Here is a 52,342-nt window from a genome sequence, read left to right as displayed (position 1 = left end):
TCCAGCGTGACCGGCCCATATTCTGTGCCGCTCATGCGGAGGCATCCAAGCGAGCAAGTATAGGGCCGAGCTCTCAAAAACCCAGGCGACGAAACTTTGCTTAACGCGCCGCAAAACGAGCCTCCGACCTGGGGTGGCGTTCTGGTGCGCCGACAAATGAAACAAAAAAGAAATGTACTATGAACCGAACAGAAATTGACGCAATCTCGGAAGTCCACAGACAGGCTTTTGGTGAAGCAGAAGGCAAAGAAACTGCCCAACTTGCCAGAGACTTCCTTGACCACCCAGACACGATTTCGATCAGTGTCAGACGAGAAGGGCAGGTTGTAGCTAATGTGCTATTCACCCCGTTTGTCTTTGAGGACCACCCAGACAAAAAATGCTACCTGCTCGCCCCATGTGGCGTATCGCCGGAGTATCAGGGTCAAGGCGTCGGCAAGGAACTGATAGAAACCAGCATCGAACACCTTAAGTCCATTGGAACAGACGCTGTATTCGTTCTGGGCGTCCCGACCTTCTACCCTCAGTATGGTTTTGCCCCGACCGACAAACAGACGCCGTACCCGAACCTGTTGACGGCGCATGAAGCATGGATGTCTCTTGAGCTTACAGCTGGCACGCTCAACAGCCTGAACGGCAAAACAAAGGCGATCCCACAGTTCATGCAACCGCATTGGTGGGATACTTCCGGACGCGAGTGACGCCAGCTACCCTGAACCAGACAATCGGCGTTGTCGGTCGAATGTCTGGTTCGTTGCGCATTGTGGACATCGGGCTTTGCTGATGATGCAGGGGAATGAGTCTGGCGCAAGGTCGCATTCCACAGGATCGCATTGCCCGCGAAGAGCCAGCAGTTCACACTAGGAACCTATTACCGGTTCAGTACTTTGTCGGGCAGTTGTTTCATAAACCGGTCACGGTAACCTATGCGCCCTACGGTGGATCTGGCTTTTTTGCTATCGCGGCAGCTACTGATGGGATTCTAGGGTTCAGAGCATCGTTCGAGTTTGGCAGCAGAGCGGATTTTGCCTTTGGCCAGCATCTACCAAAAAAATGGGCAATGCGTCATTTTCCAACGGGAAAAAGCGAGTGAAAACCCAACTGTCAGGCAGTTTATGTTCAGAGCCAGGAATGCAATTGCTTTCCAGTACCATGGAAAGAACCAGGGTTCATTTGCCGCTTGTCGGTGAGGGTTGGGGTTCATCCTGCATTTGAGGACCGACATGAAAAACCTGGCATTCGCTCTGTTATGGTCAGGATTCGAGCGTCCAGCAAAACGAGTTGCTCAGCCCAGAGCAACTGCCCGATTCACGCATTTTTCAGAAGAACGCACAATTTTCTTGGCGCTTGAAAACCGATACTCATGTAAGTGATTGATTTTAATGGCAGGGGCAGCAGGGTTCGAACCCGCGACCTACGGTTTTGGAGACCGTCGCTCTACCAACTGAGCTATACCCCTAAGGTGCGCCTCAGATATGCCAGCCGCGCGGCGGACTCAAGAGGCTTTTTCAGATTCCGCGCGACTAATGCCCCCGACAAACAAGTTGCGTGCGGCGTTGAGTTCTATAAGACACGGTTTGGTCAGCACAAAGGACCCCAACCGTGAGCATTCGCAAAAAGATCGCCGACAGCGAAGCCGTCCTGAACTGGGCTGCTCGACGGATTGCGAGCTATATCCGAATGGTCAACCGCAACACCACGTGGCAGCGCATCGGGTACGAGGAACTGGATCAACTGGCCGAAGAGGGTGAGCCGATCATCGTGGTTCTGTGGCATCAGCGGCTAGCGCAGTCGCCGTATTTCTTCCCGCTGGACAAAGGGCGCATCTGCTCAATCACTTCGTCTGCTCGAGCAGGCAGCATGGTAGGCCGGGTGCAGAAACTGTTCGGCATGGACACGATCGCCATGGCCAGCAAACACAAGAGCAACGTTGCCGTGTCGCGAGAAGTGCTCGGCAAGATGAAGCAAGGGATTTCCATCGGCATCGCCGCCGACGGGCCACGTGGCCCGGAGCGTGTGCTTTCCACGGTGCCACTCGTATGGGCACGCACCTCGGGCAAACGGGTTTTCGGCATCACTTTTTCCGCGCAATACGGCGGCGAAGCGGGTACATGGGATCGCCTATTGATGCCCCGTCCCTGGCGGAACAAGGGCGTATTTCTATGCCGCGAGTGGACCGAAACCGTGCCGCGCAAAGCATCCGAAGAGCAAATCGAAGAGCTGCGTCAAAGCCTTGAGCAGCATATGAACGACATTACCGCCGAGGCCGACCGCATGGTCGGGCGCGAACCGTGGTCGCCCGAGGCTTAACCGCCCCTCAAACGCTGCATAAGGTAAACCTCGCTGCCTTCGGGGATCGGTTCGGTCAATCCGCTGGCAATGACGCGCCCGTCAATGGCGATGGATACACCCGCATCTACTGGCCCCTGAAGCTGCGGGTGCAGCCTTACCAGTGCCCGCAAAAGTTCACCGGTGGTTTTGGCCTCGACCTCCACCACCTGCTGGCCCCCGGTCAAGGACCGAAGGCCGGACCAGAGGTGGACCTCAACCATTGTCCTTGAGCGCCGCCAGAATGCGCGGTGGCGACATCGGCAGCTGCTTCATGCGAACGCCCGCTGCGTGAGACACCGCGTTGGCGATGGCCGCCAGAGGCGGCACGATGCCGGTTTCGCCCACGCCGCGCACACCGAACGGGTGGCCGGGGTTCGGCACTTCGACGATCACAGTGTCGATCATCGGCAGGTCGCTGGCAACTGGGATGCGATAGTCGAGGAAGATCGAGTTCTGCAGGCGACCGTCTTCGCCATAGATGTATTCCTCGTTCAGCGCCCAGCCGATACCCTGCGCGGCGCCACCCTGGTATTGGCCTTCCACATATGTCGGGTGGATCGCCTTGCCCGCATCCTGAATGACCGTGTAGCGGGTGATTGATGTCTTGCCGGTTTCCGGGTCAACCTCTGCATCTACGATATGGGTACCGAAAGACACGCCCGCACCCTCGGGGGTGGCCTCGAAATGCCCCGAGATCGGACCTCCGGTTGCGCCCATATCGGCGGTGATATCGGCCAGCGGCATCGGGTCGAAATCGCCCGCATTGGGCCCCGAAGGCACCGCGCAGCCATTTTCCCATTTCACTGCATCCACCGGGATACCCCACTTGGCCGCGGCGCGTTCACACAGTTTCTCAACCGCGTGTTTAGCCGCCTTGATTGTCGCCAGACCCGACGCGTAGGTCACGCGTGAGCCGTGGCTGACGTCATTGTAGCCCAGCGTTGCGGTGTCGGCGATGGTGACGCGGATATTCTCGTAGGGAATACCCAGAACCTCGGCTGCCATCAGCGCCATCGACGCGCGGGAACCACCGATATCCGGCGTACCAACCATCAGCTGGGCCGAGCCGTCCTCGGACAGGGCCAGCGACACCGACGTCTCGCCACCGTGGTTGAACCAGAACCCGCAGGAGATCCCGCGACCCTGCCCCGGTTTCAACGGGGCAGTGTAATGCGGATGCGCCTTGGCTGCTTCAAGCGTTTCGACAAGGCCGATGCGCTCATACCGCGGGCCATAGCTGGCTTTTGTGCCTTCGTGCGCTGCGTTTTTCAGCCGGACGTCGATAGGGTCCAGGCCCAGCTTTTTACACATCTCGTCAATGACCGACTCAACGGCAAAGGCCCCCATTGGCGCACCGGGTGCCCGGTAGGCGGCTTGCTTGGGGCGGTTGGCCATGACGTCATAGCCGATCTGTTTGACATTGGTCAGGTTGTACGCCGCGAAAGCACACATGGCGGTCATATCGCCCGGAGCACCCGGAAACGCACCGCCTTGCAGGCGGAAATCGCCACGGGCCGCGGTGATCGTACCGTCCTTCTTCATGCCTATTTTGATATCCATCGAGGCCGAAGCGGTCGGGCCGGTCGCCCGGAACACCTCGGACCGGGCCATCACCAGTTTGACCGGGCGGTTGGCCTTGCGACTGAGCGCCAGCGCGACGGGTTCGATAAAAACGGTTGTCTTGCCGCCGAAACCGCCGCCAATCTCCGAAGCCGTGACGCGCAGTTGCGAAGTCTCGATGCCCAACAAAGCCGCACAGGTTTTCTGCGCGATCCAATGGCCTTGGGTGGTGCACCACAACTCACCCTTGCCGTCATTTCCCAGCATTCCCAGACAGGCGTGCGGTTCGATGTAACCCTGGTGGGTCGCTTCGGTCACAAAGCTGTCTTCCATCACCAGATCGGCCTCGGCAAAACCGGCTTCGACGTCGCCATGGCCGCTTTCATGATATCGGACCACGTTCGGGTGCATCCCTTCGGGCACGGAATAGTCCGCCGCACCTTCGCGGATGACAGGCGCATCCGGAGCCATTGCCTTGTCTACATCAGTAACATGGGGCAGGACTTCGTATTCGACCTCGATCAGCTTCAGCGCATCGCGCGCCGCCAGAGCCGACGTTGCCGCAACGGCTGCCACCGCGTGCCCGTCATACAGCGCCTTTTCGCCCGCCATGACGTTTTCCAGCACGTTCCAGAACTCGCCTTCCAGACCGGGTTTGAACGGCACTTCGGCGAAGTCCGCGCGTGTCACGACAGCTTTGACGTCCTTATGCGTCTCTGCTTTGGACGCGTCGATCTTTACGATCCGCGCATGGGCGTGTGGAGACCGCAGGATGGCCCCGTGCAGCATCCCCGGCGCATAGGCGTCGGCCCCGAACTTGGCACGACCTGTTACCTTATCCAGCCCATCCGGGCGGTCCGGACGGGTGCCAACGAAAGTGAATTCAGACTTACGATCATCCAAAGCCATTACGAAGCCTCCTGCATTTCTTCGGCCGTTTCCATCACAGCGCGAATGATCTTGTCGTAACCGGTGCAGCGGCAGAGGTTTCCTGCCAGCCAGTACCGGGTTTCCTCTTCGGTCGGGTTTGGGTTCTTCTCCAGAAGCGACTTGGCCGCAATCAGAATCCCCGGCGTGCAGATACCGCATTGAAGGGCAGCATGTTCGATGAACTTTTTCTGCAGCGGGTGCAGAACGTCCCCATCCGCAATACCTTCAACAGTTTCGATGGTTTTGCCATCGGCCTCAACACCCAACATTAGGCAGGAACAGACCAGACGGCCATCGACTGTGACCGAACACGCGCCGCAATCGCCGGTGCCGCAGCCCTCTTTCGAGCCGGTCAGGTTCAGCTTGTCGCGCAGGCAATCCAGCAGGGTCTCTCGCGGGTCACACAGGTATTCGACCGCGTCCCCGTTCACGGTGGTGGATACGTGGAACTTGCTCATGCTTGCTCTCCCTTGGCGCGGGCATAGGCGATTTTCGCGGCGCGCTTGGCCAGAACGCCAGCGACCTCGGTGCGGAATGCGATGGTGCCGCGCTTGTCGTCGATCGGGTTGCAGGCGGCGGACGCTGCAGCGGCCAGTGCGTCCAGTGCGATATCGTCCAGCGTGCTGCCGATGATGGCCTTGGCGCAGCCTTCAGCAAGCAAAACGGTTGGGGCAACGGCCCCCAGCGAGACGCGTGCTTCGGTAATGATATCGCCGTCCAGACGCAGGTTAACCCCCACACCGACCACGGCAATGTCCATTTCAGTGCGCGGTATGAACCGCAGATAAGCGTCGCCGCCATTCTCCCCCCGTGCGGGGATGTTGACGGCTGAGATCACCTCTCCCTTCGCCAACGAGGTCTTGCCGGGGCCGGTTGGAATGTCTTCTACGGCAACCTCGCGGGTTCCTTCGGGGCCGGTCACGGTGACAGTCACGCCCGCCGCCACCATCGCTGGCACTGAATCCGCGGCCGGAGAGCCATTGCATAGGTTGCCCGTCAACGTCGCGCGTCCCTGCACCTGCGTCGAGCCGATCAGGTCCATCGCCTCGACCACGCCGGGCCAGTCGCGACCCAGATCGGGATGCTCGCTCATTTCGGCCCCCGTTGCGGCGACGCCCAGCGACCAGCTGGCGTCGGCGTTGCGGGTGATGTCGCGCACCCCGTCAATTTTCTTGATGTCGATCAGCGTATCGGGCGTCACCAACTCCGAGCGCAACTGCACCAGAACATCGGTGCCGCCTGCCAGAAACCGTGTAATGCCCGTCGCATTTGCAGCCAGAGCCGACGCCTCGGCAAAGCTGGCGGGGCTGTGATAATCCATGAAATACCTCGTACCTGTTGATCAGGGTTCACTGGGGTTCGCAGGGGACGTTAGTGCAGCAACCCCTCGGCGTCCATGGCAGGAGCGACCAATTTTTCTGTTATCGGATGTCGTTTCCTGACCTCATGTCAGAGGTCGAGTTCGATCATGCCATCGGGTTGCGCAGCCCGGCTTTGGCACAGGATGATAGCGCTCTCGCGTTGTTTTTTTGACAGAACGAAATCGCGATGTTCGATTTCGCCGGATACCACACCACATTTGCAGACCCCGCAAATGCCGTCCGAGCATTTGACGTCCACGTGAATTCCGGCCTCGTTCAACACCTGTGCGGCATCTTTTTCGGCTGGCACCGTCAGCTCACGCCCCGATTGCGCCAGCTTCAGGGTGAACGGGTGGTTTTCATAATCCGGCTGTTCGGGAACCGAGAAATACTCTAGATGCCGCGCATCCTCGGGGAAACCCTGCCGTTCCGCCGCCTGCATGACGCCGTCCATATAGCGGTCCGGGCCACAGGTATAGACATGCCAGCCGTCCTCATAACCGGACAGGATCAAGTCGAGATCAGCGCGCGTGCCTTCGTCCGAGAAATGGTAATGCACGTGTTCCGCCCAAGGCATTGCAGCCAGATCGTCAAGATACCCCGCCGCGTCGCGGGTACTGGCGGAATAGTGCAATGCGAATGGCTTGCCCAGCGCGTGAAGGCGGTGGGCAAAGGCGATCATGGGGGTGATGCCAATGCCACCGCCCATCAGGAATGTCTTGGTCGCCGTTTCATCCAGTTCGAAATGGTTTATCGGTTTCGAGACGAAGACCTTGCGACCCTCGTTGAAGATACGATGCAACAGCGCTGAGCCGCCGCGCCCTTCATCCTCACGCAGCACACCGATTTGATAGGTCGTCCGGTCAGACGGATCGCCCGACATGGAATACTGCCGCAGGAATTCCGGCGCGACCAGCACGTCCAGATGCGCACCCGCGGTCCATTCCGGAAGCGGCGCTCCGTTAAGCGCCGAGAATTCGTACTTGGTCACATCCGCCGTCATCTTGTCGACCTTGGTCAGCTTAACCCGCATGACGGGCGCATCCCCGGCGATGGTATAGCGGTGGATGACTGACATATCGCCTGCAGCCTTTCGGGTCTTGTATTCTTCGGCCGTGACCATTGCCTGATAGGCGGCGATCCCAGCCTCGCGGTCCATGGCAAACGGATAGGGCCAAGGGTGTGGCGCCAGATAAGCGGGGTAGACGGCCAGTGTCTGATCTTGGTATGTCAGGTCCAGATCGGTTTGCAGACCGCGCCGGTTCAGCGGGTGTTCGGTGGGGCGATAAGCGCCATCTGACTGCAATTCGATATCCCACCACCATTTCTTGATGTCGTTCAAGTCACCATTGCCAACCGCATCATCCAGTTTCGCCAACGCAGACGCGGCCTGAGGGATGTTCATCGCAGCCCAGCGGAACGGGCGTTCCTTAAAGATGCCTTCAAGGTTCCACGGGCAGGTCTTCATGCACCGCCCGCACATTGCTCCACCCAGAGTGGTTACCCGGTAGGTGGCGCATTTCTGGCTGTCGGACTTCCAGATTTCATAGCCGTTGAACATCAGTTTAGGCCCGGCGGTGATTGCCCCCGAAGGACATTCGCGCGCGCATTTGTTGCAGCTTTCACAGAACGTTTGCAGCCCGAAATCGATCGGCTTGTCGTGCACCATCGGCATATCCGTCGTCACTGCACCAGATTTCAGGCGCGGACCGAGATAAGGGTTCAGGATCACCTCTCCAATCCGGCTGACTTCGCCCAACCCGGACAACAGCAACAGCGGAGGCTGCAGTACTTCGCCATCCATTACAGTATGCGCCTTGGCCTTGTAGCCGAGGTTGCGGATCTGCTGCGCGATCACGCCACCCAATAGCGAGAACCGCAGATAGGCGCGCATCGACTGGGCGACGCTGATCCAGTCGTCACCGCTGGCGCCTTCCATCGTTTCATAGCCCTGATCAATGATCATGCTGATGGCCTGATCGTGAGGAGGGGTAATCTCCTCGCCCGTTGCGTCATGGGAATACCATGCCCAGTCCGGACACCGGCTGAGGCCAACCGCATCAACACCAAGGAAATAGGTCGTTGCCTTGATATTAGCGGTATTGCGCGCGGCATTGGTGGGGGGCGCGGCGTCTGCGCTCTCACCGTCCTGCAGCAATACAAACGCGCCCAGCGCCCGGCGCTGCGCGCAACTTGGGGCGGACTTGCGCACGTAATATCCACCCTTCGCCGCATCCTGCAGGGGCTTGCCCATATCGCCAAACTGCGCCCGCGCAAACATGTCGGCGCGTTTGGGCACACGGGCCACGTTTTCCTCGTCGATATAGGTGGTCGGCGCATCAACCCGCTTGAGGTTCTCGAACGGATGCGCCCCGTCTTCGTAACGCCGTTTGGCATAGGGGTCACGGTTCAGCGCATTCTTGGCAAACCCAGCGCCCAGCCACCAGGCGGGTCCTTCTGTCCGGAACCACGGTTGCTGCGCCATCGGCTGCAGGGGCTGGTCATGGGCGATCTCCATCTCGGTGGTCACGGCGGCCAGACCGAACCGCCTGCCCAACCACGGGGCCACGATGTCTCCATCCTCGACCGAGGCCAAACCCGCCGCCACCGCCAGCTTGCCCAGATCAACGTCGGATGACATTGCCGTATGCGCCCGCGCGTCAAAGCCCAGCAGACGGATATAGTTGGCGATGACTACCGCGTTCTCGGTCGCGAGCAGACAGGCGCGATGATCCTGCGCGTCGATGATCCACTCCGCGCCGGGCTCATTCGGATCAGGGTCGCGGTTGTGTTCATATAGGAAGACGATGGCGTGGCGATGCGTGTTCATCGACTTGGGGGCGGCCTCCATGCTGTCTTTCAGATCGGCCATGATCAGGTCGATCCCCGAGGCCAGCGTCTTGGTCTGCCGCGTTTTCAAGGCATGGGCCAGACGGTCGATATCGGGATTACGGCGGGGTTCGGGCAGCATCGCTTCGGGCGACAGGGGACCACAACCGATCATGGACGCATCATTGAAATAGCCAAACGCCTTGAGGTGATTGGCACGCTGTGACGGATCGTCGGGGATTTCTGAGACCACCGGGTTCACAAACCCGTCGCGGATCGTATCCATCATCGCCTGGAATTCACCCATCGCGTTAACAATGCTTTCGGGGTGATCCGCACGATGAAAGCCGATCGTCTGCATCGGTTTCACCGCAGAAAAGTCAGGCAGAAGCGCCTGCCGCGCCAACCGCTCAAGCGGATAAGGGCCCATATGGACCGGCCGGTTCTTGTCCGAGAAAAAGCGGATTCCCATCGCGTGCCTCCTGATGATGACTGTCACCTAATGCGCGCTGGACTGCGAATCCATTCATGACTAGTCATAGATGGTATGAGCAAAACTGATTTCACCGATCTGGACGGCAAGGTCCTGCGGACTTTTCTGACCATCCTCGAGGAAAGCTCGGTCTCGAAGGCCGCTGACCGTCTGGGCGTGACGCAGTCTGCGATCAGCCATACGCTGGCCAAGCTGCGACAGGTGCTGGGTGATCCGCTGTTCGTGCGCTCGGGTCAGGGGCTGACGCCAACTGAACGCGCCCTGTCCTTGAAAGAGCCCGTTCAACAAGTGCTGGACGGTATGCGCGCACTGACCGATGACCGCCCGTTTGACCCTCTGGCCGAAGAGATCAGTATCCAGATTGCCACCAACGACATGCCGCGAGAGTTGATCTTTCCACCACTGCTACACGCGCTTAGGGCTGAAGGCGTCAGGCTGAGGCTGGGATTCATCCCCTCAGGCGTCCCTGACCCGGACTTGCTGCGCAGTGACCGGTGCCAGTTGATGCTGACCCCCCTGCCCCCCGATGGGCCGGACATTTTCCAAAAACGCGTGCTGATCAGCCCGTTGATGATCTTCTACGACGCAGCGCGGCGCAATACTCCGGACAGTTGGCACAGCTATTGCGAAACCGAACATGTCGAAGTGCGCTTTGCCGACGGGCGCAGTTCCCGCGCAGTGATGCGCGGCGTGGACCAGAGCCAGATCCGACCACCCACCGTTACCTTGCCGCATTTCAACGCAATACCTTCCTTCGTGAAGGGCAGCGATCTGATCTCGACCGACACATTGCTGATGAAACATGGGCCCTTGGCGGCGCTGGATTGCGCGCCCTTGCCGTTCGATTGCGACCCGGTCTCGATCTACATGGTCTGGCATCAGCGCTCGACCAACGATCCGGCCCATCGCTGGTTGCGGGACCGGATCGAGGCAGTTGCCGCGAAATTGCAGGGCTGAGTCACCGTGACCAGAACCGCGCCTTGACGAAATGGGTCAGTGCCGCTCCGGTTTCGAAATAGGTACGGCGCAGGCCTGTCCAGCTTTCGTGGTATTCCGCGACCGCAGGAACAGGCAGCAGCGACAGATCATCCTGCAGAAGACTTTTTGCCATAAGACGGCCAAACACGGTGCCCGGCCCAATCCCACGCCCGGAATACCCATGAACCGACAGGGCGTTGGGGCCGATCTGCGTGATCTTGGGAATATGGTCCGAGGTCATGGCAATCCGCCCGTGCCACCCCTCAATCAGCGGCTGGCCGGCCAGTTGCGGGAAAAGCTCGGACAGTTTGCGTCTGATCCAGGCGGTATGGGCAGCGCGGCCCGCCTGACCCAGATCGCCCATCGCGCCGATGATCAAGCGGCCCGCGGCGTCCATCCGGAACGAGGTCATGATCAGGCCGGTATCCCAACACCCCTCTCCGCCCGGCAGAATACTGGCGCGCAGATTGTCCGACAGTGGCGCGGTCGAGAACTGGAAGTAATAAACCGGCACATATTCCGGTGCCGATGCCTGCAGCCCCTGATGATAGGCGTTGGTGGCCTGGATCACCGATTTCGCACGTACGGTGGCCTTAGGGGTTTTCAGCGTCCAAACGCAATCGCTGTACTGCATGGACTGCACCGGGCTTTGGGTCGCAATCTGCGCCCCGGCCTCGGCAGCGGCGCGGGCAAGGCCCCGGACGTAGCTTAGCGGCTGGATCGTCCCCGCGCGGGGATCGAACAGGGCACCATGGAACGCCGTACTGCCGGTGCGTTGTTCCGTCTGGTCTGCAGACAGTAATTCAACCGGCGCACCCGTAGCGGACAGCTGCGCGTGCCGGGTCTTCAGGTCACGCTGCCCTTTGGCGGAATGCGCACAGTGCAACGTTCCGTTGCGCACGGGTTCGCAATTGATGTCGTGCCTTTCGATCAGATCAAACACTTCACCGGGCGCGGCGGCCAGAAGTTCAATCAGTTTGCCCCCCGCTTCGTCCCCAAGATGCTGACGAATGTCGTTGGGCGGCAGCCACAACCCCGCGTTCACAAGCCCAACGTTGCGGCCCGAGCCGCCATGACCGATCTCCTCCGCCTCCAGCAGGCACACTGATGCCCCGGCCTGAGCCGCCGTCAGCGCTGCGGAACAACCTGTATAGCCACCTCCAATCACCGCCAGATCAACGGTCAGGTCGTCGCTCAGGGGAAGTCTACCGAGCTGCTCCATACAGGTGTTCAGCCAGAGGGGCTGGTTGTGGTCGCTCACGCGGGGCTCCTTGAATGCGCGCGGATCATCAGGGCTGGATCAGCCGGTTGCAAGCGTTCTCTGATCGTCGCGGCCCATCGCAATCAAGAAAGGCTGCGCGTCCTGTTGTTTCTGGAATGATGCCTTGTCGGACATACTGCGCCAGTCGGCCAGAACCAGCGATTGCGCCACGGCCCCACCCAGAGTCGCACCGGGGCCTGTCACAATGAACAGGTCAGGTGCGAACTCGCGCGCGGCGGTCTGGATCGCGCGAGTAAAGTCATAGTTCTCGGTCACCTGATGGCCCAGCGTATAATCCCAAAGTGCATGCGTGTCCGTGGCACCCGGCCACCAGATCTTTCCGCGCCCGTCGATCAGAGGACGTTCTGGCTGACCAAACATCTCAGCGCCCAACCGGGCTTTCCCTTCGGCCGCAACCGGAGCCTGCAATGCGGTGTGAAAGGCCGCGTGATTGGGAAGCCGCATCGGGAAACGGTCCTGTATCATTGGCCGCGCAGCCTCAAATGCCTTTAGCCCCGCCTCATTCCCCGCCAGAACCAGCATCCCGCCCAGATCAATGGACAGCGCCAAATCGCACCCATCGGACGCGTTGATCCGCGCCACGTCGGCCAGCAATTCAGCTTTACGGGTGGCATCGTCTTCCCAGTTTTCACCCACGAACGGAAAAACCAGCTGCCCACCGATCAGTTGGTCCTGCATCAGCGTGCCCATCGTGTTAACCACGCGGAACCCGTCCTGCGGTGACAGAGCACCACCTGCGGCCAAGGCGATGTACCAACCCATCGAATTGCCTGTGACCGCGACCACTTCGATGTCTTCGGCCACAGCCTGTGCATCGGCTAGCGATGCTGCATAGATCAGGGGCGAGGCCACATCTCCGCGGGAATACTTGCTGACAGTGTAACGACTGGCGCCATCCAGCGCGGTCACGGCCTCCTGCCCCGCTTCGGCGCGGATGGTATCGAAGCTCTGAAACAGACCCATCCGCTGCCTGTGATGACGGTGCAGATAACCCAGTTCGGGTTTGTTGTATGTCCCCCGCCCGGGGCAGATAACGACAGCGGTGCGGGTCATGCGCGGCCTCCGGTCAGTGCCAACGCGGCGGCAACAATGCCGTTTTTCGACGGCAACGGAGCGGCATAGGCCGGGCCAGTGGCAATAAAGCAATCCTCTGCCACAACGCGGGCGGTTGGCGTATCGGGGCTTTCCTCGGTAAAGAACGTCATCAGCGCCTCAGATTGGCTACCGGTGCGGCGGCATTCATCAACGACCAGAACATGAGCGCAGGGTTTGGTGGCCTCGCGCAGGGCCTCAACCGGCAGAGGCGCGAGCCAGCGCATGTCAATGATCCGGGTCTTCACGCCAGCGGCCTCCAGTTCAGGCAAGGCCTGTTTCGACAAATAATGCCCATTGCCGTAGGTCACGATGCCCAGATCGGCACCATCCCCGTGCACACCCACCTCACCCAGCGCAATGTGTTGATCGGGTGAGGGATAGGTGGTCATCCACCCGCCATCCTGCGCCTCATGCAGATCTCGCATCGGATAGAGCGCAATCGGCTCCAGAAACATCACCACCCGCTGCTCTTCCCGCGCCAACCGCACGCATTCACGCAGCATCCGCGCCGCGTCCGCGCCGGTAGAGGGGCAGGCAATGATAACACCCGGAATATCCCGCAGCACGGCCAGAGAGTTGTCGTTGTGGAAATGCCCGCCGAACCCTTTTTGATAGCCCAGCCCGGCAATCCGCAGCACCATAGGGTTGGTGAACTGACCGTTCGAGAAAAACGGCAGGGTCGCAGCCTCGCCCCGGATCTGATCCTCGGCATTGTGGAGATATGCGAGGAATTGAATCTCGGGGATCGGAATGAATCCGTTGTGCCCCATGCCGATGGCAAGCCCCAGAATGGACTGTTCGTCCAGCAGCGTGTCGATCACCCGGTCCGGTCCAAACCTTTGCTGCAATTTCTGGGTCACGCCGTAGACGCCTCCCTTGCGGCCAACGTCTTCACCCATACAGACGATCTCACAATGTTCCAGCATCAGATCGGTCAGCGCCCAGTTGATCAGGCGACTCATGGGTTGAGGGTCTTCCATAGCGCGCATATCTCCGCCAAAGGCCTTGGCTCGGGCCTCGGCGCTGGGGCCATTGGTGCGCTTGCAGGGACGTTTCGGCGGGATCAGGCTGGCCAGCACCTCGGTTACATTGGCCAAATGCGGACGCGTTGCTGCCTCGGCCGCGACCCGGTCCGTGCGGGTGCAAGTGTCTTCATAGATTTTCAGCGCGTCGGCTGGGGACAGTGCACCAGTGTGGTCGAGTAAACGTACAGAGTGCAGCAAGGGGTCGTTAGCCTCGTCCGACTCAACCTCGGACTTCGACAGGTAGGTGGTCGGCACATCCGCCCCCGCATGGCCATAAAGCCGCACGGTTTTCAGGTGCAGGAAAGCAGGTTTACGGCGGGTACGCACATAGTCGGCGGCCTCTTGCGCCACGGCGTAAGTCTCATAGATGTCCAACCCGTTGGCCTGAAAATACCTGATACCCGGGCGATGCTCCATCGACGCCTGTATCCAGCCCTTGGGCGTTTTGACTGAGATCCCGATCCCGTTGTCCTCGCACACAAACAGCAGAGGAAGCGGCGTGGATTGCACGCTGGTCCACCCAGCGGTATTGATTGCCCCCTGCGCCGTCGAATGGTTGGCAGAAGCATCTCCAAAGGAACACATTGCAATTCCATCCTCGGGCAACTCCCGATGTTCAGGATCATGCCGTCGAGCGGCGCCCAGACTATAGGCCGCGCCAACGGCCTTGGGCAGATGGCTGGCAATGGTCGAGGTCTGCGGCGGGATCATCAGCGCCTTGGAGCCAAGAACCTTGTGCCGCCCGCCCGAGGTCGGGTCCTCTTTCGAGCACGCAAAACTCAGCAGCATGTCCCAGGCGATCTGCTGACCCGGCACTTGCTCGGCCCGGGCGATTTGAAACGCCGCATCACGATAGTGCAAAAACGCAATATCGGTCGGGCGCAGGGCATGGGCCACAGCCGCCATCCCCTCATGACCGGATGAGCCGATTGTATAGAACCCCTGCCCCGCCTTCTGCATTGCTCGGCTGGTGCGATCCAGCGCCCGGCTGAGAACCTGAGAGCGAAACAGCGATACCGCGTCAGTGTTGCTAAGGCCAGGACGAGGCGGCGCACCCTTGGGATAGTCACGTTTCGTGACCCGGGTCAGGAAGTTTTCGTGAACGATCTGAGCGCGATCCATGGCCTGTTCCCCGGTCTTCGAATTTTTCAGATGGGCGATTTCATCTTGGATAGCACGCGGGTTCTTAAGCGGTCACCCAAAAGAAAAGCCTGTATGTGTATCGGGCTGGTGCGCAGCAAATGCCAGTGATATTCCATCCGAAAGGTATGAGGATATGTCATATGATCGCCCCGCGTCGCTTCCTGCCCTCGATCCCGTCTTTGCTTGCGCTTGAGGCTGTTGACCGCCTCGGCAGCGCCTCGGCCGCCGCCGAGGAACTGTCACTAACGCAAAGCGCGATCAGCCGGCAGCTTAAGTCGATGGAGGAACAATTGGGTGTGGACTTGATCCAGCGCAGTCAAATGCGGTTGCACCTGACACCAGCGGCCAAAGAATACGTGCAAGTTGCGCGCGCTGCACTGACACATCTGGCGCAGGCATCGCTGAAGCTGAAAGCCAACCCCACCGGAGGATCGCTGAACCTGTCGATCCTTCCCGCCTTCGGTATGCACTGGCTGGCACCGCGCTTGCAAGATTTCGCTCGTCGCCACCCGGAGGTCACGGTGAACCTGAACACCCGCCTGCGCCCGTTTGACTTTGACGCCGAGCATTTCGACGCCGCGATCCACTTCGGCCAGCGCGACTGGGCCGGTGTGAATTACCTGCGTATCATGCGAGAAGATGTGCTGCCGGTGTGTTCACCCGACCTGCTGCCCGATGACGCCGATGACATCGGATGGCTGACGGCGGCCCCCTTGCTGCACCTTGAAACACGCCCGGACGCTTGGGAAAGGTGGTTCACCACACAAGGCCATGAGGCTACCGGAATACACGGTATGTTGTTCGATCAGTTCTCGACCATGGGGCAGGCAACAATACACGGGCTAGGCGTGGCATTGCTACCAAGCTACCTGATCGAAGCAGACCTAGAGGCGGGTCGACTCGTACGGGCCTGGCGCGGACCGGGGGTGAGCCTTGGGGATTTCTATCTTGTCTGGCCGCAATCGCGCGCGGAATCCGAACCGCTCAGGTCATTCCGCGTGTGGCTGCAAGGTCAAATTGATCAAGTGCCACAGTTGTAAGAAATGCACTGGAGTTCCCAGCGCGGCCTTCGGCCTTGCGTCCTCCTTCCGTTGGGCCAGAAACACTGGCGACGGACGGGAAAACCCCCGGAATTGTTAAGTATCCAGAGACCGGGCGATAAGTTCCTTCATGATCTCATTGGTACCACCATAGATCATCTGAACCCGCGCATCCGCGTAAAGGCGGGCGATCGGGTATTCCATCATGAACCCGTAACCGCCGAACAGTTGCAGGCATTCGTGCATGACCTCGTTCTGAACTTCCGATCCCCAATACTTCACCATCGAGGCCGTGGCAGCATCAAGCGTTCCCGCCTCGAGCCGCGCGATACAGTCATTGACGAAGCTGCGCAGGACCTCGGCCTTGGTCTTGCACTCGGCCAGTTTGAAGCGGGTGTTCTGAAAATCCATCACCCGTTGGCCGAACGCCTTACGCTCCTGCGTGTATTTCACCGTCTCCGCGATGGCGAAATCTATCGCGCCCAGCGCCCCGATCCCTATGGTCAGGCGCTCCCACGGCAGCTGTTTCATCATCTGGTAAAAGCCCTGCCCTTCTTCCGTACCAAGAAGGTTGGTCATCGGCACCTTGACATCTTCAAAGAACAACTCGGCCGTGTCATTGGCCTTCATTCCCAGCTTCTTGAGGTTCCGGCCCTTGCGGAATCCCTCGGCTCCCCCGGTCTCCACAGCTATCAAAGAGACACCCTTTGACCCCTGCGTCTTGTCGGTCTTGCAGGCCACAAGGATCAGGTCCGCCGACTGGCCGTTGGTGATAAAAATCTTGGACCCGTTCAGCCGATATGAATTACCGTCCTTGTCTGCGGTCGTACGGATGGATTGCACATCCGATCCGGTTCCGGGCTCGGTCATGGCCAGCGCGCCGACCATCTCACCCGAGGCCAGACGCGGCAGCCATTTCTGCTTTTGATCCTCGCTGCCATAAGTGCTGATATAGTGTACGACGATGGACTGGATCGCGTAACCCCACCCGGAATCCCCATGCGAGGCCTGCGCGTAGAGCGTCACCGCATCAAACCCGATACCACCGCCGACACCGCCATAGGCCTCGGGGATCGCTCCGGCCATCAGCCCCATGTCACCTGCCTTGCGCCACATGTCACGATCAACAACGCCGTTTTCGTTCCAGCGGTCGAGATTGGGTGTCAGTTCTTCCCCCATAAACCGGTCCGCCATTTCGGCAAACATCTTGTGCTCTTCGGTCACCCAACCTGCGGTGGTGGTAAAAAGCGGCATTCGACTCTCCCCTCGCCCTTGCATGTACAGCCTAGCTTTGGAGGTTTCGCACTCCAATCCGCCCCGAGGCAGCGCAACGCAACGTCGTTTTGCGATCACGCTCCGTTCAGACCAGCGCGTTGTCCAACAGAATCTGAGCAGCCGCTTTGGCATCGTGTGCCGGATCACAGGATTTCAGAAACACCGACGCGACAATCGCACCTTCCTGCAACAGCACAATCTGACAGGCCAGATGTTTTGGGTCGCGCGCACCGGCCTGGCGGGCCAGATCGGTGAAATGATCCAGTAATATCTGCTTGTGCTCCGCCGACTGTTTGTGGATCGGATGATCCTTTTCCTGATATTCCGCACCGGCCTTGATAAACATGCAGCCGCGATAGTCTTCCTCACTGAACCACTCGCCCAGCGCATCGAAACTGGCGATCAATTGCCCGGCCGGAGTGTCGGACAATTCACTGATACGGTGCAGGAAGTCTTCGCGAAAGTTCTCGTCCCGCAGCTGCAACGCCGCAAGAATCAAGTCCTCCTTGGTGCGGAAATGCTTGTACATCGAGGTCTTGGACACCCCCGTTTCAACCACCAGCTTGTCCATTCCGGTGGCATGAAACCCGTCACGGTAAAAAACCTGCAGGGCCTTGCGGACCAGTTGGTCACGTTTGTTCGGGCGCATATACGAACTCCTGAGTGTACAGGTCAGTACATAATGAACGATTGCTTAAATCACAACCTCCGAGCGAGCCTGCGCAAGGTTTCAAAATAAAACTTGCAAAAGTTTACCGATCGGTACATATTGAACGCTAGATGTACCGATCTGTTAACCTTGGAGCAATCAGATGAGACGCCATTCCAGCCTTTTCTCTTCTCAATATGTCCCGGTCATTTTGGCCCTGGCGATGATTGCAGCCGTTTTGACATGAAAGACTAAAATATGAACCGCCCCCCTCTGCCCCCCTTCACGTTGGAAACCGCCACTCGGAAAGTCCGCATGGCGGAAAACGCCTGGAACAGCCGCGACGCAGATGTAGTTACGCCGGCTTATACAGATGACAGCGAGTGGCGGAACCGCGCCGAATTCCTGACCGGACACACCGGCATCTATGCCTTTTTGACGCGCAAGTGGAACAAAGAGCTGGAGTACCGGCTTATCAAGGAACTCTGGGCCTTTTCCGGCAACCGCATCGCCGTACGCTATGCATATGAATGGCGGGATGACAGTGGTCAATGGTTCCGTTCTTACGGCAACGAAAACTGGGAGTTCGCCGAGGATGGCCGAATGGCCAAGCGTCATGCCTCGTTGAACGATCTTCCAATTTCGGAGGCCGACCGCCTGTTCCATTGGCCACTGGGTCCCCGTCCCGACGATCACCCCAGCCTGACCGAATTAGGCCTGTGAAAGGATAGAACATGCCACGCGCCTTTTCCGAACTGACCTTTACCCCGGCCGTCCGGGCGCATCAGGAGAGGATGGGCTCGGCCGGGACCTACGCCAAGTTCATCGAAGGCGGCCCTCAGCAAGGGCATCAGATCGGACCGACCGAAAAGGCATTCATCCAGGCGCGCGACGGTTTTTATCAATCCACCGTGTCCGAAACCGGCTGGCCTTATGTCCAGTACCGTGGCGGGCCTGTCGGATTCCTGAAGGTGCTGGGCCCGCAAACCATCGGCTATGCAGATTTTTCCGGCAACAAACAGTATATCTCGCGCGGGAATCTGGACGGAAACGACCGGATTGCGCTGATCCTTATGGACTATGCCAACCAACGGCGGCTCAAGATACTTGGCCGGGTAGAGTTCTCCGAGGGTGAGGCCGCAGCGGCAAGCCTGTACCCCGACGGTGCCGAAGCCCCCGCCGAGCGTGCCGCCCTCATCCGGGTGGAAGCGCTGGACTGGAATTGCCCGCGCCACATCACTCCGCGCTTTACCGAGGCCGAGCTGCGCCCGCATCTGAACGCGCTTGGGCAGCAACTGGCGCAGCTTCAATCCGAGAACGAAAAACTGAAACAGCAATTGGCCCAGCGGTCCTGACTCCCTGACTGGACTGGTCACAACAAATGTAAGGAGCCCTACACATGCTGCGATCTGCGTTGAACATTGCCAGCTTTTGCGCGATTGGCGCTCTGCTATTGGTCGCGGCCCTGACGTTGGCCTTCTTTGCCTCGCCGGAGTCTGTGCGCAGTTCTCCGCCCGTGATGTACGATTCCCTGCTGTTAGATCAGCTTTTCGACCGCTGACTCCCCCGCTAGTAAATTCCTATAAATCTGACATGACCCCTTGACCTTCCCGTGACTGGAACCCCCATCTGGAGGGAGAAGTTCTCTACAGGATGAGTCGGATGGCCACGCCGCAGACAATTCAGCTGAAAATCTCGGGCATGGGATGCGCGTCTTGCGTGGGGCGGGTGGAAACCGCGCTGCGCGACGTGCCGGGGGTGTCAGAGGCCTCGGTCAATTTCGCGACCGAAACCGCGCAGGTGACATATGACGGTCAGATCGGGGCGCTGACCGAAGCGCTGAGCCTCGCCGGTTACCCGGCAGCGACACGGGAAACAACGATGAAGATCGGCGGCATGAACTGTGCTTCTTGCGTGTCCAAAGTCGAACGCACTTTGAAAGCTGATCCAGCCGTAGTCGAGGCTCAGGTCAATCTGGCCACAGAAAGCGCGACGATCACCTATATTGACGGAGCAACCGACCCGCAGGCACTGGCGAAACGGTCTGAAGACGCCGGGTATCCGGCCCGTGTGGCGGATAGCGCTGGCACATCGACCGACCATGCAAAAACCGAAGAAACCCACACATTGGTCAAAGTGACGGCACTTGCCGCCGTTCTGGCCTTGCCCGTGTTCGTGCTCGAGATGGGGGGTCACATGATCCCGGCCTTCCACCATTGGGTACACGCCACCATCGGGCTGCAGAACAGCCATTTCATTCAGTTTGCTCTGACCACACTGCTGTTACTGGGACCGGGACGTGTGTTCTATGACAAGGGTATCCCCTCACTGCTGCGTGGATCACCGGACATGAACGCGTTGGTGGCTTTGGGCACGGGCGCGGCTTACCTGTTCTCGGTCACCGCGACCTTTGCGCCGCAGCTTCTGCCGCAAGGCAGCGCCAATGTGTATTTCGAGGCAGCCTCGGTCATCGTGGTCCTGATACTGCTGGGCCGGGTGATGGAAGCGCGCGCCAAGGGCCGCACCGGCGCCGCAATCCGTAAACTGGTGGGGCTGCAGCCCAAGACTGCGCGGGTTGAAATGGATGGAGCCATCATCGATCGCCCAATTGCCGACATCACGGTAGGAGATATCCTGCAAATCCGCCCGGGTGAGCGGGTACCGGTGGATGGAGACGTGCTCGACGGGACTTCTTATGTCGATGAAAGCATGATCACGGGCGAACCCGTGCCCATTGGCAAGGCGCCCGCCGATCAGGTCGTGGGTGGTACGGTCAACGGCACCGGTGCGTTGCGGATCCGGGCCACGCGAGTTGGGGCCGACACCGTACTGGCGCAGGTCATACGCATGGTAGAACAGGCGCAGGGGGCCAAGCTGCCGATTCAGGGGCTGGTCGACCGGATCACCGCCTGGTTTGTGCCGTTGGTTATTGCCGTGGCCTTGCTGACCATCGCGGTCTGGCTGATCTTTGGCCCTGCACCCGCCCTGCCGATGGCGCTGGTCACCGGAGTTTCGGTCCTGATCATCGCCTGCCCCTGCGCCATGGGGTTGGCGACGCCGACCTCGATCATGGTGGGCACCGGGCGCGCGGCTGAGCTGGGCGTGTTATTCCGCAAGGGCGACGCATTGCAGCAATTGCAACAGGCCAAGGTGATCGCACTGGACAAGACCGGAACGCTGACGCTGGGGCGGCCCGAACTGGAAGGCATCACCATCACAAACGGCTTTGACCGCGACACTGTTCTGCGACTGGCCGCTGCGGTCGAGGCGCAATCCGAGCACCCGATTGCCACCGCCATAAGCCGCGCAGGACCGACAGATTTGCCATCGCCTTTAGAGTTCCAATCTCTGACCGGGCTGGGCGTTCAGGCAACGATCGAAGGCCGCGAAATCCTGATCGGATCGCCCCGCCTGATGGCGCAGCACGGGGTCGACCTGTCCGACCTGACCGCCGAGGCCGACCAGCGCGCCAGCGAAGGTGCCACGCCGCTCTTTGTCGCGATAGACGGTCAGGCTGCGGCGCTGCTGACGGTTTCGGACCCGATCAAACCCGGCACGCGACAAGCGCTGCAGCGCCTCCACGCGATGGGCCTGACGCTGGCGATGGTGACCGGCGACAACGCCCGCACGGCGCAGGCCCTGGCCGACAGGCTGGGCATCGACCACGTCACGGCCGAGGTCCTGCCAGATGGCAAGCTGGCCGCAATCACCGCGTTGCGCGATCAATTCGGCACGCTGGCCTTTGTCGGCGACGGGATCAACGACGCCCCCGCACTGGCGGCGGCGGATATCGGTGTGGCCATTGGCACTGGCACCGACGTGGCCATTGAAACGGCGGATGTGGTGCTGATGTCCGGCGATTTGCGCGGTGTGGCCAATGCGGTTGAGATCAGCCGCCGCACCATGCGCAACATCCGTCAGAACCTCGGCTGGGCCTTCGGCTATAACATTCTGCTGATCCCGGTTGCTGCGGGCGTTCTGTATCCGTTCAGCGGGCACCTTCTTTCCCCTGCCCTTGCTGCCGGGGCGATGGCTTTATCCAGCGTCTTTGTGGTTTCCAACGCTCTGCGCCTGCGTCGCGTGCGGGCCAGCCTGCCTGAGGTACTGCAAGGCCCTGAAACGCATGAGGTCACGCCATGAATATCGGAGATGTAGCAACCCAAACCGGGCTGCCTGCCAAGACGATCCGGTACTACGAGGATATCGGTCTGATCAAACCGCTGCGAGACAACAACGGCTATCGACGGTTCCGCGCACAGGACGTGCACAAACTCAACTTTCTGGGCCGTGCCCGCGCCTTGGGTTTCACGATCGAGGATTGCCGCACCCTGATGGCCCTGTACGAAGATGAAACTCGCGCCAGCGCCGATGTCAAAAAGGTGGCCCGGGCACATCTAGCGCAGATCGAGGCCAAGATCAGCGACCTCAACGCCATGCGCGACACGCTGGGCCATCTGATCGACGCCTGCGCCGGGGATGACCGGCCCGATTGCCCGATCCTTCAGGATTTGGGCGGCAAGCCCTGACGCGGGGTTGCTCTTTGGGCGCAGCTTTGCTTTGTCTCTGCCCAACACTCCGGCCTGCTTAACGAAATGGGACCGGACAGCAGAGAGGATCACCAAATGGCAAAAGTTGCGTTTCTGGGCCTGGGCGTCATGGGCTATCCAATGGCAGGCCACCTGCAGGCGGCGGGTCATGAGGTGACAGTTTTCAATCGCACCGCAGCAAAGGCCGAGGACTGGGTGGCCCAGCATGGCGGCGCCATGGCCGCCACCCCGAAAGAGGCCGCACAGGGTACCGAATTCGTGATGGCCTGCGTTGGCAACGATGATGACCTGCGGATGGTTTGCACAGGCGAAGATGGCGCATTCCAAGGAATGGCCGAGGGTGCTACTTTCGTCGATCACACCACCGTTTCCGCCAAGGTGACCCGCGAATTGTACACAGCAGGGCAGGCGCAAGGGATCGCCTTTGTGGACGCACCGATTTCGGGAGGACAGGCAGGCGCCGAGAATGGTGTGCTGTCGATTATGTGCGGCGGCGATCAGGCCGCCTATGATGCGGCCGAGCCAATCATGCAGGTCTATTCCAAAATCTGCCGCCGGATCGGCGACAGCGGCGCAGGTCAGATGACCAAGATGTGCAACCAGATCGCAATTGCCGGTCTGGTTCAGGGCCTCAGCGAAGCGCTGCATTTTGCCGAGAAAGCCGGACTGGAGGGGCACTCGGTCGTTGAGGTGATCAGCCAGGGTGCGGCAGGCAGCTGGCAGATGGCAAACCGCTATGAAACCATGCTGGACGACCACTTCGATCACGGCTTTGCGGTCGACTGGATGCGCAAGGATCTGGGGATCTGCCTTGAGACGGCCAACGAGACCGGGGCGTCTCTGCCGGTGACGGCTCTGGTCGATCAGTTCTACAAGGATGTTCAAAAGCTGGGCGGTGGCAGATGGGATACGTCGTCGCTGATCAAACGGTTACGTGCATTGGACTGATGGCAAGGGGCTGTCTGCCCCCTCTTGGCTAGGGGAAGAGGCCCCCGGCAATAAAGGAACTGGAAATCGCATGAGCGGCATGACGGAATTCTGGGCGAATGCCCTGCGCAAGCATTGGGGGCTGGACGCCAAGTTGGAGCGTCTGGATGGCGAATACGACCTGAACTTTATGGTTCGGGCAACGAACGGTCAGGATTACGTGCTCAAGGTCATGCGTGCGGGTTGCGAGGCCGAATTTGTGGACCTGCAAGTCAAGGCGTTGGCGCATATTGCGGACGAAGCACCAGGGCTGCCGTTCCCGCAGGTTTTCCCGGACCTGAACGGATTACTGCTGCCCGAGATCGCCGATCAACACGGAGAGGTACGGCTGGCGTGGCTGCTCGAAGGCCTGCCGGGGCGGTGCTATGCTAAAACGGCACCCAAATCTGAAGGACTGATCCTGAAGCTGGGTCGTGTTTTGGGCGCGACCGACAAAGCGCTGGAGCGGTTTTCTCATAAAGGGCTGCATCGCGCGGATTTCAAATGGGACCTGACGCAGGCGGGCTGGATCGCCGATCAGTTGGATGCGATTACTGATCCCCTGCGCCGTGAATTGCTTTCTGAGATTTGCGGCAAATTCGACGCGATTTCCGGGCAACTGTCGGGCTTGCCCAAACAGGCCATCCACAACGATGCCAACGACTATAACATTCTGGTCGAGGGTGAGTTGGGGCAACGCCAGAGCATCTCGGGGCTGATTGATCTGGGCGACATGTGCGCGGCCCCGCGCATCTGCGATCTGGCGATTGCGGGCGCTTATGTCGTTCTGGACCATCCCAAACCCGAACGCGCATTGGCGGCGCTGGTGCGTGGCTATCACGCGTCTAACCGGCTGCGCGCGGATGAGGTCGATCTGATCTGGCCGTTGCTGCGGATGCGGCTGGCGGTGTCCGTGGTGAATTCGACCCTGATGGCAGAGGATAACCCGGACGATCCTTACGTGACCATCAGCCAGGCCCCGGCCTGGCGGTTCCTTGAGAATACGGGCTTGAACAGTGACCTGATGCCTGCTCGTCTGCGCACCGCTTGCAACCTCCCCGTCACAGACGGGGCTGAGCGCATCCACGCCTACCTGTCCGAGCATCGCGGCCAGTTTGCGCCAATGTTCGGCCAGGATCTGAGCGATGTTCCCATGGGATCATTGTCGGTCGAAAGCTCGACCTGGCCGCAGAACCCATTTCACATGCCGCTGGAAGAAGCCGCACGCGTGGGTGAGGAGTTCGGAGAGGGCCTGTGGCTGGGTTACTACAACGAACCCCGGCTGATCTATGCGGAACTCGGGTTCCGCAAGGGGCCTTGGAAGGCGTCGGACCGGCGCACTGTGCATCTGGCGGTGGATGTGTTTGCCCCGGCGGGCACCGTCCTGCACGCGCCTATGAGTGGACGCGTCGAAGCCATCGAGAACCGCGAAGGGCATCTGGATTATGGCGGGGTGGTGATCCTGCATCACGAAACACCCGAGGGTGATCCGTTCTATACGCTCTACGGTCATCTGGACCCCGAAGTCTGCGACCGGTTGAACCCGGGTGATCCGGTGGCACAGGGCGCGGCCTTTGCCCAACTGGGCGATGCCAGCCAGAACGGCGGCTGGGCTCCGCATGTGCATTTCAAACTGGCTCTGACCACGGACGGAATGCAAAACGACTGGCCTGGCGTCGGCGATCCGGATGAGATAGAGCTGTGGCACGCCATCTGCCCCAACCCGGCAGCGTTGCTGAACCTGCCGGATGAAAAAGTGTTCTATCGCCCCACCGACAAGCACACGATCCTGCAGGGGCGGCAAGATCACTTCGGGGGCAATCTCAGCCTAACCTATGACGATCCGGTCATGCTGATGCGCGGATGGAAGCACCACCTGTTTGACGAATGGGGTCGCCCCTATCTGGACGCTTACAACAATGTCCCGCATGTGGGGCACGCACACCCGCGCATTCAGGCAGTCGCGGCGGATCAGCTGAAGCGGATGAATTCGAACACCCGCTATCTGCACCCGGCACAAACCGCGTTTGCCGACAAGCTGTTGTCGAAACTGCCGGATCATTTCGATGTCTGCTTCTTCGTCAACTCGGGCACTGAGGCCAATGAACTGGCCCTCCGGCTGGCCCGGGCCCATACCGGGGCCAAGGGGATCGTAACGCCGGATCACGGCTATCATGGGAACACCAACGCGGCGGTTGCGATCTCGGCCTACAAGTTCAACAAGCCGGGCGGGATCGGTCAGGCCGACTGGGTCGAACTGGTCGAAGTAGCGGACGATTATCGGGGGTCGTTCAAACGTGACGATCCCAACCGCGCCCGGAAATACGCTGACCTCGTAGACCCGGCGATTGCCGCCTTGCAAGACAAGAAACAGGGCGTGGCCGGGTTCATCGCAGAGACCTTCCCCTCGGTCGGTGGTCAGATCATTCCCCCCAAGGGCTATCTGCCTGCGGTATACGAGAAAATCCGGGCAGCCGGCGGCATCTGCATCGCCGACGAAGTGCAGACCGGGCTGGGGCGTCTGGGCGAATACTATTTCGGTTTTGAACATCAGGGCGCCCTGCCGGATATCGTTGTCATGGGCAAACCCATCGGCAACGGCCACCCTTTGGGCGTGCTGGTGACGACCAAAGAGATCGCCCGCAGCTTTGACAACGGGATCGAGTTCTTCTCGACCTTCGGCGGTTCCACACTCTCGTGCCGGATCGGCAAAGAGGTGTTGGATATCGTCGATGACGAAGACCTGCAGGACAACGCCCGTGAAATGGGCGCGCGCCTGATAGACGGCCTGCGCCAGATCGAGGCCGATTTCGGCTGCGTCGGAGACGTTCGAGGCATGGGGTTGTTTCTGGGGGTCGAACTGATCAACCCCGACGGGTCCGAGGGCACCGAGATCTGCAAGTACGTCAAGAACCGGATGCGCGATCACCGCATCCTGATCGGCAGCGAAGGGCCAAAGGACAACACCCTGAAGATCCGCCCGCCTCTGACCATTGAGGCCGAGGATGTGGACATGATCCTCTGGGTGCTGCGGGATGTATTGGCTGAGGTCGGTGACTACACCCCTGCCCCGACTTGCGATCATGATCACCACCACGCCGGATGCGGGTGCTGCTGACAAGAATGACCCCGGCACGAGGAAGGCCGGGGTTTTACGCTTGGCTGCTGCTTTAGTGCAGCATGGCCGCGGGAGGTTGGTGCCCGGTCGTGGGTACTGGAACAGACGCCGTCATGCGACGCAGTGCCAGTCCAAGCTCTTCGGACAATGAGGCCAACGCGGGCGCGAAATCCGCCCTTACAATCAGCGAGGCCATCATCATCGCGTCTTCGCGATCCCCTTCCGAGGCCGCTGCGATCATCTGCGCAAAGCAATTCTCATCCGCGCCCAGACAGGAACAGCCCAACCCGTGACGGATCAGCGGGCGGCGCCCGTGATGCGCGCATAAGGAACACAACTGGTCCAGCGTCATCATCGCGGCGTGTCCGCTCTCTGTGCCCAGCGCGATTTGAAAGTCGCTTGCGGCGTCCGAGCGACCCTGCGCACCGTCACCCCAGAGCCGCAAATACAACACGGCGCCGGCTTCGACCGGGCTCAGATCGGCAAGGCGACCAACGGCCGCCCCGCCGCGAGGGTGGCGTCCGCTCATTTCGTCAGGATCAGCTTGCCGGCGCGAGTGATGCGCAGGGTGTACAGCTGGTCGCCTAGCTCGATATGGGCCAGGTTTCCACCCTTGGTCAGGTCCTCAGCCTTATGGGCAGGCAGCAAGGACACGGCGTAGGATTGGCTGGGATTCGGGTTCTGCATATTCATCAGGACAACTCCAAGTGGTCTCAGGCGAAATGCCTTGATCTGTTCGCGTTTTTCTCGATCTGGCTGACCCGAAATGGGGTTGGCTGCTCACTTCCCGTTTAATCTGATTATTTTACTCAGGTATGTCAAGCAAGATCTTACAGAATCTCCAACCCAATGTGATTGTGTCAAAAAATCAGGCGGGATAGAGGTCATTTGCGAGACATTAATCAGACGGGGCTGCCGATGAGCGCGACAATCATGTTCGATCTGGACGGGACGCTGGTGGACAGCGTTGCGGACATTGCCGCAGCGACCAACAGGATGTTGCACGACAACGACGTGGCTGCCCTGCCTTTGGAACAGGTTCAACAATTCGTAGGCAACGGCCTGCCCAAACTGGTGGAACGTGTGATCCTGCATTGTAACCTTTCAATGGACCGTCACGCAGATCTGACCCGACAGACCCTGACACACTACAACGCCGCGGCCAGTGACAAAACCGTCGTCTATCCCGGCGTGATGCGGGCGCTGGAACAGTTGCGCGATATGGGCTGCGTGTTGGGTGTCTGCACCAATAAACCCGAGACCCCTGCGCGTCATGTGCTCGAGGCAATGAACCTGGCGCATCATTTCGACGCTGTTCTGGGTGGCGACAGCCTGCACACCCGCAAGCCGGACCCGGCTCATCTGGAGGCCAGTTTTGCCGCCGTCACCTCCTCTGGTCCGCAACTGTTCGTAGGTGACAGCGAGGTAGATGCAGAAACGGCCTGCCGTGCGCAGGTGCCGTTTCTTCTGTTCACCGAAGGTTATCGCAAATCACCGGTCACCGAGATTCCGCACACCGCCAGCTACAGCGATGCGACCGAGCTTCCGGCACTTGTCACGCACGTTCTGCAGTTGCTGGGGAAAACGTGTAGGTAGTTTTGGGGGATCGGAACGGTTTGTATCAGTTTACTGAGGGGCCGGCCGAGGGGGTATGTAGCCAGCCCCTCATAGGGGAAAAGTGGTATCGTTCGAAATGATCCGATCAATAAGTTGTTGTTAACGAATTACCCCATTTCCCGGTATTGGGGGTTTCCCGTAGACCGTCAAAGGCCGTTGAAATTGCGAGGTAATTTTTTGCTTTTTTGCGTCTCGGATCGGGTTGCAATCAGAAAACTCCTTGGCAATGCCCTCTCCGGTAAGAAAATGGCGGGGTGAAAACGACCCCGCCTGACGCCTCTGCAAGCACTGCTGCGCGCCGCCCGAAAGAAAATACCTTCCTGTTTGCGGCGATCGTCCGGCCTTGGGGAACAGTTCGCATAACCGCAGAAGCGACCAACCAACCCGAGGCGCAATCTGCGCGAGTTGCAGGAATGAGAATACGGCCGCAATGATCCCAAGGGCAAAGCTGAAACGGACCAGTCGCCAGATCGAAGAATTAACTGCGCTCGGGCAAACCCGATCACGGTACTCAGTTCGGCGGACCAACTCAGTACCATTTTTCAGAATGTGCGCTCTTTGCCCGACGCGTAGATCTCTAAACGGAAACTCCCTGCAAGACCTGATCACGTGAAAGGTCCGCCTTGAGACCTGACATCAGGATCTCCCCGCGCCGCAATACGACAAACCGGTCGGCGAGATCATAGGCGAAGTCGAAATACTGCTCGACCAGAACGATAGCCATTTCGTCCTGGGTTCGCAGATGACGGATTACTTCTCCTATCTGCTGGATGATATTGGGCTGAATGCCTTCGGTCGGCTCGTCAAGCAGCAGCAGGCGCGGCTTGGTGATCAGGGCGCGTGCAATGGCCAATTGCTGCTGCTGACCCCCCGACAGGTCCCCACCCCGCCGATTCTGCGTTTTCTTGAGCACCGGAAACAGTTCGAATATCTCATCTGGGATGAAGTGCTCGCTGGCGGGCAGACAGGCAAACCCGGTTTCTAGATTCTCGCGTACGGTCAACAGCGGGAAAATCTCACGCCCCTGCGGAACATAGGCCACCCCTTTCCACGCCATCTTATGCGCAGGCAGGATGCCCAGTTCCTCACCGTTCAACACCACCTTACCGCCCGAGCGCGGATGGGTTCCGGAAATCGCCTTGATCAGGCTGGTCTTGCCGACGCCGTTGGTGCCCATCACGCAGGTCACGTCGCCCTGCGCGGCCTCCATCGAGATACCGTAGAGGATTTGCGAATGCCCATAGTGCAGGGTCAGATCATTCAGTGTCAACATCGCCTAGCGCCCCAGATAGACGTCGATGACGTCCTGATTTGATGTCACGTGTTCAAGCGAACCCTCGGCCAGAACCGCACCTTCATGCAGAACGGTGACCTTGCAGTTCAGACGGCGGACGAACTCCATGTCATGTTCGACGACCACAACCGCGCGGGTTTTGGCGGCCTGAACCAGCAGGTCGGTGGTGTGCTCGCGCTCCTGCGGGGTCATGCCCGCCGCGGGCTCGTCAACCAAAAGAAGCCGCGGCTCCTGTGCCAGCAGCATTCCGATCTCCAACCATTGCTTCTGACCGTGGCTGAGTTCGCCGGACTTGCGGGTCAGTTCATCCTTCAATCCTATCTCGGCGGCCAGTTCTTCGACCTTTTCCAGATCCTCGGGTGAGGGGCGATAGAACAGCACCCCCAGCCAGCCGCGCTTGTTTTTCAAGGCCATCAGCAGGTTTTCCTGCACGGTCTGATCTTCGAACACGGTGGGTTTCTGGAACTTCCGCCCGACGCCTGCCTGTGCGATCTTGGCTTCGCTCATCCGCAGCAGCGAAACGGATTTCTCACCCCAGATCACCCGGCCCTCATCGGGTCGGGTCTTGCCGGTGACGATGTCCATGAAGGTGGTCTTGCCTGCCCCGTTCGGGCCAATCACGGCGCGCAGTTCAGCCTCACCGATCTGGAAAGACAGGTTGTTGATGGCGCGGAACCCATCGAAGGTGACGGAAACGCCGCTGACTTCTAGCAGGGTGCTCATTGGCTGGCCTCCTTCTCACGCAGGGCGCCGTCGTCTGGGCCCAGATTGGCGCCGTGGCGGTCCGGATGGCGACGGTTGGTCCACAGATCGAACAGCCCGCCTATACCCTGCGGCGCGAACAGTGTGACCAGCACAAAGGACACGCCCAGCATCACCTGCCACCAGTCGACCCATTTGATCGTGTAGAACCCCAGCGGGATGTCCGGTGCCTGCCCGCCCGTGAACCAGGTGCTGAGCAGACTGACGAAGGCCGCACCGATGACGGCTCCGTACAGGCGACCACGTCCGCCGATTGCGACCCAGACGGCGAGGTAGATCGAGGCGATGGGGGCCATTTCCTCGGGGTTGATGATGCCCGCCTGCGGGTAATACAGCGCGCCCGCGATGGCAGAGATGCAGACGGTCAGAGTGAAGACGGCCAGTTTGTAGACCTCGACGGAATACCCCAGGAAGCGCACCCGCGCCTCGTTATCGCGGATGCCGCGGATGACCGAGCCGAACTTGCCCGACACGATCCACGCGGCCAGCATATAGCCCAGCCCCAAGGCCAGCGCCGAGGCCCATAGGAACCAGATCGACACCATGTCCTGTGAGGCGGCCACCCCAGGTAAGTTCTGAAGTCCCGATAGTCCGTTGTTGCCGCGCAACCCGCTGTCGTTCTGGAAAAGATAGAGGGCCAATGCCAAGGTCATCGCCTGTGTCAGGATCGAGAGGTACACGCCCGTTACGCGGCTGCGGAAGGCCAGCCACCCGAAGATCAGCGCAAGCAGGCCCGGCACTAATACGACCAGCACCAATTGCAGCGTCAGGCTGTGGGAAAATGCCCAAATCAGCGGGAATTCCGACGATCCGACGACGCCGAAAATCTGCGTTCCGATGGCGTCCACAACCTCGGACGGTGTTGGTGGGACTTCGGCCTGCGACAACGATTCGACTACAATCAAGCGGGTGCGTTCGTACATCAGCCACATGCCGATCATGTAACCGCCCAGCCCGAAGAAAGCGAAATGGCCCAACGACAATATACCGGTGAAGCCCCAGACCAAGTCCATTGCCACGGCGATCAGGCACAGGCACAGAGTTTTACCCAGCGTCTTGACGAAACTGGTCGAGATCACGCCGATCCCGAACCCTTCGGACAGGACGGTTACGCCCAACGTGAACAGCGACAGGATGGCCAGAAAGACCAACACGGACGGGTTCTTGGCGACAAAGCTGCGTTCCATGGCTCAATCCCCCGCCGCGCGGCCTTTGAGGGCGATGATCCCCCTTGGCCGGAATTGAATGAAAATGATGATGAAGATGATCATGTAAGTTTGGGCTGCAAGGGTGTTCGACGGGTTCATCCACTCGATCCCCTTTTGCAGAAAGCCGATCATCCCGGCGCCTGCCAGCGCCCCCCAGATGTTGCCGACACCACCCACGACCACGGTCATGAAGCTTTGCACGATGTAATCACTGCCCAGATCGGATGTGACCTTGGCAAAAAGTCCGATGGCAACCCCGGCGATTCCGGCGATGCCGGAACCAAGGCCGAAGGTCAGCATATTCACCCGTCCCGGATTGATGCCCATCGAGCCAGCCATGCGCGGGTTCTGCGTCACGGCGCGCATCTCAAGCCCAAGCCGGGTGCGTTTTATGATGTAGAGGAACAGCCCCAGAAAGATCATCGCCAACACGAAGATCGCGATGCGGATATAGCTGATCGAGACCACGTCGTTTAGCACCCAAGCCCCGTCCAGCCAGCCGGGCGCGGTCAGCGGGCGGGCCTGCGTGCCAAAGATGTTCTTGGCCAACTGCTGCAGCGCGATCGAGATGCCGAACGTCGCCAACAGCGTTTCCAGCGGGCGGGCATAGAGCCAACGGATCACCAGACGCTCCATCGCGACGCCCATGGCGAAGGTGACGGCAAAGGCCATCGGGATCGCTACGATGATCGACAGCGTGTGGTCGGGGATGAACTGCTGCACGACGTAACCTGTGTACGCGCCCATCATGATGAACTCGCCATGAGCCATGTTGATCACGCCCATCACGCCGAAGGTGATAGCGAGGCCAATAGCGGCTAGGAAATAGATCGAAGCCAGTGAGATCGCGTCCAGCGTCAGGTCCAGCGTCTGGTTCAGGCCGACCTTCAACTCGATCTGTTCCAGCGCCTTTTCGGCGGCGGCGGTGACTTCAGGCGAAGGCTCCACATAAGTTTCAAAGAACACATGCGTGCCCAGCGCCGTGTCAATATCGGCCTGCGTGACCAGATCGGGCACCACCCCGGCCTCAGCAAGCGCTGTATAGGCTTGCGTACGTGATGCGTCAGAGTTCAATTGCGCGACAGGGATGCCTCCGACCCGCCCACCGTCGATATTGGCGGACAACGCGATGCGAATATCATCAGGAGAAACCCGCGGAGCAGCCAGATCGCGCGCAACCAACAGGTCATAAGCCTCGGCGGCGCTCAGCGCGTCTGCGCCCGGCACAAGTATGGCGGAGATGTTGGCATCCGTTGGAATCTCGACAGCGACTTGCCGTTTGGTCACAACCAGAGGGTTCAAAGCCGCGCGGACGTCAACGCCCAGATCGCCCGACATTTCTTCAATCGCAGCTACGCGCGCCGTCGTATCTTCGTCATAACCGATGGTCAGCAGCCGCTCGAGCCGTTGTTTCCGCGCTATCAGGTCAGCATCGGGCTCATCGTTGATCGAGGCCCGCAGAGGTTCCAGTAAGGCCCCATCAGGATCACGCTGAATAGAACGCAATGCCGCAGAACGCTTGGCGCGGCTCGGGTCCATCAGCTGGAACTGCACCAGCGCGGTGCCGATCATCGCACGGACACCGCTGTTGGGTTTCATCTGTTTCAGGTCGGATTTCTCAAATGTGCCGACAACCTCGCCGCTATCGAAGTCGGTCAATTCATACGACCGACCCTCGGCCTTTGTGCCTGCGAAATAGTGACCATCCGACTTGCGCATCCACATGTTCTTGGCGGCCCATGTCTCAAGCATCACTTGCGCCTGCGGCAAACCACTGGCGGCAATCGCATCAATCGCCGGCTTGATCGTCTTGCGCGAGCTTTTGGCGATGATCTCCCGATGCTCTTGCAGGATCGGTTGCAGCCCACCCTCTTGCGCGTTGGCGGTCAGGCAGGCGCACAGGATTGCGAGGCCCGCAAGGAAAAGTCGTAACATGTGGAGAAACCTGAATGTCTTTGGGGCAAGGCGGGTGGTCACACCCGCCTTGCGAGAGGATTAGTAGTTCGACAGGGTCTGAACGCAGGTCTCGGTTTGGGTGTTGTACATACCGCAGCCCAGGTCTTTCCAATCCGATTTCAGAACCGCCGATTCCGGCAGGAAGTCGGTCCAGGCGTCGCCCGGCACAACGTCGGTTTCGCTGACGATGTCGAACTGACCGTCTTCCTGAATCTCACCGATCAGAACCGGTTTCGCCAGATGATGGTTCGGCAGCATCACGGCGGTTCCACCGGTCAGGTTCGGGAATTCCTGCCCGTACATTGCGGCGCGCACGGCGTCGACTTCGGTCGAGCCAGCCTCAGTCGCAGCGTTCACCCACATATTGAAGCCGATGTAATGCGCCTCCATCGGGTCGTTGGTCACGCGCTCGTCCCCCATTGTGGCTTTCCATGTTTCGACGAATTCAGCGTTGGCCTCGGTATCCGCCGACTGGAAATAATTCCATGCCGCGAGGTGACCAACGAGGTTGGCCGTGTCCAGCCCCGACAGTTCCTCTTCACCGACCGAGAAGGCCACGACCGGAATGTCATCCGCCGAAACACCTGCGGCGGCAAGCTCTTTATAAAAGCCAATGTTCGCGTCGCCGTTGATGGTCGAGATTACTCCGACCTTCTTACCATCCGCGCCCAACGCGACCACGTCGGCCACAATCTTGGACCAGTCGGAATGACCAAAGGGGGTGTAGTTGACGAAGATATCCTCGTCCGAAATGCCCTTACCTTTCAGGTAGCTTTCGAGGATGTTGTTGGTGGTACGCGGGTAAACGTAGTCAGTGCCCAGCAGCGCAAACTTCTCGACCCCCAGTTCGTCCAGGAAATAGTCGGTCGCAGGGATCGCCTGTTGGTTCGGCGCGGCACCAGTGTAGAACACGTTCTTCGAGGATTCCTCGCCCTCATACTGAACTGGATAGAACAGCAGGCCATTCAACTCTTCGATCACCGGTAGGACCGACTTGCGACTAACCGAGGTCCAGTTGCCGAAAATCACGTCCACCTCATGCACGGTCAGCAGCTCGCGCGCTTTTTCGGCGAACAGGGGCCAGTCTGAAGCAGGGTCGACCACAACGGCCTCAAGCTGTTTACCCAGCAGGCCGCCCTTGGCGTTTTGCTGTTCGATCAGCATCAGCATGGTGTCTTTAAGCGTGGTCTCCGAGATCGCCATGGTGCCCGACAGCGAGTGCAGAACGCCAATTTTGATGGTGTCTTCGGCCGACAGGGCAGTTGTCGCCATGGCTGCGAAAACCGCCGAACCGGCGAGTGTGGCTTTGAGAGATTTCATTTAATCCTCCTGGCGGGTTCCGTGGCAGAAGGCTTGCGCATAGGCGCATTCTTCTTCTACCTGATCCCCGCAACTGTTGTTGCGTTCCGTGTGGCGGTTGTGTCCGAGGTCCAATTCGCGCAGCCGTCACACACCCCCTGGGTTCGTCCCCGCGGCGGGCACCCATACGGTTTCTGCATTGCGGCAAACTTGGCAAATTGCAGACCCTGCCAATTCGTAAATTTGACCCCATCTGCTTAATTTTCGACCTACCGGCGAGGTTCGCGTCTAAAATTTAGTCACGCGCATCGGAAAATCTCCCAAATGCGGCACCCCGGAATAGAGTTCCGACGCCCCAGCGGTGAAACAAGTGGCAGAAGTCTGAATTCTGCAGGTGCGCCATTACTCAACTTGCCTCCATATTGCCCAAGCAGGGCGTGATGCCGCCGAGGGCCAAGGGCGCGATTCGTCTGAGTGCCAAGCAATTAGGCGACAGATCGGTTCTGGACGGGTTTCGCCAGTCGGGGTCTTTCAAGTGCCTGTTCCCGCGGTCTGACGACACCGGCCTGGATGCGGTTCTGCTGAACACAGCGGGTGGGATTACCGGCGGCGACTCTTTCCGGTTCACCGGGCACGCCGCTGCGGGTACGACCGTAACCCTGACGACCCAAGCCTGCGAGCGTGCCTACAAGGCGCAGCCCGGCTCTCAGGGCCAGATCACCAACCACCTGCACGCCGATGCTGTTGCCAGGCTGAACTGGCTGCCGCAGGAAACCATTCTGTTCAACGGCAGCGCTTTGGACCGGCGCTTGCTTATCGAATTGGCCCCGGCCGCCTCTGCGCTGATGGTTGAGCCGCTGGTCTTTGGCCGCAACGCCATGGGCGAGACGCTGACCAATATCCGCCTGCGCGACCGGATCGAGATCAGGCGCGACGGCGCGCAGGTCTTTCTGGATGCCATGCGGTTTGAAGGTGACCTGAATGCCCATCTGGCGAAACCCCATATCGCCAATGGTGCCGGAGCCATGGCGCTGGTCGTCTTTGCCTCTACCACGGCAGAGGGGCAGTTGGCGCCGGTTCGCCGGATGCTGCCCGACAGTGCTGGTGCAACGCTGATCCAGAACGATCTGTTGGTGATCCGACTGCTGGCCAAAAACAGCTTTGCCCTGCGCCGCGCGCTGATGCCGGTGCTACTGCACCTGAACAACGACACTCTTCCCCGATGCTGGATGATCTGACATGAACCTGACCCCCAGAGAAAAAGATAAACTGCTGGTCGCCATGGCCGCCGAGGTCGCACGCAAACGGCTGGCCCGCAGCGTCAAGCTGAACCACCCCGAAGCGATCGCCCTGATCACCGACGCCGTCGTCGAAGGCGCACGCGACGGGCGTTCGGTCGCCGACATGATGCAGGCCGGGGCCGATGTGATCACCCGTGAGCAATGCATGACAGGCGTGCCCGAGATGATCCAAGAAGTTCAGGTCGAGGCCACCTTTCCCGACGGCACCAAGCTGGTAACCGTCCACAACCCCATCCGCTGAAAAAGGAACACAGACATGATCCGTATGCTCTTCCCCGCCCTAATCCTCGCTGGTCCCGCCGCTGCTCATACCGACGCCCATATCCACGCCCATGGCACTGATTATGCCGCATTGGGCCTTGGCCTGGCGGTGATCGCATTGGCTGCAACCATCCTGATTTTGAAACTGCCGAAATGATCCCCGGTGAACTTTTCCCGGCCGAGGGCGAGATTACCCTGAACACCGACGCCGAAGCGGTGACCCTGATGGTTGCCAATACTGGCGACCGCCCGGTGCAGGTGGGCTCGCACTATCACTTCGCCGAAACCAACCCGGCTCTGGAGTTCGACCGCACCGCCGCTCGAGGGCTTCGTCTGGACATCGCACCGGGCACCGCCGTGCGGTTCGAACCAGGACAAGAGCGTGAAGTTTTGCTGATCCCGATCGGCGGAGCACGCAAGGTTTATGGGTTCAATCAAAAGGTCATGGGGGAGCTTTGATGCCAGCACAAATCAAACGCTCTGACTATGCCGCCATGTTCGGTCCCACCACGGGTGACAAGCTGCGGCTGGCCGATACCGATCTGGTCATTGAGGTCGAACGCGACCTGACCACCTATGGTGAAGAAGTCAAGTTCGGTGGCGGCAAGGTGATCCGCGACGGAATGGGGCAGTCTCAGGTCACGCGCGCCGAGGGGGCTGTGGATACCGTCATCACCAATGCGCTGATCGTGGACCATTCGGGCATCTACAAGGCAGATGTCGGCCTGAAAGACGGGTGCATTTCCAAGATCGGCAAGGCCGGAAACCCGGACACACAGCCCGGCGTCGACATTATCATTGGCCCTGGCACCGAGGCCATTGCCGGTGAAGGCCGCATCCTGACCGCCGGGGGGTTCGACAGCCATATCCATTTTATCTGTCCACAACAGATCGAGGACGCGCTGCATTCCGGCCTGACTACCATGCTGGGCGGCGGCACCGGTCCCGCGCATGGCACACTGGCGACCACCTGCACCCCCGGCCCCTGGCATATCGGGCGGATGCTGCAGGCCGCTGATGCTTTCCCGATGAATTTGGCATTCGCAGGCAAGGGCAATGCCTCACTGCCAGCAGCATTGGAAGAACAAGTCAAGGCAGGCGCCTGCGCTCTGAAACTGCATGAGGATTGGGGCACGACGCCCGCCGCCATCGACTGCTGCCTTTCGGTGGCGGATGCGATGGATGTTCAGGTGATGATCCACACTGACACACTAAACGAATCTGGCTTCGTGGAAAACACCGTGGCCGCCATGAAAGGCCGCACTATCCACGCCTTTCACACCGAAGGAGCAGGCGGCGGCCACGCCCCCGACATTATCAAGATTTGCGGCGAGAACCACGTTCTGCCCTCCTCGACCAACCCGACGCGTCCCTTCACCGTGAACACGGTCGAGGAACACCTGGATATGCTGATGGTCTGCCACCACCTCGATAAGTCCATACCTGAGGACGTCGCCTTTGCCGAAAGCCGCATCCGACGTGAAACGATTGCAGCCGAAGACATTCTGCACGACATGGGCGCATTCTCGATCATTGCCTCGGACAGTCAGGCCATGGGGCGGGTCGGAGAGGTTTTGATCCGCACCTGGCAAACCGCTGACAAGATGAAGAAACAACGCGGTCGCCTGCCTAAAGAAATCGGCGACAACGACAACCTGCGCGTCCGCCGTTATATCGCCAAGTACACCATCAACCCGGCCATTGCCCACGGTCTCAGCCATCAGATCGGCAGTATAGAAGAAGGTAAAAGGGCTGACCTGGTCCTGTGGAACCCGGCCTTTTTTGGCGTGAAGCCCGAAATGGTTCTGCTGGGTGGCACCATCGCATGTGCCCAGATGGGAGACCCCAATGCTTCGATTCCAACACCGCAGCCGGTTTACAGCCGGCCGATGTTTGGAGCATATGGCCGCTCGGTTGAAAATTCGGCGATCACTTTTGTTTCCGAGGCTGCGCAGTCCGAGGGGATTGGTGATACACTTGGTTTGGCCAAGCAAACCGTCGCCGTGCAAAACACCCGCAACATCGGCAAATGCGACCTGCTGCTGAACGACGCGACCCCCCATATCGAGGTTGACCCTGAAACCTACGAAGTGCGCGCCGATGGCGAACTGCTGATCTGCCATCCCGCCAAAGTGCTGCCGATGGCGCAGAGGTACTTTCTATTTTGATCAAAATTTGCGCCGCGTTGCAGCATGCGCATCCCGGCCATGACCAATCACCCTCTATACAGTGAGACCGAAATGCCAAATTATAAAACCCATGGGAGGACCAACGTAACTCAAGATTTCGAGGGTCCTAATGGCACATACAGCAAATCAAACCACTTCCGGATTTTCCGTTGCCGGTATTCTTTCCGCAGTCGGAAGGTCAATCTATTCGGCCTTAGAGCAGTTAGCCGAGTCTCAGTCTCGCGTGAAGAAGATCGAGTTCCTGCAATCACTGAGCGACGACGAACTCGCCAAACGTGGTATCGCACGCGATCGGATTGTTCATCACGTGTTTGCCGACCGTATGGGTATCTGACTGGCGCGCTTCACTTTGCGAGGGAGGCGTGCGCATGAACGCCTTTCTTTGCACTGCTCGTCAGTATTCCAATCATATGCACGGAGATCCGGCGGATCACCTTTCGCTAACCTATGAAGACCGTTTCCTGCGCCGAAAGGTTCTGACTTGCGATGGTGGTGAGCAAATACTTGTCGATCTGACTCACACGACATCTCTTGATCACGGCGGTGTATTAATTCTCGAAGACGGGCGAGAAATCGAAATTCAGGCCGCCCCCGAGGCGCTATTGGAGATTACTGCCCCCGATCTGACCCGCATTGCATGGCACATCGGCAACCGGCACACGCCCTGCCAGGTTGAAAAGAGCCGCCTGCTTATCCAGGTAGACCATGTTATCCGCGACATGCTGGTGAAACTCGGTGCCAAAATCCGGGAAACCGTCGAACCCTTCACTCCCGAAGGTGGAGCGTATGGCCACGGCAGGACCCATGGCCACTCTCACTGAAGCTGAAATCCTGACTCTGACGCAATGGCTGTCACCCGCTTACCCGGTGGGCGGGTTCGCCTATTCGCACGGGCTGGAATGGGCCATTGAAAGCGGCACTGTTAAGTGCATTGCAGAAACGGGCGACTGGATTGCGGACGTGATCGAGCATGGATCAGGACGCAACGATTGTGTGTTTTTGGCCGCAGCGTATCGGGCTGGCTCTTACGATACGCTGGCAGAAATCGACCAGACCGCGCGGGCGTTTTCCGCCTCGTCTGAACGGCTGATGGAGTTACGCCTGCTGGGCGAGGCGTTTTGCGGTGTGACCTCAGAGGTCTGGGCGGTGAATATGGGCAGCCTGACCTACCCTGTCGCCATTGGTCATGCCGCAGACGTCCTGGACCTGCCACTTGGCCTGACGGCGCAAATGTATCTACAGGCCTTCATGGCCAATCTGATGGCCTGCGCGACACGACTGGTGCCGCTGGGCCAAACCGATGGACAACGGCTGATCCGCGATCTGACGCCGCTCTGCCAGCGGGCCGCAAGCGAAGCGATTGAGACAGGGCTGGACGATCTGGGATCAACCGCCTTCCTGTCCGACATCGCGTCGATGAAACACGAAACTCAATACTCAAGGATGTTCCGAACATGAGCAGTATGAACGGCCCACTGCGCGTGGGCATCGGCGGCCCGGTGGGCGCAGGCAAAACCACCCTGACCGCAGCGTTGTCCGAGGCGCTGCGTGACAGGGTCTCGATCGGAGTGATCACTAACGACATCTACACCCGCGAGGATGCCGAAGCGCTGATGCGTATGCAGGTCCTGCCTCAGGACCGGATCATCGGTGTAGAAACAGGTGGCTGCCCGCATACGGCAATCCGCGAGGACGCTTCAATCAACTTGGCTGCAGTGGATGAAATGCAAAAGCGGCACCCGGATGTAGAGGTGGTGCTAATTGAAAGCGGCGGCGACAACCTGTCGGCCACGTTCAGCCCCGAACTGGCGGATGTCACGCTCTATGTGATCGACGTGGCAGCTGGCGAAGAGATTCCCCGCAAGGGCGGCCCCGCGATCACAAAATCCGACGTCCTGATCATCAACAAGACAGATCTTGCCCCCCATGTCGGTGCCTCGCTTGAGGTAATGGACCGCGACGCCACCCGCATGCGAAACGGGAGGCCGTTTGTGTTCTCATCCCTGCGGCAGAGACAGGGCATTGATTCCATTGTGACTCTTCTTGGACAGATTAGCGGGCTGGACATACCGGTTAAAGAGGAAGCGGTCGTATCCTAGTTCAGATAGCGCGTCTGGAGCCACTGTTACCGAGACTACGCGCAAAACGCACGTCAGACAGCACTACAATACCAAACGACCACAAAGTGCTCTGGGCTACCGCCCTCCGGCACCCGAAACCATCGTCCAGATCGAACAAAGACCGGTCATGCACTAACAATCAAATTGGACCACTCAGGTGGGGCTGATCAGCAGACGTTCAAAAGTCTTGCAGCATCGGGAAGTATGGGCTCGCAGCCGCGATTCGAGATATCGTCTTGGACCGTAGTTTCTCCCTACCTGGAGTATACCCGGCCCCGCGTATACCCTGGGAAGGGAGAAAACCCCGATGTGTACGTCTTCGGGTATTGCAGTTTCACTTGGCTGACGGTGCTGACAGCACTGACGGTGGAGGCGCATTGGTTTTCATTAGGAAAAGAATCAGCCTCAGTTTCGTATGTGATAAGTAGCCATAGTTTGTAAGCGTTGCATTTGACCCCCTAAATCACCCCTGTGGTCCGCCCCTTAACAGTCGTTCGCAGTTATGTGTTCGTGGGCAGCCCTGAGCCCTTACCAGAACTTCACCGCACTTTGAGGCTTCGCCCAAGCAGCAAGTCGTGAACGGGGTCAATTAGGACATTAGTGTTACTAGTGACCTAAGGCAGGTTGGCGGACCATGGCTGTCGTTCATAATTCGGAGGTCAAGGTCCGTTTTCAATCATGTTGTGTTTTAGGTACTGGTCTCGATCCCATCTGGTTTCATCATGAAGTTCGCCAGTTGCTAGAAGGTAGAATAGCCCCTTCAACGCGGAATTCAGATGCCAGATGTCATCTATGCTGAAGAAGGGAATTGATTCCGGACCGTATCTACTGTCCGTATGAAAGTTACGCACCCGATCTGAATAATAGTCCTCGAAGAACTTGCGCTTCGTGTGTGGCACCCCGTAGAGCTCGTCCATATACGCCTGCGCATCATGAGAACTGGGATTTTTGGCACCCGACTTTTTCAGTCTTTGCAATATCACGCTGTAAGCAGCGTCCAGTGCGATATGCGAAGAAGCCAAAGAAGCGTCCCGAAATTGGAAGTGATTGAACAGCATTTCCGATTTTAGTAGCGCATGAAGTCCACGGATAAGTACAGGATCATCGACGTCGACTGCTCTGAAAAAGATCGTTGCTTGCTCTAAACGCCGATAATCCCAATCGAAGAACTGATATTGAGCAAGTTTGCTCGGCAGCAAGCCATGATTTCCGGACATAAAGTAGTCATCAGTTGCCGCTGCTTTAAGAAGCGGCTTGAGCAGTGCCCCATCTTCTACGACAGCATCGACAGAGCACTCATCGATGTCTCTAAAAATTGGTAGTGGGTACAGCCTGACGCCTGAGCTCTCCCCATGTCCTAAGTACATTGCGGCTAAGAACCTTACTTCCTGTACAGTCCAGTTATCCAGTTCAAATGCAGGTTGATCTGGCCCAGTGCGCCCGTATCGCTCTATCATCCTATTTTTGGTGCAGAGGAAAAGAGTGGGCCCACTCCGAAGAAGCATGTCGCTGCCAATCCTTACGTCGGGATTGGGATAAGAACCGAGAAAAGACATGGGCCGGATACGAATGCTCATTGCGCCACGCTACCTTGTGGGCACGCAGGTTTCAAAGAACTTGTTCTCGTAGGTAAAAAGAGAAAATCTGGACCGAAAGTCCTTGTGTTATTTCTTAGCATCTTCCGAAAAGCGGTCATTGGCCGCAGAGCAGAAACAGCGTAATTCTGGGCTCAAACCACCTATCTGTACCCACTGTAGACAGTGGTTGCTCCTAGCCTAAACTGATCGATTCTGGCATGTGCGCGAATGGCGGCTATCGTTTTTTTTTCGCTCAAGTAAGTCTCCGAGAAGCCATATTTCGTTCGTATATAGTGCCTTGCCAAAGCCCGCATGATTTCGGCGGCAACTGATAACCTACGCGTTTCAGCGGATATATCTGCATCGGATTTGAATTTTTTGGAGACATGACCGGCTGCGACACGACAATTGTAGCAATAATCCTCAATTTCGAGTTCTTTTCTATCTGAATGAAACTGCTCCAAAGTACGGTCATGGACATCGGCGCAAGCATCCGGGAATACGCGCTTTATCCAGTTCTTTGCCTTCCGAGCGTCGCGCCTCATTTCGAAGACTTTGAAGAAACTCAGGACTTCCTGTGATGCAATTTCAGCCTCTGCAGCATTCAATCCTTCCCGGTAGTAGGAAAGGCAATTTAGCAACGTTTCATCTTCCGGCATTGAGCGATAGAACATCCATTCGATCATTGTGGAAGATGCCATGTCACGCCTTGGCACGGGCACGGGTACGGGGTTGCCTCCAACTTCCGTAAGCATGTTGTTCAAATAGCGCAATGGCAGTTTCAGCGATTGTGGGTGGTTTCGCGTCTTGTTCGTTGATGGCGACTCCGACTGCGCCAGCTTTGAAGTCGTTCAGGAACGCATCAAGCTCTTGATCCGTTGCTGATGGAATTTTGGGACCGTAGGTCCCGTTTCGGATTTGGCTGATTCTACCCGAGTTAACTGGGCGGTCTTGGCGATTGAAATAGAATTGAATGTCCACGTTCCGTTCACCGCGCGCCAACAAGGCTTTGATCAAGCCAATTTCTTCGTCCGTTATTCTTCGAGCCATTTGGGGCCTCAAATTTGCTCAACCAATGATTGCAACCACTTTGAGGCTGTCGGCGCAGGGTGCAAGCCCTTGCACCTGATAGGCGCAACGAAAGTCCGGAATGTAGGCTGCAACTGCGGCATCTAGGCAACGTGGTAGATGTCCGGATTGGGCCGTCCTTACGTTTGGCGGTCGCCGCGATGGGGCGACATGCTGCGCATGGTGTAGCGACGGCTTCGAGCCCAATTTGCCGAATGCTGCACCGCGCATGAATGGCTGCTTTGGTTGGATCGCCGCTGTTTTTACTCGAAGCCAGCCACAGAATCACCAAGGCTTTCGAAATAGGGCTCAACGCCAAGTCTCGCAGCGGTGCGGCAGTACATTCGCCCATCGCAAGCCGAAGGCGCAATCGTGCCGGTTGGCTCTGTGTGATAGGCATGCAAATCTGAGTTTGAAAATTAACTCTAGGGGCGTGGACGCTGCAAAATGTGACACCGCTGCAGATACAATTTCACCACCCATCATGCATTCGCGCACGACTTTGATCCCGTGTCCAACCAAATAGTCGCGTATTCTGCGGGCCTTGGTTAGCCGCATCCATAATCCGCTCAATATTGTGAAGCTCGCGCGGGTCATCACCTAGCAAAACCTCCGCAAGACCGGGCATGGTAGGTAACGCACCCAGATTACTCGTGCCCCAAGGGAGCACCCTTGCTACGCTCCAGATCGGTTTAGAGCAAGCCCACCATCATCATTGTTGGGTCAACTAACACTATTCTTCCTACGAACAGCGTCAGTTCTTGGCCGTACTCCAAACTCCTTGAGATAGGCGCGCGAAAACGCATCGGGAGCACGGTAGCCATACCGGTGTGCAATTCGATCAACTCGCTCGCCTTTCTCAAGATCGAGACGTGCCAAGGATAAGCGCCACTGTCGCAAGTAGCTGGCGGGGGTGATGCCGACCAGCTCGGAAAACACTTCCTTGAAGCGACTGTGGGAAAGGCCAGCAGTTTCCGCCAGATCGGCGTTTTGCCAAAGATGACCGGGGTTTTCATGCATCGCGACGATGGCCTGACTGATTCGCGGGTTGGCCAGACCAGCAAGAAGACCGGGTGTGGTTACACCGCGATCAAGTTGGAGGCGGAGCATCCGAACAACGAGCACCTCACCCAATCGGCTTAGAACGGCAGGACAGCCACATCTATTGGCTTGCTGCTCGGATGCGAGCAGCGAGACAATGCTGGACAGTTCTCCATCGGGGGCCACTTGTTCAATGACCTTCTCGGGCAGAGCCGCACATAGCGGGCTCGCATTCGTGCCGAAATCAATGTGAAGGGAAAACAGGATTGCCCGATCATCGGGATCAATCCCCACTGCGCGCGGTGTGAAGATCAGGCAGTCCTCGCCGGTGGCCGGATCACGCATCGCCACAAGGTTTGCTTGCTCGACCGAAGCAACAGACGCCTGAAGCCTGAAATTGTTCAACAACGTGGTCAGGCGGTCGATCTTAGCCATTTTCGTCCTTTTGATTGGAAATTTAAGATTAATACACCTGTAGGGACGCTTATTGGAGAGGTCAAGCATTCTCAATCTATTCGAAAGGACCCCTCAAATGCTGATGCCCCGCAAAAAGACGCCAAACCTGTCGGTCGAAACCCTGGATCACGGCACGTTCGATCTGACCTCGGAATTCGCAGAGCGCGGAACGCTGATCTGCTTTTATCGCGGCTATCATTGCCCGATCTGCGCGAATTACCTGACGGAGCTTGATCGCAAGGCGGGAGAGTTCGAGAAACGTGGTGTCAAGGTGGTGGTGGTCAGTTCCGACACCGAGGAGCGCGCCCGCATGATGCAGGACAAGATCAAATCGGAAAACCTGCGTTTCGGGTACGGCCTGCCGCTTGATCTGGCGCGTGATTGGGGCCTCTACATTTCGACCTCTCGCGGCAAGACTTCCATTGGTGTGGACGAGCCGGCGCTCTTTTCCGAACCTGGGGTCTTCCTCGTAAGCCCCGATCAGTCGCTGTATTTTGGCGTCGTGCAGACCATGCCCTTCGTGCGCCCGCATTTTGGCGACTTCGTTGGCGCGTTGGATTTTGTCATTGCCAATGACTATCCCGCGCGTGGCGAATATGACGGTCCCGTTTGAGCCCTGTGATCGGCAGACCTCATCTGCCGATCAATACAAACAGGCCCGCAGGAGCTTGATTGCCTAGTCCGCTAGCCATATAAACGCGGTTCGACCTTGGGACCGCGCTTATGACCGATACACTTCAAAAATCTCCGCCTCTGCTCGATCAACAGCTTTGCTTCGCGCTTTATTCGACATCTCGTGCGATCACCAAAGTCTATGCGGGCCTGCTGGAAGATCTTGGGCTGACCTATCCGCAATATCTCGCGATGCTCGTACTGTGGGAAAAAGACGGGTTGAGTGTTCAGGAGATTGCAAATCGCCTTCAGCTTGAAGGCGCAACCACGACGCCGTTGATCCAGCGCATCGAGCGTTTGGGCCTCGTTGAGAAGAAGCGCGGTTCCGTCGATGAGCGTCGCTGGGATGTATTCCTGACAGAGAAGGGTCGCTCGCTCGGCGCCCGCGCCTACAGCGTTCCGGAACAATTGGGCTGCGCCTTGAATATCTCGGATGCGAAGGCGCATGCGCTCTTGGCCGAAATCAAAAAGCTACGCGCTCAGATCATCTGACTTTCAACCTGAAGGCAAGGTTATCGTTCTGTCGAAGTGAGTGACAGAACCTTTCTTGCCAAATGTCAGCATCATGGTGCGGCAATGACGGCCTGCGCCAAAAAGTCGGAAAAATCGTTCAATATGCCATTTGCCTAGTGGGCTAGCTTTATTTATATACCTAGTGTACTAGCTATATTAAGGAGACCTGCAATGAAACGCCGCACTGCCCTCAAAGCCTTCTCTGCCACTATCGCCGCCGCTGCCCTCGGATTGGGTTCAGCGGCCTATGCCCAAGAATTGACCGCCAAATCCGTTGTGCTCGTCCATGGCGCGTTTGCTGATGGCTCAGCCTGGAACCGTGTCACCCCGCTACTGGAGGAAGCCGGACTCGACGTAATCGCCGCGCAAATCCCGCTCAGCTCACTTGACGCGGATGTCGAAACCACCAAGCGTGCAATCGAGCGTCTCGAAGGCCCCGTCGTTCTGGTCGGTCATTCATGGGGCGGCATGGTCATCACCGAGGCGGGTGCGCAAGATAAGGTTCATTCTCTCGTTTACGTCGCCGCCTTTGCCCCGAACGAAGGGCAGTCCCTTGGCGAATACATCGCTGACTATCCCCATGCGGACGGTCTGGATCATCTGGAAAAAGACGCATCCGGCTACTACCGCCTTACCGACAAGGGCGTCGCCGAGCATTTCGCCTTCGATTTGCCAGAGGCGGAGATTGCCGCGATTGCCGCGTCTCAGGGCCCGATCAACAGCGCCTCGCTTGGTACGCCGGTCACGCAACTTGCCTGGAAAGACAAGCCGAACTTCGCGGTTGTTTCGACCCAGGACCGCATGACCCTGACTGCGATTCAGCGTGACCAGATTGGCAAGCTGAATGCGCAATCTGTCGAAGTCGATACCAGCCATGTGCCGATGCTGACTTACCCCGATGTCGTGGCCAACATGATTATCGAGGCTGCGAAGTAACCACATCATCAACAGGGAGACCTAGAATGAAAAAACAACTGACCACCAGCCTTGTAGCATTGCTCATGTGTACTGGCGCCAGCTTCGCCGAAGACGCACGAACAGGTGTCTATCCCGCCGGGAATGTACCAATTGCGCCCTATTCACCGGGGATCAAAACCGCGAACGGTTTCCTCTATGTCTCGGGGCAGATCGCCTATCTCGGCGGTGAGATTCCAGCTCATGCTCGGGATGGCGAAAACGACGTGCAGGATCAGACCAAGATCGTGATGGACAACATTAAGAGTGTCATGGACGAAGCAGGTTACGACTTCAACGATGCTGTCCGGGCGACGGTCTTCATCACCGACATGGGGAATTATGGCGCGTTCAATGAGATCTACGGCACCTATTGGGGTCAAGGTGAAGTACCCCCGGCTCGTGCCGCCGTCGAAGTCGGTGCCCTGCCGGGCGGAAAACCCGGAGCCCCGGTTTTGGTCGAGGTTTCGATGATCGCCTACAAATAGCTCACATACCAAGTTCAGGTGGCCCTACGGGGCCGCCCCTCCCCTGAGAGCTGGCACTTGTGCCGGCTCTCTTTCACTCGTCAACTGGAGAAGAGCCATGAAAACCGCTCAATCATATCTTGAAGAAGCCAACGCTATCGTTCCGAAATTGTCATCGGAAGAAGCAATCAAAGTTCATGCCGCTGGTGGCAGCGTTTTTGTCGATGTGCGCGATAGCGCAGATGTCGCCAAGACCGGCACAATTGCCGGGGCCGTCCGCATTCCGCGTGGCTTCATCGAATTTGTTGCCGATCCTGACATGGGCTTCCACAACGAAGCCCTAAAGAAAGACGCAGACATTTACCTCGTCTGCGGCCTTGGCGGGCAAGCCGCCCTGTCTGGTAAAACACTCGTCGATATGGGTTACACATCTGTGACCAATGTCGGCGGCTTCGGCGCGTGGAAAGAAGCTGGCGGTCCGACGGAAGAAGGGTGATGCAACAAACAGATGCGGGGCGTTCCCATGACCTCGCCCCGCATTCCGAAACTGCGTCGGTCAGGTCATCAGGATCATGCGGACGCGATCGTCCAGGTCTTCCAGCAGGCTTTCGGCAGACCAGCCCGCGCGGCTGCGATGGACGTGGCCTTGGCGCATATCGTGCAACAGCCTTGCACGCTCTTGTGATGGGAAGTCGGACGGAAGGTTACCTTTTGCTTTCTCCGCCTCGAAACGACCTGCAAGGCGGGCATCCGTGTCCCGGATGGCCTTATCCATACGTTCTGACACGCCTTCGACCTCGCCCACAGTCATTGCGACACAGGATGCCAGGAAGCAGCCGCGAGGCGCACCTTCCTGCTGCGTCGAATAGTTAACAACCACTTCCAGGAAATTGCGCACCGCCTCTTCGATGGTTCCGGCGGTTTCAAACTCGACAATGGGCGCGCAGCCATCAACATCCGCGTAGCGATCAATGGTCTTTAGATACAGTTCGCGCTTGTCTCCGAAGGCGGAGTAGATGCTTGGCCCGCTAATTCCCATCGCTTTGGACAGATCCTTCATCGAGGTGCCGTCATAGCCCTTTGCCCAAAAGGCATTCATGGCCGCCATTAGCGCGTCGTTTTCATCGAAGGTCCGCGGCCGTCCCATTTTTTTTGTATCGTTCACAATAAAAGTCCTTGACGCCTCAGTCAGTATATATATGTAACGTTCGTTAGTTAAGTCAAGGAGCGACGACATGCACGTCAACAAGCCGAAGCCGGGCGACAGATTCCCGCAATCAGAACTTCCCAAACTGAACGGGGGACGCCTCACGCTTGGCAAAGCCGGGGACGGTTATGATTGGCAGTTGATTGTTGTCTACCGTGGCAAGCATTGCCCGATCTGCACCCGCTACCTGCGCGAAGTGAACGAGATTGTTGCCCCCCTTAAGGAGTTGGGCATCGAAATCGTGGCTATCTCCGCCGACAGCGAAGCTCGCGCCACCGATCAGATCGCAGAAGTGAACCCGGACTACGCCGTCGGCTACGGGTTGAGCGTCGAACAGATGCAGTCACTGGGCCTTTACATCTCCAGCCCGCGTCATGGCATGGATGTCGAGGGACCGTTCGCGGAGCCCGGCCTTTTCCTCGTCAATGAAGAGGGTGAGCTGCGCATGGTTGATATCGCAAATGTGCCCTTCCTGCGTCCGCAGCTTGGCTCTCTTGTGGGTGGTCTGAAGTTCATGCGCGGCATGACCGAAACTTTCCCCGCCAACGGCACATTTGCCTGAAACCCTCATGCCAAGGATGATGCAATGACACGCCGGACCCCCATGCCCTCCACTTTGAAAATCGGCCTTGTCCTTGGCCTCTTGTCAGTCGTAGGACCGATGACAATCGATATGTATTTGCCCGCGCTGCCGACCATTGCCGACGATCTCGGTACCAGTATCGGCGCTGTTCAGGGAACATTGACCGCCTACCTGATCGGGTTCGGCATTGCACAGCTTTTCTATGGCCCCGCTTCGGATCAGATTGGTCGCAAACTACCGCTCTATCTCGGCCTTTCGCTGTTCATTGCCGGAACGGTCGCGGCCTTTCTGGCGTCAAGCGTTGAAATTCTCACGGCCGCCAGAGTTGTGCAGGGCCTTGGCGGGGCGGTGGTGATGGTCATCCCACGTGCCATAATCCGCGATATTGATACGGGTGCAGCAGCGACGCGGCTCATGGGCATGATCATGATGGTCATCAGTGTCTCGCCCATGGTTGCACCGCTTTTGGGCAGCGGAGTCATGGCTCTGGGCGGATGGCGCTCGATCTTTCTGGTGCTAGCGGCCCTCGCTCTACTCAGTCTGGGGCTGACACGGATCGCTTTGCCGGAAACCCTGGAAAGAGAGGATCGGAGACCGTTTCGCGCAACAAGCTTTGTGCAAGGCATCAGAACGCTCATGTCGGACGGCACCTATTTGGGGCTGACCTTTATTGGGGCCCTGGGTATGGCCAGCTTCTTTGTCTTTTTTGCGAGCGCGTCATTTGTTTACACCGGCCAGTTCGGCCTCACGCCCGTCCAGTTCAGCCTCGCATTCGCTTTGAACGGGTTGAGCTTCTTCTTGGCAACCCAGTGGGTTGGTAAGGTTGCGGAACGCATCGGCATGGCCGCGATGATCAAACGGGCAACGACCGTCTTTGCGTTGGCCGCGTGTAGCCTGATGGCTTTGATCCTCGCCGGGTTTGGCAGTCTTTGGGTCATCATCGCGCTGTTGTTCATCACCTTTGGCAGCCTTGGGTTTGTCGTTCCGCCTACAATGGTGATGGCGCTCGATAAACACGGTCAAATCGCAGGTCTTGCTTCATCGCTGGCTGGCACGCTGCAAGTTGTCACGGCGGGCGCAATGATCGCCCTCACTGAACCCTTCTTTGACGGCACCGCCTTGCCGATGGTCGGCGTCATTGCAACCTGCGCCATCGCGACGCTCTTACTATCCCGCGTGACCTTGCGCGCCAGGACCGCAGAACAACTGGCCTAACACGCCTGCAATCTCCTCACCCTACAAAGGAAAAAGATCATGTCGATGTCGACAACACACCCCAATGTGCCTGCCGTGAAGGCAACCCTTGATGCCCTGATCGGTGATGTCTCCGGCCATTCCTTCGAGACGCTCGACCGGACCTATCATCGCGATATGCAGACATACCTGATGGTCGAAGGCGGCGCAGTGATGCAGAACGACAAGCCTGCCTTCATGGAGCATGTGCGGCAGGCGATGGGCCAGGAAATCGATCATGATCCCTGGGCTGAATACCACATTGTCGAAGCGAACGAGACCCAAGGCCACGTCCTGATCAGCCGTAAGAACAATGTCACCAATCGCAAGCAACTGGTCAGCCTGAGCATTGACTTTGTGTTCGAAGACGACCGTTGGCAGATTACCCGCGAGGTCATCATGACCCGCGGCGAAGAGACCTAAAAGGGCAAGAGATGACCTCTTATGATTTATGATCGGATCTCCCGCGTAAACCACTGGAGCACGGCCATCCTGTTCATCGGTATGCTTGGCTTCGGGTTTTATCTTGCCTATGGCGGTTTGCCAGACCCAGAGAAAATCCCACTTCTGAACATCCACAAACCTGTGGGTGTGATCCTCGCCCTGTGGGGCACCTGGCGGGTCATCTATCGTCTGCATCAGGGATTTCCGGCTCCCGCTTCGGAAGGGTCAAAGTGGCAAGACTTGGCAGCACGTCTGACTCACTGGCTCTTATTGCTGGCGATTGTCCTGATGGCTGCGTCAGGGCTGACCATGGCGCTGTTTTCCGGGTTTCCAACGCATTTCTTCGGCCTCTTCACCATCCCCGCAATTGCGCGTGTCGAATGGCTTTCTCTCGGTGCATTGGCCGTCCACAAATGGACTGCCTATGGAGCAACAGCCGCGTTGGTTCTGCACCTCGGGGGCGTGCTCAAGCATCAATTCGTAAACAAGGATCGAACCCTTCACCGAATGCTCTCGGGCTGACCCAAGAGCTCCAAACTTTCACTCTCCAACTTCATGAAAAGGAAAACCCCATGAAGACTCTCACTGCTTTGGCCATATTGGCAACAACCGCAACCATGGCACTTGCTGACGACAACGCTCAAACCAGCCTCAGCGCGGTCAATGATCGCTTCAATGAGTTTGCAGCTGCACACGATGCCGATGGGCTTGTCTCTCTCTATGCCGAAGACACGCTTTGGATTGCCCGAGGCACCCCTGTTACCCAAGGCCTCGAAGGACCTCGACAGCTTTTTGAATTCGTTGCCGCGAATGAGGGCAAGGTCACCCACACGATTGACCATTTGTTCGTGGCTGACGATGCGTCTTTGGCCGTCATGATCGGATCTGTCGAAGCCGTCATCGAAAGCCAGGGCATGGATGCCACAGGCACCTACTTGTTCATCCTTGAACCCGAAGATGATGGGTGGGAGATCGTCACTGATATGTGGCATCAGCATGGCCAGTCTTAACGATTTGAGCCAGGTCAGCCGGAATAGTTAAAAATCAAAAGCTACCATTGCCAGAACTCTGTGCAATGGCGGCTTTGTCCGCCATCCAGTCATCCAGCTCCCCACAAACCGAGCGGCCGCAGCGAATGTCTGGAATGCGGGCAGCGACTGCAGAAACCACAGAGACCGACCAACGGCAGCTAAGGGCCGAAGGACACAAATATGAGTTTCCGTATTGGCGCGTAGCGCCAATATAGGCTTTAGATGCCTATGCCGGAAGACGCCAATTTGGGGGTCAGATGCAACGCTTACCGTAGTTTGCTTTCTGGCGTAGCACCGCTGTAGCACCGGACGTTGGAGTCCAGAACGCAAAAAGCGCCCCTTGGGGCGCTAAGTGTTTGTTTTCCGACCGTTTAGTTTGGTTGCGGGAGCAGGATTTGAACCTGCGACCTTCAGGTTATGAGCCTGACGAGCTACCGGGCTGCTCCATCCCGCGACACTTAGCGTTG

Annotated in this window: 54 protein-coding genes and 2 tRNA genes; 32 read left to right on the top strand and 24 right to left on the bottom strand. The window is 58.5% G+C overall.

All coding sequences use genetic code 11. The annotated features are described in order from the left end of the window. The first annotated feature begins 179 nt into the window (after positions 1-179). Both ACR0IK_RS22815 and ACR0IK_RS22810 read left to right on the top strand, forming a co-directional pair. On the top strand, positions 180-701 hold the full coding sequence (locus ACR0IK_RS22815) for a GNAT family N-acetyltransferase (RefSeq protein WP_480643416.1): 522 nt from the start codon (positions 180-182) through the stop codon (positions 699-701). 95 nt (positions 702-796) lie between these two features. Next, complete coding sequence (locus ACR0IK_RS22810) at positions 797-1,093, top strand: hypothetical protein (RefSeq protein WP_480643415.1); 297 nt, start codon at positions 797-799, stop codon at positions 1,091-1,093. Between the two features lie 290 nt (positions 1,094-1,383). Here the strand turns inward: ACR0IK_RS22810 and ACR0IK_RS22805 are convergent. Next, positions 1,384-1,459: transfer RNA gene (locus ACR0IK_RS22805), tRNA-Trp, on the bottom strand. 143 nt (positions 1,460-1,602) lie between these two features. On the opposite strand from ACR0IK_RS22805, the gene ACR0IK_RS22800 reads away from it, so the two are divergent. After that, entirely contained in the window at positions 1,603-2,310 is a 708-nt protein-coding gene (locus ACR0IK_RS22800; protein WP_480595314.1) for a lysophospholipid acyltransferase family protein, read from the top strand. Here the strand turns inward: ACR0IK_RS22800 and ACR0IK_RS22795 are convergent. The 5 genes from ACR0IK_RS22795 to ACR0IK_RS22775 form a co-directional block, all read right to left on the bottom strand. Then, on the bottom strand, positions 2,307-2,552 hold the full coding sequence (locus ACR0IK_RS22795; protein ID WP_480595315.1) for a MoaD/ThiS family protein: 246 nt from the start codon (positions 2,550-2,552) through the stop codon (positions 2,307-2,309). The genes ACR0IK_RS22800 and ACR0IK_RS22795 overlap by 4 nt on opposite strands. After that, complete coding sequence (locus ACR0IK_RS22790; RefSeq protein WP_480643414.1) at positions 2,545-4,800, bottom strand: xanthine dehydrogenase family protein molybdopterin-binding subunit; 2,256 nt, start codon at positions 4,798-4,800, stop codon at positions 2,545-2,547. Before ACR0IK_RS22790 ends, ACR0IK_RS22795 begins: the two co-directional genes overlap by 8 nt. Beyond that, positions 4,800-5,279 carry a (2Fe-2S)-binding protein gene (locus ACR0IK_RS22785; RefSeq protein WP_480595317.1) on the bottom strand — a complete coding sequence of 160 codons (480 nt, stop codon included), beginning with the start codon at positions 5,277-5,279 and terminating at the stop codon, positions 4,800-4,802. Before ACR0IK_RS22785 ends, ACR0IK_RS22790 begins: the two co-directional genes overlap by 1 nt. After that, a complete protein-coding gene (locus tag ACR0IK_RS22780; protein ID WP_480643413.1) occupies positions 5,276-6,142 on the bottom strand; it encodes an FAD binding domain-containing protein in 867 nt (288 codons plus the stop codon). The genes ACR0IK_RS22785 and ACR0IK_RS22780 overlap by 4 nt, the downstream gene beginning before the upstream one ends. 128 nt (positions 6,143-6,270) lie before the next feature. Next, on the bottom strand, positions 6,271-9,483 hold the full coding sequence (locus ACR0IK_RS22775; protein ID WP_480643412.1) for a reductive dehalogenase: 3,213 nt from the start codon (positions 9,481-9,483) through the stop codon (positions 6,271-6,273). Between the two features lie 75 nt (positions 9,484-9,558). Here ACR0IK_RS22775 and ACR0IK_RS22770 point away from each other — a divergent pair, with 75 nt between their 5' ends. Then, a complete protein-coding gene (locus tag ACR0IK_RS22770; RefSeq protein WP_480643410.1) occupies positions 9,559-10,461 on the top strand; it encodes a LysR family transcriptional regulator in 903 nt (300 codons plus the stop codon). A 1-nt stretch (position 10,462) separates the two neighbouring features. On the opposite strand, the gene ACR0IK_RS22765 is transcribed toward ACR0IK_RS22770, so the two are convergent. From ACR0IK_RS22765 to ACR0IK_RS22755, 3 genes are read right to left on the bottom strand one after another with little or no spacing between them, the layout of a single operon-like run. Then, a complete protein-coding gene (locus ACR0IK_RS22765) occupies positions 10,463-11,743 on the bottom strand; it encodes an NAD(P)/FAD-dependent oxidoreductase (RefSeq protein ID WP_480643408.1) in 1,281 nt (426 codons plus the stop codon). 39 nt (positions 11,744-11,782) lie between these two features. Continuing rightward, positions 11,783-12,817: an ACP S-malonyltransferase gene (locus tag ACR0IK_RS22760; protein ID WP_480643407.1), complete on the bottom strand. Its 1,035-nt coding sequence runs from the start codon at positions 12,815-12,817 to the stop codon at positions 11,783-11,785. Then, entirely contained in the window at positions 12,814-15,006 is a 2,193-nt protein-coding gene (locus ACR0IK_RS22755; RefSeq protein ID WP_480643405.1) for a dehydrogenase E1 component subunit alpha/beta, read from the bottom strand. The genes ACR0IK_RS22760 and ACR0IK_RS22755 overlap by 4 nt, the downstream gene beginning before the upstream one ends. 161 nt (positions 15,007-15,167) lie before the next feature. Here ACR0IK_RS22755 and ACR0IK_RS22750 point away from each other — a divergent pair, with 161 nt between their 5' ends. Next, on the top strand, positions 15,168-16,067 hold the full coding sequence (locus ACR0IK_RS22750) for a LysR substrate-binding domain-containing protein (protein ID WP_480643404.1): 900 nt from the start codon (positions 15,168-15,170) through the stop codon (positions 16,065-16,067). A 96-nt stretch (positions 16,068-16,163) separates the two neighbouring features. On the opposite strand, the gene ACR0IK_RS22745 is transcribed toward ACR0IK_RS22750, so the two are convergent. Next, entirely contained in the window at positions 16,164-17,321 is a 1,158-nt protein-coding gene (locus tag ACR0IK_RS22745) for an acyl-CoA dehydrogenase family protein (RefSeq protein ID WP_480643403.1), read from the bottom strand. Between the two features lie 106 nt (positions 17,322-17,427). Next, positions 17,428-17,991, bottom strand: coding sequence for a TetR/AcrR family transcriptional regulator (locus ACR0IK_RS22740; protein ID WP_480643402.1), 564 nt, complete (start codon positions 17,989-17,991; stop codon positions 17,428-17,430). Between the two features lie 258 nt (positions 17,992-18,249). Between ACR0IK_RS22740 and ACR0IK_RS22735 the strand changes: the two genes are divergently transcribed. The 7 genes from ACR0IK_RS22735 to ACR0IK_RS22705 all read left to right on the top strand — a co-directional run bounded on the left by ACR0IK_RS22735 (position 18,250) and on the right by ACR0IK_RS22705 (position 26,622). After that, positions 18,250-18,714 carry a nuclear transport factor 2 family protein gene (locus tag ACR0IK_RS22735; protein ID WP_480643401.1) on the top strand — a complete coding sequence of 155 codons (465 nt, stop codon included), beginning with the start codon at positions 18,250-18,252 and terminating at the stop codon, positions 18,712-18,714. 11 nt (positions 18,715-18,725) lie between these two features. Next, positions 18,726-19,346, top strand: coding sequence for a pyridoxamine 5'-phosphate oxidase family protein (locus ACR0IK_RS22730; protein WP_480595328.1), 621 nt, complete (start codon positions 18,726-18,728; stop codon positions 19,344-19,346). A 44-nt stretch (positions 19,347-19,390) separates the two neighbouring features. Next, complete coding sequence (locus ACR0IK_RS22725; protein WP_480643400.1) at positions 19,391-19,552, top strand: hypothetical protein; 162 nt, start codon at positions 19,391-19,393, stop codon at positions 19,550-19,552. A gap of 101 nt (positions 19,553-19,653) precedes the next feature. Then, positions 19,654-22,131 (top strand): heavy metal translocating P-type ATPase, encoded by a 2,478-nt coding sequence (locus ACR0IK_RS22720; RefSeq protein ID WP_480643399.1) that lies wholly within the window; start codon positions 19,654-19,656, stop codon positions 22,129-22,131. Continuing rightward, positions 22,128-22,517, top strand: coding sequence for a Cu(I)-responsive transcriptional regulator (gene cueR / locus ACR0IK_RS22715; RefSeq protein WP_480595331.1), 390 nt, complete (start codon positions 22,128-22,130; stop codon positions 22,515-22,517). The genes ACR0IK_RS22720 and cueR overlap by 4 nt, the downstream gene beginning before the upstream one ends. 96 nt (positions 22,518-22,613) lie before the next feature. Beyond that, complete coding sequence (locus ACR0IK_RS22710) at positions 22,614-23,486, top strand: NAD(P)-dependent oxidoreductase (protein ID WP_480643397.1); 873 nt, start codon at positions 22,614-22,616, stop codon at positions 23,484-23,486. Positions 23,487-23,556: 70 nt separating this feature from the next. Further along, positions 23,557-26,622, top strand: a complete 3,066-nt coding sequence (locus ACR0IK_RS22705) for an aminotransferase class III-fold pyridoxal phosphate-dependent enzyme (RefSeq protein WP_480643396.1) — start codon at positions 23,557-23,559, stop codon at positions 26,620-26,622. Positions 26,623-26,674: 52 nt separating this feature from the next. On the opposite strand, the gene ACR0IK_RS22700 is transcribed toward ACR0IK_RS22705, so the two are convergent. Together ACR0IK_RS22700 and hemP are read right to left on the bottom strand one after the other, a co-directional pair. Beyond that, on the bottom strand, positions 26,675-27,151 hold the full coding sequence (locus tag ACR0IK_RS22700) for a hypothetical protein (RefSeq protein WP_480643395.1): 477 nt from the start codon (positions 27,149-27,151) through the stop codon (positions 26,675-26,677). Beyond that, entirely contained in the window at positions 27,148-27,315 is a 168-nt protein-coding gene (gene hemP, locus ACR0IK_RS22695; RefSeq protein WP_480595335.1) for a hemin uptake protein HemP, read from the bottom strand. Before hemP ends, ACR0IK_RS22700 begins: the two co-directional genes overlap by 4 nt. 225 nt (positions 27,316-27,540) lie before the next feature. Between hemP and gph the strand changes: the two genes are divergently transcribed. Continuing rightward, positions 27,541-28,218 (top strand): phosphoglycolate phosphatase, encoded by a 678-nt coding sequence (gene gph / locus ACR0IK_RS22690; protein WP_480643394.1) that lies wholly within the window; start codon positions 27,541-27,543, stop codon positions 28,216-28,218. 598 nt (positions 28,219-28,816) lie between these two features. Here the strand turns inward: gph and urtE are convergent. The 5 genes from urtE to urtA are packed head-to-tail and all read right to left on the bottom strand — an operon-like array spanning position 28,817 to position 34,779. After that, positions 28,817-29,512, bottom strand: coding sequence for an urea ABC transporter ATP-binding subunit UrtE (gene urtE, locus ACR0IK_RS22685; protein WP_480643393.1), 696 nt, complete (start codon positions 29,510-29,512; stop codon positions 28,817-28,819). Positions 29,513-29,515: 3 nt separating this feature from the next. After that, positions 29,516-30,256, bottom strand: coding sequence for an urea ABC transporter ATP-binding protein UrtD (gene urtD / locus ACR0IK_RS22680; RefSeq protein ID WP_480643391.1), 741 nt, complete (start codon positions 30,254-30,256; stop codon positions 29,516-29,518). Further along, entirely contained in the window at positions 30,253-31,482 is a 1,230-nt protein-coding gene (urtC, locus tag ACR0IK_RS22675) for an urea ABC transporter permease subunit UrtC (RefSeq protein WP_480643389.1), read from the bottom strand. The genes urtD and urtC overlap by 4 nt, the downstream gene beginning before the upstream one ends. Positions 31,483-31,485: 3 nt before the next feature. Further along, positions 31,486-33,438: an urea ABC transporter permease subunit UrtB gene (urtB, locus tag ACR0IK_RS22670; protein WP_480643388.1), complete on the bottom strand. Its 1,953-nt coding sequence runs from the start codon at positions 33,436-33,438 to the stop codon at positions 31,486-31,488. 60 nt (positions 33,439-33,498) lie between these two features. Then, positions 33,499-34,779: an urea ABC transporter substrate-binding protein gene (gene urtA / locus ACR0IK_RS22665; RefSeq protein ID WP_480643387.1), complete on the bottom strand. Its 1,281-nt coding sequence runs from the start codon at positions 34,777-34,779 to the stop codon at positions 33,499-33,501. 419 nt (positions 34,780-35,198) lie between these two features. On the opposite strand from urtA, the gene ACR0IK_RS22660 reads away from it, so the two are divergent. From ACR0IK_RS22660 to ureG, 9 genes are all read left to right on the top strand, one after another. Further along, positions 35,199-35,996, top strand: a complete 798-nt coding sequence (locus tag ACR0IK_RS22660; protein ID WP_480643385.1) for an urease accessory protein UreD — start codon at positions 35,199-35,201, stop codon at positions 35,994-35,996. Position 35,997: 1 nt separating this feature from the next. After that, positions 35,998-36,300: an urease subunit gamma gene (locus tag ACR0IK_RS22655; RefSeq protein ID WP_480595343.1), complete on the top strand. Its 303-nt coding sequence runs from the start codon at positions 35,998-36,000 to the stop codon at positions 36,298-36,300. A gap of 15 nt (positions 36,301-36,315) precedes the next feature. Next, a complete protein-coding gene (locus ACR0IK_RS22650) occupies positions 36,316-36,477 on the top strand; it encodes a peptidase M23 (RefSeq protein WP_480595344.1) in 162 nt (53 codons plus the stop codon). Then, positions 36,474-36,779 (top strand): urease subunit beta, encoded by a 306-nt coding sequence (locus ACR0IK_RS22645; RefSeq protein ID WP_480595345.1) that lies wholly within the window; start codon positions 36,474-36,476, stop codon positions 36,777-36,779. Before ACR0IK_RS22650 ends, ACR0IK_RS22645 begins: the two co-directional genes overlap by 4 nt. Then, positions 36,779-38,488, top strand: a complete 1,710-nt coding sequence (gene ureC / locus ACR0IK_RS22640) for an urease subunit alpha (protein ID WP_480643384.1) — start codon at positions 36,779-36,781, stop codon at positions 38,486-38,488. The genes ACR0IK_RS22645 and ureC overlap by 1 nt, the downstream gene beginning before the upstream one ends. 130 nt (positions 38,489-38,618) lie before the next feature. Then, a complete protein-coding gene (locus tag ACR0IK_RS22635; RefSeq protein ID WP_480595347.1) occupies positions 38,619-38,843 on the top strand; it encodes a hypothetical protein in 225 nt (74 codons plus the stop codon). 34 nt (positions 38,844-38,877) lie between these two features. Further along, positions 38,878-39,330, top strand: coding sequence for an urease accessory protein UreE (locus ACR0IK_RS22630; protein WP_480595348.1), 453 nt, complete (start codon positions 38,878-38,880; stop codon positions 39,328-39,330). Beyond that, on the top strand, positions 39,314-39,967 hold the full coding sequence (locus tag ACR0IK_RS22625) for an urease accessory protein UreF (protein WP_480643382.1): 654 nt from the start codon (positions 39,314-39,316) through the stop codon (positions 39,965-39,967). The genes ACR0IK_RS22630 and ACR0IK_RS22625 overlap by 17 nt, the downstream gene beginning before the upstream one ends. Beyond that, entirely contained in the window at positions 39,964-40,608 is a 645-nt protein-coding gene (gene ureG / locus ACR0IK_RS22620; RefSeq protein ID WP_480643381.1) for an urease accessory protein UreG, read from the top strand. The genes ACR0IK_RS22625 and ureG overlap by 4 nt, the downstream gene beginning before the upstream one ends. A 680-nt stretch (positions 40,609-41,288) precedes the next feature. Here ureG and ACR0IK_RS22615 read toward each other — a convergent pair. The 4 genes from ACR0IK_RS22615 to ACR0IK_RS22600 all read right to left on the bottom strand — a co-directional run bounded on the left by ACR0IK_RS22615 (position 41,289) and on the right by ACR0IK_RS22600 (position 44,750). Continuing rightward, entirely contained in the window at positions 41,289-42,206 is a 918-nt protein-coding gene (locus ACR0IK_RS22615; protein ID WP_480643380.1) for a hypothetical protein, read from the bottom strand. A gap of 161 nt (positions 42,207-42,367) precedes the next feature. Further along, positions 42,368-42,892 carry a methylamine utilization protein MauJ gene (gene mauJ, locus ACR0IK_RS22610; RefSeq protein WP_480643379.1) on the bottom strand — a complete coding sequence of 175 codons (525 nt, stop codon included), beginning with the start codon at positions 42,890-42,892 and terminating at the stop codon, positions 42,368-42,370. Between the two features lie 16 nt (positions 42,893-42,908). Further along, a complete protein-coding gene (locus ACR0IK_RS22605; RefSeq protein ID WP_480643378.1) occupies positions 42,909-43,223 on the bottom strand; it encodes a hypothetical protein in 315 nt (104 codons plus the stop codon). A gap of 774 nt (positions 43,224-43,997) precedes the next feature. Further along, positions 43,998-44,750, bottom strand: a complete 753-nt coding sequence (locus ACR0IK_RS22600; protein WP_480643376.1) for an AraC family transcriptional regulator — start codon at positions 44,748-44,750, stop codon at positions 43,998-44,000. Between the two features lie 97 nt (positions 44,751-44,847). On the opposite strand from ACR0IK_RS22600, the gene ACR0IK_RS22595 reads away from it, so the two are divergent. The 5 genes from ACR0IK_RS22595 (at position 44,848) to ACR0IK_RS22575 (ending at position 47,873) form a co-directional block, all read left to right on the top strand. Continuing rightward, positions 44,848-45,384: a peroxiredoxin-like family protein gene (locus ACR0IK_RS22595; RefSeq protein ID WP_480643375.1), complete on the top strand. Its 537-nt coding sequence runs from the start codon at positions 44,848-44,850 to the stop codon at positions 45,382-45,384. Between the two features lie 110 nt (positions 45,385-45,494). Next, on the top strand, positions 45,495-45,935 hold the full coding sequence (locus ACR0IK_RS22590; protein ID WP_480643374.1) for a MarR family winged helix-turn-helix transcriptional regulator: 441 nt from the start codon (positions 45,495-45,497) through the stop codon (positions 45,933-45,935). A gap of 192 nt (positions 45,936-46,127) precedes the next feature. After that, positions 46,128-46,892, top strand: a complete 765-nt coding sequence (locus ACR0IK_RS22585) for an alpha/beta fold hydrolase (protein WP_480501118.1) — start codon at positions 46,128-46,130, stop codon at positions 46,890-46,892. A gap of 26 nt (positions 46,893-46,918) precedes the next feature. After that, entirely contained in the window at positions 46,919-47,398 is a 480-nt protein-coding gene (locus tag ACR0IK_RS22580; protein ID WP_480501120.1) for a RidA family protein, read from the top strand. A 97-nt stretch (positions 47,399-47,495) separates the two neighbouring features. Next, complete coding sequence (locus ACR0IK_RS22575) at positions 47,496-47,873, top strand: rhodanese-like domain-containing protein (RefSeq protein WP_480643373.1); 378 nt, start codon at positions 47,496-47,498, stop codon at positions 47,871-47,873. Positions 47,874-47,933: 60 nt separating this feature from the next. Here the strand turns inward: ACR0IK_RS22575 and ACR0IK_RS22570 are convergent, their stop codons facing one another. Then, on the bottom strand, positions 47,934-48,542 hold the full coding sequence (locus ACR0IK_RS22570; protein ID WP_480643372.1) for a TetR/AcrR family transcriptional regulator: 609 nt from the start codon (positions 48,540-48,542) through the stop codon (positions 47,934-47,936). A gap of 70 nt (positions 48,543-48,612) precedes the next feature. On the opposite strand from ACR0IK_RS22570, the gene ACR0IK_RS22565 reads away from it, so the two are divergent. The 5 genes from ACR0IK_RS22565 to ACR0IK_RS22545 are packed head-to-tail and all read left to right on the top strand — an operon-like array spanning position 48,613 to position 51,854. Next, on the top strand, positions 48,613-49,146 hold the full coding sequence (locus ACR0IK_RS22565; RefSeq protein ID WP_480643371.1) for a peroxiredoxin-like family protein: 534 nt from the start codon (positions 48,613-48,615) through the stop codon (positions 49,144-49,146). A gap of 24 nt (positions 49,147-49,170) precedes the next feature. Then, positions 49,171-50,382 carry a multidrug effflux MFS transporter gene (locus ACR0IK_RS22560; RefSeq protein ID WP_480501128.1) on the top strand — a complete coding sequence of 404 codons (1,212 nt, stop codon included), beginning with the start codon at positions 49,171-49,173 and terminating at the stop codon, positions 50,380-50,382. Between the two features lie 39 nt (positions 50,383-50,421). Continuing rightward, the gene (locus tag ACR0IK_RS22555) at positions 50,422-50,823 is read left to right on the top strand and encodes a hypothetical protein (RefSeq protein ID WP_480501130.1); all 402 of its coding nucleotides are present in this window, start codon (positions 50,422-50,424) and stop codon (positions 50,821-50,823) included. A 21-nt stretch (positions 50,824-50,844) separates the two neighbouring features. Beyond that, entirely contained in the window at positions 50,845-51,366 is a 522-nt protein-coding gene (locus tag ACR0IK_RS22550; protein ID WP_480501132.1) for a cytochrome b, read from the top strand. Between the two features lie 50 nt (positions 51,367-51,416). Beyond that, positions 51,417-51,854 (top strand): YybH family protein, encoded by a 438-nt coding sequence (locus ACR0IK_RS22545; protein WP_480643370.1) that lies wholly within the window; start codon positions 51,417-51,419, stop codon positions 51,852-51,854. A 398-nt stretch (positions 51,855-52,252) separates the two neighbouring features. Here ACR0IK_RS22545 and ACR0IK_RS22540 read toward each other — a convergent pair. Then, positions 52,253-52,329 (bottom strand) — tRNA-Met (locus ACR0IK_RS22540). Between the last annotated feature and the right edge of the window lie 13 nt (positions 52,330-52,342).

It is taken from the genome of Ruegeria sp. BF7, assembly GCF_056538605.1.
Note: the sequence above shows the minus strand (reverse complement) of the source record. Positions and strands in the feature narration are given on the sequence as shown.

What these genes read in the sequence shown, in the direction of transcription:
- ACR0IK_RS22815 (WP_480643416.1), top strand. Translation starts at nt 180, where the DNA reads ATGAACCGAACAGAAATTGACGCAATCTCGGAAGTCCACAGACAGGCT.
- ACR0IK_RS22810 (WP_480643415.1), top strand. Translation starts at nt 797, where the DNA reads ATGAGTCTGGCGCAAGGTCGCATTCCACAGGATCGCATTGCCCGCGAA.
- ACR0IK_RS22795 (WP_480595315.1), bottom strand. Translation starts at nt 2,552, where the DNA reads ATGGTTGAGGTCCACCTCTGGTCCGGCCTTCGGTCCTTGACCGGGGGC.
- ACR0IK_RS22790 (WP_480643414.1), bottom strand. Translation starts at nt 4,800, where the DNA reads ATGGCTTTGGATGATCGTAAGTCTGAATTCACTTTCGTTGGCACCCGT.
- ACR0IK_RS22785 (WP_480595317.1), bottom strand. Translation starts at nt 5,279, where the DNA reads ATGAGCAAGTTCCACGTATCCACCACCGTGAACGGGGACGCGGTCGAA.
- ACR0IK_RS22780 (WP_480643413.1), bottom strand. Translation starts at nt 6,142, where the DNA reads ATGGATTATCACAGCCCCGCCAGCTTTGCCGAGGCGTCGGCTCTGGCT.
- ACR0IK_RS22775 (WP_480643412.1), bottom strand. Translation starts at nt 9,483, where the DNA reads ATGGGAATCCGCTTTTTCTCGGACAAGAACCGGCCGGTCCATATGGGC.
- ACR0IK_RS22770 (WP_480643410.1), top strand. Translation starts at nt 9,559, where the DNA reads ATGAGCAAAACTGATTTCACCGATCTGGACGGCAAGGTCCTGCGGACT.
- ACR0IK_RS22760 (WP_480643407.1), bottom strand. Translation starts at nt 12,817, where the DNA reads ATGACCCGCACCGCTGTCGTTATCTGCCCCGGGCGGGGGACATACAAC.
- ACR0IK_RS22755 (WP_480643405.1), bottom strand. Translation starts at nt 15,006, where the DNA reads ATGGATCGCGCTCAGATCGTTCACGAAAACTTCCTGACCCGGGTCACG.
- ACR0IK_RS22750 (WP_480643404.1), top strand. Translation starts at nt 15,168, where the DNA reads ATGATCGCCCCGCGTCGCTTCCTGCCCTCGATCCCGTCTTTGCTTGCG.
- ACR0IK_RS22745 (WP_480643403.1), bottom strand. Translation starts at nt 17,321, where the DNA reads ATGCCGCTTTTTACCACCACCGCAGGTTGGGTGACCGAAGAGCACAAG.
- ACR0IK_RS22740 (WP_480643402.1), bottom strand. Translation starts at nt 17,991, where the DNA reads ATGCGCCCGAACAAACGTGACCAACTGGTCCGCAAGGCCCTGCAGGTT.
- ACR0IK_RS22735 (WP_480643401.1), top strand. Translation starts at nt 18,250, where the DNA reads ATGAACCGCCCCCCTCTGCCCCCCTTCACGTTGGAAACCGCCACTCGG.
- ACR0IK_RS22730 (WP_480595328.1), top strand. Translation starts at nt 18,726, where the DNA reads ATGCCACGCGCCTTTTCCGAACTGACCTTTACCCCGGCCGTCCGGGCG.
- ACR0IK_RS22725 (WP_480643400.1), top strand. Translation starts at nt 19,391, where the DNA reads ATGCTGCGATCTGCGTTGAACATTGCCAGCTTTTGCGCGATTGGCGCT.
- ACR0IK_RS22720 (WP_480643399.1), top strand. Translation starts at nt 19,654, where the DNA reads ATGGCCACGCCGCAGACAATTCAGCTGAAAATCTCGGGCATGGGATGC.
- cueR (WP_480595331.1), top strand. Translation starts at nt 22,128, where the DNA reads ATGAATATCGGAGATGTAGCAACCCAAACCGGGCTGCCTGCCAAGACG.
- ACR0IK_RS22710 (WP_480643397.1), top strand. Translation starts at nt 22,614, where the DNA reads ATGGCAAAAGTTGCGTTTCTGGGCCTGGGCGTCATGGGCTATCCAATG.
- ACR0IK_RS22705 (WP_480643396.1), top strand. Translation starts at nt 23,557, where the DNA reads ATGAGCGGCATGACGGAATTCTGGGCGAATGCCCTGCGCAAGCATTGG.
- ACR0IK_RS22700 (WP_480643395.1), bottom strand. Translation starts at nt 27,151, where the DNA reads ATGAGCGGACGCCACCCTCGCGGCGGGGCGGCCGTTGGTCGCCTTGCC.
- hemP (WP_480595335.1), bottom strand. Translation starts at nt 27,315, where the DNA reads ATGAATATGCAGAACCCGAATCCCAGCCAATCCTACGCCGTGTCCTTG.
- gph (WP_480643394.1), top strand. Translation starts at nt 27,541, where the DNA reads ATGAGCGCGACAATCATGTTCGATCTGGACGGGACGCTGGTGGACAGC.
- urtE (WP_480643393.1), bottom strand. Translation starts at nt 29,512, where the DNA reads ATGTTGACACTGAATGATCTGACCCTGCACTATGGGCATTCGCAAATC.
- urtD (WP_480643391.1), bottom strand. Translation starts at nt 30,256, where the DNA reads ATGAGCACCCTGCTAGAAGTCAGCGGCGTTTCCGTCACCTTCGATGGG.
- urtC (WP_480643389.1), bottom strand. Translation starts at nt 31,482, where the DNA reads ATGGAACGCAGCTTTGTCGCCAAGAACCCGTCCGTGTTGGTCTTTCTG.
- urtB (WP_480643388.1), bottom strand. Translation starts at nt 33,438, where the DNA reads ATGTTACGACTTTTCCTTGCGGGCCTCGCAATCCTGTGCGCCTGCCTG.
- urtA (WP_480643387.1), bottom strand. Translation starts at nt 34,779, where the DNA reads ATGAAATCTCTCAAAGCCACACTCGCCGGTTCGGCGGTTTTCGCAGCC.
- ACR0IK_RS22660 (WP_480643385.1), top strand. Translation starts at nt 35,199, where the DNA reads ATGCCGCCGAGGGCCAAGGGCGCGATTCGTCTGAGTGCCAAGCAATTA.
- ACR0IK_RS22655 (WP_480595343.1), top strand. Translation starts at nt 35,998, where the DNA reads ATGAACCTGACCCCCAGAGAAAAAGATAAACTGCTGGTCGCCATGGCC.
- ACR0IK_RS22650 (WP_480595344.1), top strand. Translation starts at nt 36,316, where the DNA reads ATGATCCGTATGCTCTTCCCCGCCCTAATCCTCGCTGGTCCCGCCGCT.
- ACR0IK_RS22645 (WP_480595345.1), top strand. Translation starts at nt 36,474, where the DNA reads ATGATCCCCGGTGAACTTTTCCCGGCCGAGGGCGAGATTACCCTGAAC.
- ureC (WP_480643384.1), top strand. Translation starts at nt 36,779, where the DNA reads ATGCCAGCACAAATCAAACGCTCTGACTATGCCGCCATGTTCGGTCCC.
- ACR0IK_RS22635 (WP_480595347.1), top strand. Translation starts at nt 38,619, where the DNA reads ATGGCACATACAGCAAATCAAACCACTTCCGGATTTTCCGTTGCCGGT.
- ACR0IK_RS22630 (WP_480595348.1), top strand. Translation starts at nt 38,878, where the DNA reads ATGAACGCCTTTCTTTGCACTGCTCGTCAGTATTCCAATCATATGCAC.
- ACR0IK_RS22625 (WP_480643382.1), top strand. Translation starts at nt 39,314, where the DNA reads ATGGCCACTCTCACTGAAGCTGAAATCCTGACTCTGACGCAATGGCTG.
- ureG (WP_480643381.1), top strand. Translation starts at nt 39,964, where the DNA reads ATGAGCAGTATGAACGGCCCACTGCGCGTGGGCATCGGCGGCCCGGTG.
- ACR0IK_RS22615 (WP_480643380.1), bottom strand. Translation starts at nt 42,206, where the DNA reads ATGAGCATTCGTATCCGGCCCATGTCTTTTCTCGGTTCTTATCCCAAT.
- mauJ (WP_480643379.1), bottom strand. Translation starts at nt 42,892, where the DNA reads ATGATCGAATGGATGTTCTATCGCTCAATGCCGGAAGATGAAACGTTG.
- ACR0IK_RS22600 (WP_480643376.1), bottom strand. Translation starts at nt 44,750, where the DNA reads ATGGCTAAGATCGACCGCCTGACCACGTTGTTGAACAATTTCAGGCTT.
- ACR0IK_RS22595 (WP_480643375.1), top strand. Translation starts at nt 44,848, where the DNA reads ATGCTGATGCCCCGCAAAAAGACGCCAAACCTGTCGGTCGAAACCCTG.
- ACR0IK_RS22590 (WP_480643374.1), top strand. Translation starts at nt 45,495, where the DNA reads ATGACCGATACACTTCAAAAATCTCCGCCTCTGCTCGATCAACAGCTT.
- ACR0IK_RS22585 (WP_480501118.1), top strand. Translation starts at nt 46,128, where the DNA reads ATGAAACGCCGCACTGCCCTCAAAGCCTTCTCTGCCACTATCGCCGCC.
- ACR0IK_RS22580 (WP_480501120.1), top strand. Translation starts at nt 46,919, where the DNA reads ATGAAAAAACAACTGACCACCAGCCTTGTAGCATTGCTCATGTGTACT.
- ACR0IK_RS22575 (WP_480643373.1), top strand. Translation starts at nt 47,496, where the DNA reads ATGAAAACCGCTCAATCATATCTTGAAGAAGCCAACGCTATCGTTCCG.
- ACR0IK_RS22565 (WP_480643371.1), top strand. Translation starts at nt 48,613, where the DNA reads ATGCACGTCAACAAGCCGAAGCCGGGCGACAGATTCCCGCAATCAGAA.
- ACR0IK_RS22560 (WP_480501128.1), top strand. Translation starts at nt 49,171, where the DNA reads ATGACACGCCGGACCCCCATGCCCTCCACTTTGAAAATCGGCCTTGTC.
- ACR0IK_RS22555 (WP_480501130.1), top strand. Translation starts at nt 50,422, where the DNA reads ATGTCGATGTCGACAACACACCCCAATGTGCCTGCCGTGAAGGCAACC.
- ACR0IK_RS22550 (WP_480501132.1), top strand. Translation starts at nt 50,845, where the DNA reads ATGATTTATGATCGGATCTCCCGCGTAAACCACTGGAGCACGGCCATC.
- ACR0IK_RS22545 (WP_480643370.1), top strand. Translation starts at nt 51,417, where the DNA reads ATGAAGACTCTCACTGCTTTGGCCATATTGGCAACAACCGCAACCATG.